55 protein-coding genes and 1 pseudogene are annotated in these 57,671 nt (G+C 48.4%); 31 read left to right on the plus strand and 25 right to left on the minus strand.

Features of this window, described 5'->3' with window-relative positions; translation table 11 throughout:
- The first annotated feature begins 222 nt into the window (after positions 1-222).
- Both ACI48K_RS17340 and ACI48K_RS17345 read left to right on the plus strand, forming a co-directional pair.
- Entirely contained in the window at positions 223-1,590 is a 1,368-nt protein-coding gene (locus tag ACI48K_RS17340) for a helix-turn-helix domain-containing protein (RefSeq protein ID WP_475028873.1), read from the plus strand.
- A gap of 299 nt (positions 1,591-1,889) precedes the next feature.
- Positions 1,890-3,248, plus strand: coding sequence for a helix-turn-helix domain-containing protein (locus tag ACI48K_RS17345; protein ID WP_475028874.1), 1,359 nt, complete (start codon positions 1,890-1,892; stop codon positions 3,246-3,248).
- A gap of 386 nt (positions 3,249-3,634) precedes the next feature.
- Here ACI48K_RS17345 and ACI48K_RS17350 read toward each other — a convergent pair whose 3' ends face one another.
- The gene (locus ACI48K_RS17350) at positions 3,635-5,032 is read right to left on the minus strand and encodes a family 4 glycosyl hydrolase (protein ID WP_475028875.1); all 1,398 of its coding nucleotides are present in this window, start codon (positions 5,030-5,032) and stop codon (positions 3,635-3,637) included.
- Positions 5,033-5,183: 151 nt separating this feature from the next.
- Between ACI48K_RS17350 and ACI48K_RS17355 the strand changes: the two genes are divergently transcribed.
- On the plus strand, positions 5,184-6,047 hold the full coding sequence (locus tag ACI48K_RS17355) for a helix-turn-helix domain-containing protein (RefSeq protein ID WP_475028876.1): 864 nt from the start codon (positions 5,184-5,186) through the stop codon (positions 6,045-6,047).
- Positions 6,048-6,092: 45 nt separating this feature from the next.
- On the opposite strand, the gene ACI48K_RS17360 is transcribed toward ACI48K_RS17355, so the two are convergent.
- Both ACI48K_RS17360 and ACI48K_RS17365 read right to left on the minus strand, forming a co-directional pair.
- Positions 6,093-7,859 (minus strand): sensor histidine kinase, encoded by a 1,767-nt coding sequence (locus ACI48K_RS17360; RefSeq protein ID WP_475028877.1) that lies wholly within the window; start codon positions 7,857-7,859, stop codon positions 6,093-6,095.
- Positions 7,856-8,605 carry a response regulator transcription factor gene (locus ACI48K_RS17365; protein WP_475028958.1) on the minus strand — a complete coding sequence of 250 codons (750 nt, stop codon included), beginning with the start codon at positions 8,603-8,605 and terminating at the stop codon, positions 7,856-7,858. Before ACI48K_RS17365 ends, ACI48K_RS17360 begins: the two co-directional genes overlap by 4 nt.
- A 268-nt stretch (positions 8,606-8,873) precedes the next feature.
- Between ACI48K_RS17365 and ACI48K_RS17370 the strand changes: the two genes are divergently transcribed.
- Genes ACI48K_RS17370 through ACI48K_RS17380 form a run of 3 tightly spaced genes read left to right on the plus strand, consistent with a single transcriptional unit; the run spans position 8,874 to position 12,012 of the window.
- Positions 8,874-10,232, plus strand: coding sequence for an ABC transporter substrate-binding protein (locus ACI48K_RS17370; RefSeq protein WP_475028878.1), 1,359 nt, complete (start codon positions 8,874-8,876; stop codon positions 10,230-10,232).
- 41 nt (positions 10,233-10,273) lie between these two features.
- Positions 10,274-11,164, plus strand: coding sequence for a carbohydrate ABC transporter permease (locus ACI48K_RS17375; protein ID WP_475028879.1), 891 nt, complete (start codon positions 10,274-10,276; stop codon positions 11,162-11,164).
- A 2-nt stretch (positions 11,165-11,166) separates the two neighbouring features.
- Entirely contained in the window at positions 11,167-12,012 is an 846-nt protein-coding gene (locus ACI48K_RS17380) for a carbohydrate ABC transporter permease (protein WP_475028880.1), read from the plus strand.
- A 109-nt stretch (positions 12,013-12,121) separates the two neighbouring features.
- Here the strand turns inward: ACI48K_RS17380 and ACI48K_RS17385 are convergent, their stop codons facing one another.
- The 7 genes from ACI48K_RS17385 to ACI48K_RS17415 form a co-directional block, all read right to left on the minus strand.
- Positions 12,122-13,432: a 6-phospho-beta-glucosidase gene (locus ACI48K_RS17385; RefSeq protein ID WP_475028881.1), complete on the minus strand. Its 1,311-nt coding sequence runs from the start codon at positions 13,430-13,432 to the stop codon at positions 12,122-12,124.
- A gap of 6 nt (positions 13,433-13,438) precedes the next feature.
- Positions 13,439-14,434, minus strand: coding sequence for an N-acetylglucosamine kinase (locus ACI48K_RS17390; protein WP_475028882.1), 996 nt, complete (start codon positions 14,432-14,434; stop codon positions 13,439-13,441).
- A 6-nt stretch (positions 14,435-14,440) separates the two neighbouring features.
- A complete protein-coding gene (locus ACI48K_RS17395; protein ID WP_475028883.1) occupies positions 14,441-15,433 on the minus strand; it encodes a LacI family DNA-binding transcriptional regulator in 993 nt (330 codons plus the stop codon).
- A gap of 357 nt (positions 15,434-15,790) precedes the next feature.
- A complete protein-coding gene (locus ACI48K_RS17400; protein ID WP_475028884.1) occupies positions 15,791-17,191 on the minus strand; it encodes an ABC transporter substrate-binding protein in 1,401 nt (466 codons plus the stop codon).
- 256 nt (positions 17,192-17,447) lie between these two features.
- Complete coding sequence (locus ACI48K_RS17405; RefSeq protein WP_475028885.1) at positions 17,448-18,335, minus strand: carbohydrate ABC transporter permease; 888 nt, start codon at positions 18,333-18,335, stop codon at positions 17,448-17,450.
- Positions 18,332-19,189: a carbohydrate ABC transporter permease gene (locus tag ACI48K_RS17410; protein ID WP_475028959.1), complete on the minus strand. Its 858-nt coding sequence runs from the start codon at positions 19,187-19,189 to the stop codon at positions 18,332-18,334. The genes ACI48K_RS17405 and ACI48K_RS17410 overlap by 4 nt, the downstream gene beginning before the upstream one ends.
- A gap of 392 nt (positions 19,190-19,581) precedes the next feature.
- Positions 19,582-19,791: a hypothetical protein gene (locus ACI48K_RS17415; protein WP_475028886.1), complete on the minus strand. Its 210-nt coding sequence runs from the start codon at positions 19,789-19,791 to the stop codon at positions 19,582-19,584.
- Positions 19,792-20,283: 492 nt separating this feature from the next.
- Here ACI48K_RS17415 and ACI48K_RS17420 point away from each other — a divergent pair, with 492 nt between their 5' ends.
- The 3 genes from ACI48K_RS17420 (at position 20,284) to ACI48K_RS17430 (ending at position 24,192) form a co-directional block, all read left to right on the plus strand.
- The gene (locus ACI48K_RS17420) at positions 20,284-21,540 is read left to right on the plus strand and encodes a S1C family serine protease (protein WP_475028887.1); all 1,257 of its coding nucleotides are present in this window, start codon (positions 20,284-20,286) and stop codon (positions 21,538-21,540) included.
- A 608-nt stretch (positions 21,541-22,148) separates the two neighbouring features.
- On the plus strand, positions 22,149-23,846 hold the full coding sequence (locus tag ACI48K_RS17425; protein WP_475028960.1) for a glycerol-3-phosphate dehydrogenase/oxidase: 1,698 nt from the start codon (positions 22,149-22,151) through the stop codon (positions 23,844-23,846).
- A 178-nt stretch (positions 23,847-24,024) separates the two neighbouring features.
- Entirely contained in the window at positions 24,025-24,192 is a 168-nt protein-coding gene (locus tag ACI48K_RS17430; RefSeq protein ID WP_082691335.1) for a CxxH/CxxC protein, read from the plus strand.
- 96 nt (positions 24,193-24,288) lie between these two features.
- On the opposite strand, the gene ACI48K_RS17435 is transcribed toward ACI48K_RS17430, so the two are convergent.
- Positions 24,289-25,170: a hypothetical protein gene (locus ACI48K_RS17435; protein WP_475028888.1), complete on the minus strand. Its 882-nt coding sequence runs from the start codon at positions 25,168-25,170 to the stop codon at positions 24,289-24,291.
- 102 nt (positions 25,171-25,272) lie between these two features.
- On the minus strand, positions 25,273-26,037 hold the full coding sequence (locus tag ACI48K_RS17440; RefSeq protein ID WP_475028889.1) for a TetR/AcrR family transcriptional regulator: 765 nt from the start codon (positions 26,035-26,037) through the stop codon (positions 25,273-25,275).
- Between the two features lie 102 nt (positions 26,038-26,139).
- On the opposite strand from ACI48K_RS17440, the gene rlmH reads away from it, so the two are divergent.
- The 3 genes from rlmH to ACI48K_RS17455 are packed head-to-tail and all read left to right on the plus strand — an operon-like array spanning position 26,140 to position 30,678.
- On the plus strand, positions 26,140-26,619 hold the full coding sequence (gene rlmH / locus ACI48K_RS17445; RefSeq protein WP_475028890.1) for a 23S rRNA (pseudouridine(1915)-N(3))-methyltransferase RlmH: 480 nt from the start codon (positions 26,140-26,142) through the stop codon (positions 26,617-26,619).
- Between the two features lie 39 nt (positions 26,620-26,658).
- Positions 26,659-28,902 (plus strand): U32 family peptidase, encoded by a 2,244-nt coding sequence (locus ACI48K_RS17450; protein ID WP_475028891.1) that lies wholly within the window; start codon positions 26,659-26,661, stop codon positions 28,900-28,902.
- 36 nt (positions 28,903-28,938) lie between these two features.
- On the plus strand, positions 28,939-30,678 hold the full coding sequence (locus tag ACI48K_RS17455) for an ABC-F family ATP-binding cassette domain-containing protein (protein ID WP_475028892.1): 1,740 nt from the start codon (positions 28,939-28,941) through the stop codon (positions 30,676-30,678).
- An 89-nt stretch (positions 30,679-30,767) separates the two neighbouring features.
- Here ACI48K_RS17455 and ACI48K_RS17460 read toward each other — a convergent pair whose 3' ends face one another.
- Positions 30,768-31,487, minus strand: a complete 720-nt coding sequence (locus ACI48K_RS17460; protein WP_475028893.1) for a MerR family transcriptional regulator — start codon at positions 31,485-31,487, stop codon at positions 30,768-30,770.
- Positions 31,488-31,664: 177 nt separating this feature from the next.
- On the opposite strand from ACI48K_RS17460, the gene ACI48K_RS17465 reads away from it, so the two are divergent.
- The 3 genes and pseudogenes from ACI48K_RS17465 (at position 31,665) to ACI48K_RS17475 (ending at position 34,231) form a co-directional block, all read left to right on the plus strand.
- Positions 31,665-32,264: a VOC family protein gene (locus ACI48K_RS17465; protein ID WP_475028894.1), complete on the plus strand. Its 600-nt coding sequence runs from the start codon at positions 31,665-31,667 to the stop codon at positions 32,262-32,264.
- 225 nt (positions 32,265-32,489) lie between these two features.
- Positions 32,490-32,657 (plus strand): annotated as a pseudogene (locus ACI48K_RS17470) (cell wall hydrolase); the annotation flags it as partial.
- 188 nt (positions 32,658-32,845) lie between these two features.
- Positions 32,846-34,231 carry an MATE family efflux transporter gene (locus ACI48K_RS17475; RefSeq protein WP_475028895.1) on the plus strand — a complete coding sequence of 462 codons (1,386 nt, stop codon included), beginning with the start codon at positions 32,846-32,848 and terminating at the stop codon, positions 34,229-34,231.
- A 593-nt stretch (positions 34,232-34,824) separates the two neighbouring features.
- Here the strand turns inward: ACI48K_RS17475 and ACI48K_RS17480 are convergent.
- The 5 genes from ACI48K_RS17480 to ACI48K_RS17500 all read right to left on the minus strand — a co-directional run bounded on the left by ACI48K_RS17480 (position 34,825) and on the right by ACI48K_RS17500 (position 38,998).
- Positions 34,825-35,295: a pyridoxamine 5'-phosphate oxidase family protein gene (locus tag ACI48K_RS17480; protein WP_475028896.1), complete on the minus strand. Its 471-nt coding sequence runs from the start codon at positions 35,293-35,295 to the stop codon at positions 34,825-34,827.
- 114 nt (positions 35,296-35,409) lie between these two features.
- On the minus strand, positions 35,410-37,068 hold the full coding sequence (locus ACI48K_RS17485) for an ABC1 kinase family protein (protein WP_475028897.1): 1,659 nt from the start codon (positions 37,066-37,068) through the stop codon (positions 35,410-35,412).
- Between the two features lie 50 nt (positions 37,069-37,118).
- A complete protein-coding gene (locus tag ACI48K_RS17490; protein ID WP_475028898.1) occupies positions 37,119-37,442 on the minus strand; it encodes an AbrB/MazE/SpoVT family DNA-binding domain-containing protein in 324 nt (107 codons plus the stop codon).
- A 196-nt stretch (positions 37,443-37,638) separates the two neighbouring features.
- Positions 37,639-38,454, minus strand: coding sequence for a hypothetical protein (locus ACI48K_RS17495; RefSeq protein WP_475028899.1), 816 nt, complete (start codon positions 38,452-38,454; stop codon positions 37,639-37,641).
- Positions 38,455-38,572: 118 nt separating this feature from the next.
- Complete coding sequence (locus tag ACI48K_RS17500; RefSeq protein WP_475028961.1) at positions 38,573-38,998, minus strand: MarR family winged helix-turn-helix transcriptional regulator; 426 nt, start codon at positions 38,996-38,998, stop codon at positions 38,573-38,575.
- A gap of 182 nt (positions 38,999-39,180) precedes the next feature.
- Here ACI48K_RS17500 and ACI48K_RS17505 point away from each other — a divergent pair, with 182 nt between their 5' ends.
- The 4 genes from ACI48K_RS17505 (at position 39,181) to ACI48K_RS17520 (ending at position 42,609) form a co-directional block, all read left to right on the plus strand.
- Positions 39,181-40,197: a phosphotransferase gene (locus tag ACI48K_RS17505; protein ID WP_475028900.1), complete on the plus strand. Its 1,017-nt coding sequence runs from the start codon at positions 39,181-39,183 to the stop codon at positions 40,195-40,197.
- Between the two features lie 172 nt (positions 40,198-40,369).
- Complete coding sequence (locus ACI48K_RS17510; protein WP_475028901.1) at positions 40,370-41,221, plus strand: alpha/beta fold hydrolase; 852 nt, start codon at positions 40,370-40,372, stop codon at positions 41,219-41,221.
- Between the two features lie 19 nt (positions 41,222-41,240).
- Positions 41,241-41,831, plus strand: coding sequence for a TetR/AcrR family transcriptional regulator (locus ACI48K_RS17515; RefSeq protein ID WP_475028902.1), 591 nt, complete (start codon positions 41,241-41,243; stop codon positions 41,829-41,831).
- 70 nt (positions 41,832-41,901) lie between these two features.
- The gene (locus tag ACI48K_RS17520; protein ID WP_475028903.1) at positions 41,902-42,609 is read left to right on the plus strand and encodes a DinB family protein; all 708 of its coding nucleotides are present in this window, start codon (positions 41,902-41,904) and stop codon (positions 42,607-42,609) included.
- Between the two features lie 134 nt (positions 42,610-42,743).
- On the opposite strand, the gene ACI48K_RS17525 is transcribed toward ACI48K_RS17520, so the two are convergent.
- Positions 42,744-43,277 carry a TetR/AcrR family transcriptional regulator gene (locus ACI48K_RS17525; protein ID WP_475028904.1) on the minus strand — a complete coding sequence of 178 codons (534 nt, stop codon included), beginning with the start codon at positions 43,275-43,277 and terminating at the stop codon, positions 42,744-42,746.
- Positions 43,278-43,393: 116 nt separating this feature from the next.
- Between ACI48K_RS17525 and ACI48K_RS17530 the strand changes: the two genes are divergently transcribed.
- From ACI48K_RS17530 to ACI48K_RS17545, 4 genes are all read left to right on the plus strand, one after another.
- On the plus strand, positions 43,394-44,440 hold the full coding sequence (locus ACI48K_RS17530) for an SDR family oxidoreductase (protein WP_475028905.1): 1,047 nt from the start codon (positions 43,394-43,396) through the stop codon (positions 44,438-44,440).
- A 365-nt stretch (positions 44,441-44,805) separates the two neighbouring features.
- Positions 44,806-45,288, plus strand: coding sequence for a phosphotransferase (locus ACI48K_RS17535; RefSeq protein WP_475028906.1), 483 nt, complete (start codon positions 44,806-44,808; stop codon positions 45,286-45,288).
- A 76-nt stretch (positions 45,289-45,364) separates the two neighbouring features.
- Entirely contained in the window at positions 45,365-45,754 is a 390-nt protein-coding gene (locus ACI48K_RS17540; protein ID WP_475028907.1) for a VOC family protein, read from the plus strand.
- A gap of 263 nt (positions 45,755-46,017) precedes the next feature.
- On the plus strand, positions 46,018-48,060 hold the full coding sequence (locus ACI48K_RS17545) for an amidase family protein (RefSeq protein ID WP_475028908.1): 2,043 nt from the start codon (positions 46,018-46,020) through the stop codon (positions 48,058-48,060).
- 372 nt (positions 48,061-48,432) lie between these two features.
- Here the strand turns inward: ACI48K_RS17545 and ACI48K_RS17550 are convergent, their stop codons facing one another.
- From ACI48K_RS17550 to ACI48K_RS17565, 4 genes are all read right to left on the minus strand, one after another.
- A complete protein-coding gene (locus tag ACI48K_RS17550; protein ID WP_475028909.1) occupies positions 48,433-49,260 on the minus strand; it encodes a class I SAM-dependent methyltransferase in 828 nt (275 codons plus the stop codon).
- Positions 49,261-49,522: 262 nt separating this feature from the next.
- Complete coding sequence (locus ACI48K_RS17555; protein ID WP_475028910.1) at positions 49,523-49,762, minus strand: hypothetical protein; 240 nt, start codon at positions 49,760-49,762, stop codon at positions 49,523-49,525.
- Positions 49,763-49,902: 140 nt separating this feature from the next.
- A complete protein-coding gene (locus tag ACI48K_RS17560) occupies positions 49,903-50,664 on the minus strand; it encodes an SDR family oxidoreductase (protein ID WP_475028911.1) in 762 nt (253 codons plus the stop codon).
- A gap of 2 nt (positions 50,665-50,666) precedes the next feature.
- On the minus strand, positions 50,667-51,035 hold the full coding sequence (locus tag ACI48K_RS17565; protein ID WP_475028912.1) for a MerR family transcriptional regulator: 369 nt from the start codon (positions 51,033-51,035) through the stop codon (positions 50,667-50,669).
- A gap of 1,053 nt (positions 51,036-52,088) precedes the next feature.
- Here ACI48K_RS17565 and ACI48K_RS17570 point away from each other — a divergent pair.
- The 4 genes from ACI48K_RS17570 (at position 52,089) to ACI48K_RS17585 (ending at position 54,073) form a co-directional block, all read left to right on the plus strand.
- Positions 52,089-52,565: a GNAT family N-acetyltransferase gene (locus tag ACI48K_RS17570; protein ID WP_475028913.1), complete on the plus strand. Its 477-nt coding sequence runs from the start codon at positions 52,089-52,091 to the stop codon at positions 52,563-52,565.
- A gap of 109 nt (positions 52,566-52,674) precedes the next feature.
- A complete protein-coding gene (locus ACI48K_RS17575) occupies positions 52,675-53,181 on the plus strand; it encodes a MerR family transcriptional regulator (protein WP_475028914.1) in 507 nt (168 codons plus the stop codon).
- Entirely contained in the window at positions 53,178-53,609 is a 432-nt protein-coding gene (locus tag ACI48K_RS17580) for an SRPBCC family protein (RefSeq protein ID WP_475028915.1), read from the plus strand. Before ACI48K_RS17575 ends, ACI48K_RS17580 begins: the two co-directional genes overlap by 4 nt.
- A 20-nt stretch (positions 53,610-53,629) precedes the next feature.
- Positions 53,630-54,073: an SRPBCC family protein gene (locus ACI48K_RS17585; RefSeq protein WP_475028916.1), complete on the plus strand. Its 444-nt coding sequence runs from the start codon at positions 53,630-53,632 to the stop codon at positions 54,071-54,073.
- Between the two features lie 70 nt (positions 54,074-54,143).
- Here ACI48K_RS17585 and ACI48K_RS17590 read toward each other — a convergent pair whose 3' ends face one another.
- Complete coding sequence (locus tag ACI48K_RS17590) at positions 54,144-54,425, minus strand: hypothetical protein (RefSeq protein ID WP_475028917.1); 282 nt, start codon at positions 54,423-54,425, stop codon at positions 54,144-54,146.
- Positions 54,426-54,535: 110 nt separating this feature from the next.
- On the opposite strand from ACI48K_RS17590, the gene ACI48K_RS17595 reads away from it, so the two are divergent.
- The 4 genes from ACI48K_RS17595 (at position 54,536) to ACI48K_RS17610 (ending at position 56,785) form a co-directional block, all read left to right on the plus strand.
- Positions 54,536-55,135: a TetR family transcriptional regulator gene (locus ACI48K_RS17595; protein WP_475028918.1), complete on the plus strand. Its 600-nt coding sequence runs from the start codon at positions 54,536-54,538 to the stop codon at positions 55,133-55,135.
- A 13-nt stretch (positions 55,136-55,148) separates the two neighbouring features.
- A complete protein-coding gene (locus tag ACI48K_RS17600) occupies positions 55,149-56,348 on the plus strand; it encodes a macrolide family glycosyltransferase (protein ID WP_475028919.1) in 1,200 nt (399 codons plus the stop codon).
- Between the two features lie 70 nt (positions 56,349-56,418).
- Entirely contained in the window at positions 56,419-56,607 is a 189-nt protein-coding gene (locus tag ACI48K_RS17605; RefSeq protein WP_475028920.1) for a MerR family transcriptional regulator, read from the plus strand.
- Positions 56,600-56,785 (plus strand): hypothetical protein, encoded by a 186-nt coding sequence (locus tag ACI48K_RS17610; RefSeq protein ID WP_475028921.1) that lies wholly within the window; start codon positions 56,600-56,602, stop codon positions 56,783-56,785. Before ACI48K_RS17605 ends, ACI48K_RS17610 begins: the two co-directional genes overlap by 8 nt.
- A 114-nt stretch (positions 56,786-56,899) precedes the next feature.
- Here ACI48K_RS17610 and ACI48K_RS17615 read toward each other — a convergent pair whose 3' ends face one another.
- Entirely contained in the window at positions 56,900-57,619 is a 720-nt protein-coding gene (locus ACI48K_RS17615) for an SAM-dependent methyltransferase (protein WP_475028922.1), read from the minus strand.
- Between the last annotated feature and the right edge of the window lie 52 nt (positions 57,620-57,671).

Below are 57,671 nucleotides of genomic sequence, written 5' to 3' on the forward strand. Positions count from 1 at the left end.
GCTCGGATAACTACTCGGACGGCGCTTTTTCGCACAGATTATCCGACTTGCCTTCGTTTCAAATCATCTCCATTTGCTCCGAATTCCTGAGACTTTTGACCTCTTGCGAATATCCACTTCTCTGCCACATTCCCCTTATTGACCATTGTTATAATAAACCATATTATAGTAGTATATTCCAATTGATAGATTCCGTGTGAAGGAGGTGTTAACCTACCAACTATGGCTACGATCCGCGCTCACCTGGAGGAATATTTAAAGAACATGACGCTTAACCAATTCTCCGAGATTACGCAAATTAATGTCGGAACGTTAAGCAGTATTATCAATGGACATCGCCCGATTGCCATGCAACAGCTCGACCGGATTACCGCAGGAATGGAACTTCCCGAAGGCTACTTTTACAAGCTGTATATAGACGAATGCTTTTTCCAGGCCGCGCCGGACTGGCGGAGGTTGGGACCGTTTCTGCAGCGATGCGCCGAGCTGGATAAGCTGGATTGTATTGAACAAGCGGTTCGGTTAATGATGGACAGTCTCTCTTACATACCGGTGCTATTTAACCTAGCCGAACAACTTTTCCGGGATGGAAAATGGAGGGCGGCTGCGCCGATTTATGAAGCCATAGCCGAGAGTGAGCGGAAACAGCACTCCGAGCGGCTGGCGCTTTGCCACTACCGTTTATTCACGCTAGGCTTGTCCAAAAACCAGAATCGAAATTTGCTCATTGCCTCACAGTTTGAATATTTTGTAGACCGACTTGAAGAAGAATATCAATTGGATGCTCTTAATGATTTGATTAACGTGTATGCTTCCTTACGCTGGTGGAATAAGGTAAAGGAGCTGGCGGAGAAGTTAAAGGTGAAAGCGACCATTCATTATGAATTGATTGGGAATAAAAAGTCCAAGGAAACCAAAAAGCAAATTATTTTTTATATATTGTATGCCTATTTAGCTTTAGGTGAGGCAAATGTTTATTTTAAAGACTATGAAAATGCGTTGAATTATGTTTTTTTGTACACGGATTACAGCTGGGTAAAAGACCCGAATGAAGATGAGATCATTGTTCTTAGCCAGTTTCAGGAATGGTCCGAGGGTAATCGTTCTTTGTATCAGGTAATGTCCGGCAGAGTTGATGTTTTACCGGAACTTATGAAGTACGTTTCTACTCGTGAAAATGAAATATTCACATTTTTATGCGAGGCAATCTCTTCGGCTAATAAATTTGATATTAATGTTGATGTTGTACTTGAAAAGTACGAGTCCTATGTAAGTTATCAAGAACAACACAGTCGGATCGGGAAAATTAGCGAGCAGTATACTGATGATCGATACGTAAGCTTATTAACGGGTTTTGGAGTGTATTATTTACGGAAGGACGACTTCAACCGAGGGCTGAACTACGTTTTAGATAGTCTCGCATTTTCTATTGAAATCCGCAGCGGACGCGGTATGCTTAAATGTGTAGGATTATATGAACAATATCGGAATTTTGCAACCGAAGCAGTGAAGCGGCGGTATAAAAATCTAATAGGCGAGGTGCAAAAACTGAATGAAGAAGAAATTGATTTTAATGATAGCTACGTTTAGTTTGACGATAGCTATAGCGGCTCCGGTTACTACTTTTAACTCAGCTGAAGGTCAGACCAATCCTGTGATTTTTAGTACCAACGGTTTTGGGATGGGGAGTTAAATACTAAATGAATAAAACGTTCCGGAACTAAAATTCCGGAACGTTTTTTGCTTTTGAAAATATCACTGGTGCATGCGCTTGATCCAGAAGAACTTAAGGGTTGGTCCTCATTGACCCATACTATATATATCCATATGATAAAAGTGAATGGGAGATTATTCCTCATCGTCGTTTATTGTGTGGAGGAGGTGTTTACTTGAAACCAGCCGCTGCAATTCGTACTCAATTAGAGAATTATTTAAGAAGCGAGAATATCACGCTTAATCAGTTCTCCGAGATCACGCAGATCAATCCCGGAACGTTAAGCGGTATTATAAACAACCATCGTCCCATATCCATGCAGCAACTCGACCGGATTACCAGAGGGATGGGCCATCCAGAGGGTTACTATTACGAGTTGTACATTGATGAATGCTTCTTTCAGGCAGCACCGGACTGGCGGAGAATGGGACCTTTTTTGCAGCGGTGCGCGGAGCTGGATAAGCTTGAAAATATTGAGCGGGCTATTCAACTGCTGATGGACAACCTTTCTTACATACCGTTGCTTTTTAACTTGGCAGAACAGCTGTTCCATGAAGGCAAACAAAGTGCGGCTGCTCTTTTGTACAAATCCATTGCGGAAAGTGAGCAGAAGCAGCATTCAGAACGGCTGGCGCTTTGCCAATACCGTTTATTTACGCTAGGCTTGTCCAAGGATCAGAACAACAACTTGTTAATAGCTTCCCAATTCGAATATTTCGTTGACCGGCTTGACGAATCTTACCAGCTTGATGCGCTTAATGACTTAATTAACGTGTTTGCTTCGCTGCGCCGATGGGTCAAGGTAAAGGGGCTGAGCGAAAAATTAAAGAAGAAAGCGACCGTCCATTATGAATTAAACAAAAATATAAAATCAGCGGAGACAAAAAAACAAAATATATTTTACATATTGTATGCCTATCTGATGCTAGGCGATGCGCATTTTTATTTGGAAGATTATAAGGTCGCACTGTATTATGTCTCTATGTATTCGGACAATAGTTGGGTAAAAGATCCTTCTGAAGATGAAGTGACGGTGATTCTTCAGTTTCAGGAATGGGCTGAGGGGAACAGGTACATGTATCAGTTAATGTCAGGAAAAACGGATGTTCTACCGGATTACGAAAAGTATATTTCTAGCCGGGAAAACGAGGTTTTTCCCGCTTTAACTGAGATCGTAGTCGCTGCTAACCGCTTTGATCTAAATATTGATTTTGTACTGGGCAAGTACGAATCTTATTTAAATTACAGAGAGCAACAAAGCCGTATCGGAAAAATTAGAGAGCAGAACACAAATGACCGGTACCTAAAACTAATGACGGGTTTGGGAGAGTACTATTTAAAGAAAGACGATATCGAGCAGGGCTTGCGGTTTGTTCTGGACAGTTTGGCGCTAGCTATCAAAATGCGTAGCGGACAAGGCATGCTAAAAGGTATTGAATTGTTCGGGCAATTTCGGAACCTAGCTTCCGAAGCGGTGAGGCAGGAATACCAAAAGTTGACTGAGAAAATGGATTCCACAGATATTTGGGTGTAACGGACCGGAGAGACGCTATTTGTCCGAAAAAGGGAAGTTTGCAATTCTAACGGATCTGAGCGACGTTATTCGGGGGAGATTGGGCCGGATTGCGGTCATTTGAGGTGAATAGCGAATGTGGGGTCCGTTAGAATTTGAAATTGCCGGAAAACGCTCAAATAGCGTCAATAGGATTCGTTACAGTGTGACGGCGGTGGCCTGAGAGTTATTACGCATGACTAGGGTGCTATATGGGTGCTGGAAGCGGGCGGGCGTGAGGCGCGGGAAAGGGCGGGTCGAGTAAAGCAACCAAAGCAAGAGGAGTAATTAAGCAAGAGGATCGGCCGGGGATCCCCCCATTAGTTCAAAGAAAAAAGCCGGCTACCTTGGGCAGCCGGCTTTTAAGTTTAAAAATCCCAACCCGGCAAATACGCCTTCGTGTTGCTGAGCATGGTCGTAAACAGCTCCTCGGCTTGTTCCGGCGTGAGGCCGGAGAGGAGAGGGTCGTTTGCGAAAGCATGGAAGGCGAGCGCCCGGTCTTTGTGCAGGGCTGCTTTGAGCAGGGTTTCCTGATTGTAGACGTGGCGGACGACCAGGTTGTTCACGTCTTCCGGCAGGCTGCCGGCTACGACAGGCTGTACGCTGTCGGCTCCGAACACGGCGTTTGTCTCGACGACGGCGTTCATCGGCAGGGAAGCGATCTGGCCCCGGTTCGGCAGATTGACGTTGGTCACGATAGGCGCGCTGGCGCCGCTCAGGCTGCGCAGCATGGCAATGCCTTCTTCGCCGCTTGCTTTCAGCTCGAACGTTTCTTCTCCGGAAACGAGACGTTTGCTGCGTTCGAGCAGTTTCTTCAGGTTCTCGGTCCGCCATGATACCGGCGTCAGGCCGAATTTCCAATTCTTGACGTGCTCGGGGCTGCGAAGATACCAGGAGTTCGGCATGAACTCGGCCAGATGGCGGTCTCCGGCGGCGGCGATCAGGCCAAAGCGGCGGAACAGATCGAAGTGGATCCGGTTGGCGGACGCGAAGCTGTTGTTCATCCAGTGGTCTTTATGCCCTTGGCCGCTAAAGCCTTCCTCGGCATACTTGTCGGCGAATTCCTTGTACAGCGGGAACAAGTCGATCCCCCGGTAAGAAGCTCGGTCCAGCCAGGTAAAGTGATTGATCCCCAGCACGCCCACCTCGATGTCTTGACGATGAACGTCTTCCAAACCCTTCAGATCCATCAGCATTTCGGCCAGCAGTTCCTGCGTGCCGAATACCTCATGGCAGCAGCCGAACGCCTTGATGCCCGGGAATACTTCGTACAAGGTCCGCGTGCACAGGCTCATCGGGTTGGTATAGTTGATGACCCAGGCGTTAGGGGCAAAATCGCGGATGGCGGCGGCGATTTCCACGTACATCGGAATCGTGCGCAGCGCGCGGATGGCCCCGCCCGGACCGACGGTATCGCCTACGGATTGATAAACGCCATAGGCTTCAGGGGTATGGACGTCGGATTTCATTTCCGTAAACGTCCCCGGGAGAATGGAAATAATGACGAAATCGGCGCCTTTCAGCGCTTCTGGCAGCGTGCGGACAGCTTCGTAAGTCCACTGGCTTACGGCTTTGTCCTGCGCTTGGATGCGGCTGCCGATTTGTTCGTTGGCTTTGGCTGCGTCAAAGTCGATATCGTACAAAGAAACTTTCCCGGACAGCGCCGGCTCCATGGCCAAGTCGCTCATCAAACCCCAGGCCCAACCGCGCGAGCCTCCTCCGATATAAGCGATTTTCAAGTCTTTTATGGTTGATGTCGCATGCATTGCTTCATTCACTCCTTATGTGGTAGTACCCAAACAATAGAGCAAAATGAGAGAAATAACAGCACCATTATTGCTTGATTTGCTCTTCATTCAACATTTTTTGCTATAATTGAGTTAATCATCGATTTAACCCAAAAAGGAGAACGCGCGCATGGAACAAGAAGAACGTTTTGAGCCGGTTCAACCCTATTTCAGCATCGAATCCGCCAAGCAGCCGGGCAGGTTCACCATGAAGGAAGAGCATTCCCATGATGCCTGGGAAATCTACTACTTGGTGTCCGGCGAGCGCTGTTATTTCATCAAAGACCGGACGTTTCGCATCAGCCCCGGCGATCTTGTACTGATTTCGAAAAACGTACTCCACAAGACCTCGGTATCCGGGCGGCTGTCCCAGCCGCATGAGCGGATTCTGGTCAATTTCTCCAGCGAGGCGGCGTTTGGGCTCACGCCCGGCAAATCGGATGGGATCGGCCGGCTGTTCGCCGAGTATCCGGTGCTGAGGTTGAACCCGGAGGAGCAGGAGGACATCCAGCCCTTGCTGGCCCGGATGCTGGCGGAGCAGAAAGAGAAACGCGCCGGATACGAGGAGTATTCCCGGCTTCTTCTCTCGCAGCTCCTGCTCAGCTTGTTCCGTCTCGTCGAAGGGCGCCCGCGCCTGTCGGGCGAGACGGAGCCGTGGCGCCGCCCTTACCGTGAAATCACGGAAGCGGCTCAATATATCAACGCCCATTACGAAGAAAACTTGAGTTTAAGCGAATTGGCCGACCGGTTTCATATCAGCACGTATTATTTGAGCCATGCTTTCCCGCGGGTCACCGGCATGACGCTGGTCGCTTACATTAACCGCGTCAGGATCGAGCACGCCTGCGGTTTGCTTCGGGATACGGAATTCCCCGTGACGGAAATTTCCTACCGGGTCGGTTACCAAAGCGTTACCCATTTCGGCCGGATGTTCAAAAGATCGAAGGGGCTCTCGCCCCAGGAATACCGGAGGGAGCAGCGGCTGTTCCGTTAAAGCTGTTTCTGCCAAAGCTGTTCGGCCATGGATGCGCGCCCCGCCTTATTCCTCCTCTTCAGGCGGGAGTTTGGCCGGGATGATGATTTCCACCATGGTGCCCAAGTCGGGCTTGCTTTTGATTCGGAGCCTGTAGTTATAGTCATAGGTTAGCCTTAACCGCTTGTTCGTGTTGAACAAGCCGACGTGTTTGGTCCGCTCTTCGTCGGAGTTGAGGCGCTGGCGGATTTCGCTCAGCCGCTCGGGTGGCATGCCGATGCCGTTATCGAGTACGACAATGGAGAGGCTCTCTTTTTTGCGCTGGATTTTCACTTTGATCAGTCCAGGGCCTTCCTTCTCCTTGATGCCGTGATAAATGCTGTTCTCGATGAGTGGCTGCAGGACAAGCTTCATCGTGAAGAGCTGGGCAATATCCTCGTCGTACTCCCAAATTACATTGAATTTATCCTTGTACCTCTTCTTCTGAATATTTAAATAACTCATCGTATTGGCGATCTCTTCACTCCAGGTTACGGTCTTGGTCGGATTGCTGAAGGAATACGACAGAATGTCCGACAGATTTTCGACCATTTCGCTGGCTTTATTCGGTTTCCCGGTCAACGCTACCGATTCCCAATAAACCGAATGCAGCGTGTTATACAGGAAGTGGGGACTTATCTGGGACTGCAGCGCCAGCAGCTCCATTACCTGCAGCCGGTATTTTTTCTCCAGCAGTTGCGTTTTGATATACCGGTGTTCGATGAAATGCGTGATCATGTTGTGAATGATCGAGGAATATTCATCCTTGACCTTGCCGGGCGGCTTCAAAGGCACAAGATTATCGTCGGCCGACTTGATCAGCGTCCGGATCATCACGAGCTGCTTGTAGTTGCGCCGGATCAGGAAATACGTAAGCAGGACTCCGCAAGCGATGGAAAAGCCCACAAAGACCAGCGTGTAATGAAAAATGCGGGTAGGCGAACGGTAAAGCTGGGAATGCGGGATGATCGAAACGTATTTCCATTTGTACCGCTCGGATTCGACCTTCGTCACATTTACTTTGCCCAATGAGGTTTTCATGTCGAATACCTCTTTTGGGTTGGCCGCGATCGCTTCGATTTCCTGCTTGTCCGGTAAATCTCCGCGATGATTGGAGAAAATGACCTGGTTTTGCTCATCCAGCACGAACAGCTGCTGCTCTTTGTACGTCGTGATGTCGTCCAGAATCGAATCGATGTATTTTGGCTTGATATTCAGAATAATCGCGACCTTTTGCGGTGAGAGAACATTATAAAACGTGACGATAGGCGTCGGCGTGGACTCGAAATCGTAAAACCGGATATCCCGCAGCGAGGTCCACTTTTTGGGCTTGCCCGTGTAGCTCATAAATTGGTCATACCAGCCCGTGTCGTAAAAATGATTCAAGGTCACCAGACCGTCCACCGAAGATAGGAAGCGGTCATACGGATTGTCGACGTACAAATAAAAGGACTGAATATACGGCTTGGAATTCGTGAACCCGTTCAGAAAGCTGGAGATGATCTGGTACGAATTGGAGCTCTCGTAGGTGTAGTGCGAATTTTTCAGCAAATTCGACAACTCGTTGAAGATTTCGGTGTTGTCGTAAAGGGACAAGTAGAGCGTGTCCAGTTCGTTCAGGATCATTTCCACCTGGGTCTTGGATTGCAGGAGTAAAAAGCTGCTGTTTTCATTAATACCGGCTTTGATATCGTGCTGGGTTGTTAGCGTCGATAGCGAGCCCAGGATAATGATCGGAACGAGCAGCGGAATCAGAAAGGTCATGAGCTGCTTGATGAAATATTTTTCCTTCATGGAGTCGGTTGTCCGTTCCGGTATTCGCTTGGGGTTTTCCCATAATAACTTTTGAACGTGCGGGTAAAATTTTTGGCGTTGCTGTATCCGACCATCTCGCTGATCTCGTAGGTTTTGTAGCTGATGTCGCGCAGAAGGCTAACCGCCATTTCCATTTTGGTCTTCAGCAAATAATCGGAGAAATTATGACCCGTCTTCTGTTTAAAAAAGAAGCTGAGATAGTTGGCGTTCATGTGGACCAGTCTGGCCACTTCATCAAGGGAGGCGTTTTTGTAGTTGGTTTTGACGTAATCTTTGATCTTCTGAATGATGAGGCTTTCGTCGCCTTTCAGCTTATCGGTTTCATCTTCGGGTTTGGGCGCTGTTTCGGCTTCCATTTCTTCCTTCAGCTTGCCGAACACGTCCATGAGGACATGATATTTGGCCGGCTTCAGCACATAATTCTTGACCCGGTAGTGCATCGCCTTTTGGGCGTATTCGAAATCCCGGTAACCGCTAAGGAAGACGATCTTAATATTCCGCTTGTGGTTGTACAGATTTTCCGCCAGTTCAATGCCGGACATAACCGGCATCTTGATATCGGTCAAGACAATGTCCACACGTTCCGCCCCGTCAATGAAATGAAGCGCTTCCTGTCCATTATTCACCTGGCCGACAATGCGAAACCCGACTTCGTCCCAGGGGAAATAGCTCGAAAGTGCCTCCCGGGTTTCCGCTTCGTCGTCAACGATCAGCAGGTTGTACATTAAACTCACCTCAAGCTCTCTGTTGTAAAATGTAACTGCTTACATTTGATTATATCAGATCGTTTCAAGTGCTTTGTGTGAGATTTGCCGAATTGCGCAAACTTCTGAAGAAACGATTCTTTTTACGAAAAGAGGATACCTTCCCTTCGATATTGCACGGATAATGATACCTTTTTCTAAGAGCCGCTACCTTTCGGAGGGAGAGGAGACCATTCTATAATTAATCCCGTAAAAGCGTTTACATCACATCGGGTCAAAGGAGAATGCGATGATGAAAAAAAGAAAAGTAGGGGCGTTATGCGTGGCTGCTGTACTGGTTCTTTCGATTCTGGGCGGCTGCTCGGGCGGAGGGAACTCGGCATCATCCAATACCGGGTCCAACGCCGGCGGATCAAACGTCAGCAAAGAGGGCTCCGGAGAAAAAGTGACTTTGCGCTTTAGTTGGTGGGGCGGGGAAGACCGCCATGCGGCGACGCTCAAAGCAATCGAGGCTTATAAGAAGATTGCCCCGAACGTTACGATCGAAGCGGAATATCAGGGTTACGACGGATACGAACAAAAAATCAAAACCCAGCTGACAAGCCAAACGTCGGCGGACATCATGCAGCTCGATCTTCCGTGGGTGCAGGAACTCGTGACAAAAGGAGATTTCTTCGTTGATTTAAAACAGGATTCCAGCTTTGACACTACGGGTTTTGACCAAGAGTTCCTGAAAGATTTCGGCGAGTACGACGGCAAGCTCCTGGCCATTCCTACAGGGGTCAACGCGTATTGCATCATTATCAACAAGGCGGTGGCCGATAAGCTTGGAGTGCCGACCGACATTAAATGGGACTGGGATACGCTGTACGACGTCGGTAAAAAGCTGCATGAGCAGGATCCTTCGAAGTATTTGCTGCTCTCGGACCATGGCGTACTGAGCCAAGACTTCAGAACGATGCTGAAGCAGCGCACCGGCAATCAATTCATCAATGAAGACTATACGCTGGGCTTCACTAAAGAGGATGCATCTTTCGTATTCGATTGGGTGCAAAAAGCCATGAAGGCCGGCGTTTATCAACCGATCGGAGAAGCGGATCTGTTCTACGGCAAACTCGACCAAAATCCGAAGTGGATTAATCAGGATATGCCGATGACGCCTTCGATGAGCAGTACGCTGCCAACGCTGAAAACGGTACTGCCGGAAGGCACAGAAATTGTGACGGCTCTGCCGGCGATCTCCAAAGACGCCAAAAATACCGGGGTTGTGGTCAGACCTGCGCAATTGTTTGCGGTCAGCCAAAACAGCAAAAACAAGGAAGAAGCCGTTAAATTCCTGGGCTGGTTCATGAACGATCCGGAGGCAGCCACGATTTTGGGCGACGTGCGTTCCGTACCGCCGGTGAAGTCGGCCCAAGAAGCTGCCGTGAAAGCGGGCAAAATCGATCCGGCCATCACCAACGCGGTGCAGCTGGGTTTAAGCGAAGCGGGCTTGGTGGATAACAGCATCTCCAACAATTCGGAAGTCACCAAGGTCGTGGACGACATCATCCAGAAGGTCGCTTACAACAAAGTCACGCCGGATCAAGCCGGGGACGAACTTGTTAAGACCATGACCTCCAAGCTGGAAGAAATCAAGGGCAGATAACATGTCATAAGTTTTGCGGTGGGAAGGGAGAGAAGTCCGCTGTGTTAAAGACGAAAAGAAATTACCAGTACGTCGGACTGCTTTACATTTTGCCCTGGATTATCGGTTTGCTTGTGTTTCAGTTCTATCCGTTTTTGTCTTCACTGTACTACTCGTTTACGAACTATAACATGATCAGCGCTCCGAAATTCACAGGTCTTGATAATTATACGAAAATATTTACGGGCGACTCGGACTTCTACCAGTCGCTGAAAGTAACGGGAATTTACGTCATCCTGGCTGTCCCGGTCAAGCTGGCCTTCGCCTTGTTCGTCGCCATGCTGCTGAGCGCCAAACTGAAAGCGATTAATTTCTTCAGAACGGTTTACTACCTTCCCTCCATCTTGGGGGGGAGCGTAGCGATCTCCGTCTTGTGGCGCTTCCTGTTCATGAAAGAAGGGGTCGTCAATAACTTGCTTGGCCATTTGGGCATCGGCGCGGTCGACTGGCTCGGCAGCCCGGATGTGGCGCTGTATACGCTGGGGCTGCTGACAGTATGGCAGTTCGGTTCGTCGATGGTGCTGTTCCTGGCCGGAATTCAGCAAATTCCGGGCGATTTGTACGAGGCCGGCTCTATTGACGGAGCGTCGAAATTCCGGATGTTCTTTAAAATTACGGTACCTCTGCTGACGCCGATCGTTTTATTCAACCTGGTCATGCAGATGGTCAACGCGTTCCAGGAATTTACCGGCGCATTCGTTATCACAAACGGCGGGCCGATGAAATCGACTTATTTGTACGCGCTGAAGCTGTACGATGAAGCCTTTACTTTCTTCAACATGGGTTATGCATCGGCGTTGTCCTGGGTCTTGTTCGTTATCATCATGGTCGTTACGGCGGTCATTTTTAAAACGTCGAACAACTGGGTGTACTACGAGGATGGGAGGGGATAAACATGAGAGTGCCCAAAGAAAGATCAAACACCTGGCTCAACTATACTTTTCTGATTCTCTTCGGCTTCGTCATGGTTTATCCGCTCATTTGGCTGCTTGCGTCGTCGTTCAAGACCAACGCTGATATTTTCGGCTCCAGTAAGCTGCTGCCCGGCACCTATGTGTGGAACGCTTACTCGCTGGGATGGAAGGGTACGGGGCAGTACGGGTTTGCGCAGTTTTTTCTCAATACTTTTGAGTTGGTCGTACCGACGGTGCTGCTTACGATCGTATCGAGCGTATTGGTGGCTTACGGTTTCGCCCGGTTCGATTTTCCGCTGAAGACGCCGCTGTTCTCGATCATGATCGCGACGTTGATGCTGCCGAACGCATCCATTATGGTTCCGCGGTACATTTTGTTCAAAAATCTCGGCTGGCTGGACTCGTATTTACCGTTCATCATTCCGGCCGCCTTCGCGACCAGCGCCTTCTTCGTCTACATGATGATCCAGTTCATTCGCGGCTTGCCCCGCGATCTGGATGAAGCGGCGACCATCGACGGCTGTAACTCGTTCATGGTGCTGATCCGGGTGCTGTTGCCGCTGTGCAAGCCAGCTATTTTCTCCGTCGGAATTTTCCAATTCATGTGGACTTGGAATGACTTCTTCAACTCCATCATTTACATTAGCAGCGTAAGAAAGTTCACCGTTTCCCTTGGGCTCCGCATGACCCTGGACGCGTCTTCGGCCGTTTCATGGAACCAGGTCATCGCGATGTCGGTCATCAGCATCGTGCCTTGCATCCTGCTCTTCTTTTTCGCGCAGAAGTATTTCGTCGAGGGGATTTCGACGACCGGCCTGAAGGGATGAAAGGCAGTATAAAACCTTAAATTAAAACCCCAATTTGCGATAAAAAACCTCCAAACCGCTGATCCCCGTCAGCCGTTTGGAGGTTTTGTCGTTTATGCGTATGCCTTACTTAGCGTTTGAAAAATTGCGGCAGGTACTCCTTGTTCGCTTCCAGCATTTCGTCCAGCATCCGGATGGCGACGTCCACCGAAGGGACGAGCGGATGATGCGCCAGCGCCTGGATCGCCAGGCTGCGGTCGCCGGTTACGGCGGCGTCGATCGCGAGCTGCTCGTAGGTCTTGACCGCGTGGATAAGGCCTTTGGCCATCGGCGGGATTTTGGTGAGCGGCAGCGGCAGTGGGCCGTTTTTGGTTACGACGCAGTTGACCTCGATGCTGGCATCGTCCGGCAAAAAGTCGAGGATGCCACGGTTCTGCACATTCAGCGTTTGAATGTCGTTGGTACCGTTGTGCAGCGAGCGCATCAGATTGACCGCCGCTTCGGAATAAAAGGCGCCGCCGCGTTTCTCGAGCTGCTTCGGCTTCTCCTGCAGATCGGGATCCGCATAAATCTCAAACAGCTCCGCTTCCACGCGCTTCACAACCTCGGCGCGATTCTCTCCTTGCCGCAGGGATTCGAGCTGCTCCTCCAGCATGGCGTCGGTCATGTAGTAGTATTTCAGGTAATAAGAGGGCAGGGCGCGAAGCGACTGCAGGAACTCGGGATTCCATTCCCGGGCAGGCACGTTTTTGGCGCTGTAGCCGGCGGTGTCGGTCAGCATTTCGTCCAGCTTGTCTTCGCCGTTCACGTCGATCCGGCTGATCCAATGCAGGTGGTTGAGGCCGACGAATTCGGCGTACACGCGATCCGGCGCCACCCCGTATTTGCCGGAGACTTGCTTGATCAGGCCGATCGGCGCATTGCAGAGCCCGATGCTTTTCACCTTGGAGTATTTCAGGACCGCTTCGGTAACCATGCCGGCCGGATTGGTGAAATTGAGCAGCCAAGCGTTCGGGGCAAGCTCCTCGATGTCCCGGCAAATACCCAGCAGCACGGGAATGGTCCGCAGGGCTTTCATCATGCCGCCGGGGCCGGTCGTTTCCTGGCCGATGACGCCGTATTTCGGCGGGATCGACTCGTCGCGGGCCCGGGCATCCAGCATGCCGACACGGATTTGCGTGCTGACGAAGTCCGCTCCCGCGATGGCTTCGCGGCGGTTGGTCGTCAGATGGATTTCGATCGGGAGGCCCGATTTTTCCACCATTCTTTTCGCCAAATCTCCGACGATGTTGAGCTTGTGCAGTCCCGGCTCAATGTCGACGAGCCACAGCTCGCGCACCGGAAGCTCCCGGTGATGAAGGATGAAGCCTTCCACGAGTTCCGGCGTATAAGAAGATCCTCCGCCGATGACGGCGATCTTGAGTCCTTGATCCGTTGCCACGTTGGTTCACTCCTGTCTTGTCGTAAGTTTAATGTCCGCGAATTCGCGGTAAACGCGCATCGTATCGTAAATCTCCGGGCTGACGGTCCGCCCGTCCGCTTCCATCGCCGCCCACACGGCGCCAACGACCGGCTCGGCGGACAGGGTCACGACGGAAGCCCGAGGGGAAGCCGCCATCACGGCCTGCTCGATCGGCCCGCGGATCCAGCCGCGGTCGCCCCGGGTGAGCAGGCTGCCGGCCAGAACGACGTCAAACGTGTCGTTCTCCATGCCGAGCCGCCGGATGACGGCGGAAGCCGACTTGCCGAGCTCTACGCCCTGCCGGTTGAGGATCTCCAGCGAGACCGCGTCGCCTTCCGCCGCGGCCGTGAACAACAGCTTCGCGACGTCGATCGGCACGTGCCGGCCATGGTCGAGATAATCGTTGTACATCTCGTCGACCCGGTCGTATCCCAGCCGTTCCAGCAGCAGTCCGGTCAGCCGCGTCGGCTGTTCCCGGCCGTCCCAGGCGCGGATGACGGAGCGGAACACTTCGATGTTCAGTGATCCGCCGCCGCCGAAGTCACCGTACATGTAATCGAAGCCGCCGCACTGGAAGTGATCGCCCCGCGGGTTTCGGCCCGCCGCGTTGGTGCCCGTGCCGCAGATGAGCGCCACCCCGTACGGGTGATTGGTGCCTGCCCGAAGGCCGATCATCGTATCGCAGTCGATCGTGTATTTCGTGAAGCCGGCCCGGCGGACGAGCGGATGCAAGATCCGGTAGTCTGTCTCCCGGTCGGCCCCGGCGAGTCCGAGAAACGCGTGCGTGATGTCGTCCATGCGGAGATCCGCCTCCACCAGCGCTTCCAAGGCGGCTTCCCGGATATTGTTCTCCGCTTCGGCCGCGCCGGTCTGGTGGTTGCCGTTGCCGCTTTTGCCCCGGCCGAGCACATTGCCGCGCTCATCGGTCAGCAGGGCATAGGTCTTCGTGCCTCCGCCGTCCATTCCCAAGTAGTAAGCCACTCGTCGTCACTCCCTGTATGCGGTAGATTCCCGAATCACCAGCTCCGGGTCGATCTTGAGGCTTCCGCCGCGTTTCGTTTTGCCGTCCATGCGCTTCAGCAGCATATCGGCGGCGGCGAGCCCGATTTTGTCCGCCGGCTGGCGCACCGAAGTCAAATGCGGATGCAGCTGCGAAGCAATGTAATGATCGTCGTATCCGACGACGGCCACCTGACCGGGCACGGAGATCCCGGCTTCCATCAGGGCGTTGATCACCCCGAGCGCGATATGGTCATCCCCCGCAAAAACGGCGGAGGGGAGCTTGCCTTCCTTCAGCCAGCGTTTGGCGGTCTCGTAGCCGAACCCGATATCAAAATCGCCGTGAACGATTTCAAACGGCTCGAGCCCTTGCTCCCGCAGGGCCTGTACAAATCCGCTCCGCCGCTCCCGCGTGCTGCGGAACATTTCGTGTCCGCATAAATGGGCAATGGACGTATGCCCTAGCTTCAGCAAATGGCGGGCCGCTGTATATCCGCCATTAAAATTATCGATGGTGACGGAGAACCCGTCGTTTTCCGGCTTTTGATTGTCGATCAGCACATAAGGAATGCCGCGCCGCTTGAGTTCGACGATATAACTGTCCTCTTCCATGGGGGAGAGCAGAATAAGGCCGTCGACCCGATCCTCCTGGATCAGGTAGTGGTTGCCGTCCGAGCCGATGCCGGTCGAAATCGCCACCGCGAGAAAATACCCGTGCAGCGCCAGCACTTCATTCAGTTCTTTTACGACCGCGTCGAAAAAAGAATCCTGCAGCGTCGTCACGATCAGTCCGATGATGCCGGTCTTACCCCGGGCGAGGCTGCGCGCCGCCGCATTGGGCCGGTAATCCAGCTCCTTGATGGCGTCGAGCACCCGTTGGCGATTTTTATCCCGTACGGTTTCGGCCCCGTTCAGTACCCGCGACACGGTGACCACGGACAGCCCGGATTTCTTGGCTACGTCAAAAATGCTTACTTTCATCTCTCTTCTCCTTGGGACCGTTTTTTTCCGTACCTGGAACCTCTATCTAATAGTATACATGGCCGGAAAGCGATCCGCTAAACGTAGGGTTCTCAAGATGCGGGAGACCGCCCCGGCGGGACGGCTCGCGCATGGATATAAGTCGGACTAATGACTGAACGTATAGAGGCAGCCGTGTGAAATGTTCTTACGATCGCTGTTGTTCCCGGGTTTCTAAGATTTTATGAATTCAGATAAGGTAGAAACCCGGTCACAAAGGCGAACGCTTCGCTTCTGCCAGAACATCTCACCCTCTTGCCATAATACTTTTCTTATGATCGACTTATATTCCAGATAACTAGTTTCGTTTGCAGCCCGTCACCGCTTAAGGATCTCGGTGATTTTCTCCTGGATCGTCGGCATCACTTCTTCCACTGTTTTATGCCCGGTTTCGATCGGCTGCATCTCGTTAATGAACATATCGTTGATTTGCGAGTAGTTGGTGATCAGATGGTTGAAGCTTTCGAACCCATATTTGGTGGCGCCTTCGTACACGTTTTTGACATCCTGCGGATCGATGCCGTCAAAATGTTTGTAATAGGCTTCGGCAGCTTCGGTATTGACCGGCGGGTTGCCGCCGCTCAGCTCGATTGACTTCTCTTGGACTTCCTCGGTCAAAAGATACTTGATCCATTCAAAGGCTTCCTTCGGATGCTTCGAATCCTTGAGGATGAGCAGAGGGTCGACGAACAGCGTGCTGCGAACTTTATCGTTGCCGCCCCAAGGCACGGCGGCTACGCCGATTTTAAACGGAAAATCGTTGGCGCCCGCCAGGTTCCAGGAACCGCCGACCGACATGCCGATTTTCCCGGCGACGAATGGGTCGCCGTTTTGGCCGGCCACGCTCTTGCTCCACTCGGAGTCCGGCGATACCTTGTCCTTGAACACCAGATCGAACAATTTATTGTACGCCGCGATGACTTCCGGGGAATCAAAATGCGTTTCGGAAGGCACGCCGCCGTTCGTCCAGGTATCGTCGGAGTATGGCTGAGCCCCGAAATACAGCGGCCGCATATCGCGTTCGGCCCAGGTGAAGTCAAGCCCGTATTGCGTTTTGGCGATGTCTTTGGAAACCACCGTCATTTGCTTGGCGTCCTCGACCATTTTGTCGAACGTCCAGCTCTTGTCCTCGTAATCGCTTGGCGGATAAAGCAGCTTGGCGGCGTCGAACATGTCTTTATTGTAGAGCAGGAGGGTGACGTATATATTCACCGGGATGCCGTAGGTTTTGCCGTTTACTTTATAGATGTTCATCAGATTGTCCGGGATGCTGTAATCGGCGGCGTTGAAGCCGTCTTCCTGGATCAGATCGGTCAAGTCCATCAGCATGCCCTTATTATAATATTCGGCAAATCCGCCGTATCCATAATGGCTGGTCACATCGGGCGAGTTGCCGCCGGCGATCAGCGTCTGCAGTTTGCTGTCAAATTGCTCGTAAGGCGCTTTTTCCACTTTGACCTTGATGTTCGGGTGCTCCTTCTCGAATTCCGGGATCAGTTCTTCGATGAACGTCCGGTCCGGCGAATCAATGGTGTAGTGGGTGATCGTCACTTGCTCCGCTTTGCCGCTGTTTCCCGAGTTTTCGGAGCCGCTGTTCGCGGCGTTCGGGGCCACGTCGCCCGCGGACTTGCCGCCGCTGCAGCCGGACATCACCACGGCGATCAGCAATATCGTCCCCAATAATGCGGAAAAGCTTAACTTTACGCGTTTTTTTCTCATTCCGTGTTTCCTCCCTTTGAATATGAGTGATTCGCCGCTATGGGCCATTTGAGTCGGGTTAAAGAATAGAACAGGGTAAAGCAGGAGAGTGAAATGTTCTGGCAGAAACGAAGTGTTCGCCTTTGTGACGGATTTCTACCCCATTTGAATTTGGTGGATAAGAGAAATCCGGGAACAACAGCGATCGAAAGAATATTTCACATGGATGCCCCCACCTGTTGTAAATTTGTTCGACTCAAAAGGCTCCCGCGGCGGATTATGACTTGATGCCGGTAAGTACGATGCCCTCGACGAACTGTTTCTGGGCGACGGAGAACAAGACGACGATCGGGACCATCGCCAGCACGGAGGCGACCATCAGCAGATGCCACGGCGGAATGCGGAATCGCGACGAGGTGAGGGAGGCCATGCCGACCGGAAGCGTGAACTGATCGGACGAGCTTAAGTAAAGCACGGGTGTCAGGAGGTCGTTCCAGCTGTAAATGAAGGCGAAAATCGCCACCGTGGCCAGCGCCGGCCCGGAGAGCGGAAGGGCGATGGTATACCACATGCGAAATTCTCCGCAGCCGTCGATGCGTCCGGCGTCGAACAGCTCCTCCGGCAGCGTGGAGAAGAACTGGCGCAGCAGGAAAATATTATAGGCCGAGCCGAAGAAGGCCGGAACGATCAGCGGCAGGAACGTATCGATCCAGTGCAGCTTGGAAAACAGGATAAACTGCGGCACCATAATCGCCGGATAAGGCAGCATCATCGTGCTGAGCAGCAACATGAACCAGAAGCTGTTGCCTTTGCCCCGGTACCGGGCGAAGCCGTAAGCGACGAGCGCCGAGGACAGCAGGGTGCCAGCAACAGTGAGCACAGCGATGATTAAGCTGTTTTTATACAGGGTGCCAAACTGCAAGGTGTCGAAAATTTCTCGATAATTCCCGAAGCTCCAGCTCTCGGGCAAAAAGGTCGGCGGGAATTTCAGCATTTCCCGATGCGATTTCAGTGAAGTCGACACCATGAAAAACAAGGGCAGCAGCATGAGAAAGGTGGTGACGATTAAAGCAATCAGACTGAGCAGCTTAACGGGTTCTATTTTTCGGCGCGATTTGGCAGGCGAATGCGCAGACCGAGCAGTAGGAGCTGACAAAAAACTCACCGGCCTCCGCCTCCTTCATAATGAACGTAACGATTCGACAGCTTCATAATGATCGCGGTGCACAGCATGACGGCGATCAGCAGCACCCAGGCGAGAGCTGAAGAATAACCGGCGCGATATTCCTTGAAGGCGCTCGTGTACAGGTTATACACGTAAAACCAGGTGGAATAGTTCGGACCGCCTTGGGTCATGACAAAAGCTTGCGTGAACACCTGAAACGAGTCGATGATCCCCATGATCAGCTGAAACAGCAGCACGGGGGAAATCATCGGCAGCACGACATTTCGAAAAATGCGCAGGCGGCCGGCCCCGTCCAGCTTGGCGGCTTCCACCAAACTGGCGGGCACACCCTGCAGGCCGGCCAGGAACAGAATCATGCCCGAGCCCGCCGTCCAGAAGGTCATGATGATCAGGGCGTACAGCGCGGTGTCCGGATCCATCAGCCATGCCGGACCGTGAATGCCAAACCAGGAGAGCATGTAATTGAACAAGCCGATCTGCGGGTTGAAAATCCAGTACCAGAGCAGCGACATCGCTACGCCGGACACCATGCTGGGAAAATACATCGCCGTCCGAAAGAAGCCGCGCAAAGGGAGCTTCTGATGGAGCAGTAGCGCGAACCCTAGCGCCAGCAGCAGTTGAACGGGTACGCTGAGAAAGGTGAACTTCAGGGTTACCGTGACGGATTTCCAGAATAGATCGTTATGGAACATTTCGTTGTAATTGGCAAGGCCGACGAACTTGGGCGGGTGGATGATGTCATAGTCGGTGAAGCTGTAATACAGGGATGCCAGAATGGGATAGAGGGCAAAAACCAAAAAGCCGACCAGCCATGGCGAAATGAACAGGTACATATAAAGTGTTCGCCGCCGGTTCTCACGATGGTTCAAGGATTGCACCAGCCTTTCTATGAAAGTTTAATCGCTTTAACTTTCAAGCGAGAAAATCTGATAGAATCGAAGATAATACTGACTTTTTATTCCAAAAGTTAAAGTGCTTTAACTTTTGATCAACCTGTTGCCATTATCATAGAGGATGCTTTACAAATAATCAATAGTTTTTTCAAAAATGAAATCGCTTACTGTTACGAAACCTAACATTATATTTGACAATTTTAATAAAAAGGGGTGGTTAAGAGTTGGAGAGGAGTTGAAATTTCGGATTAAGAGCATTTTTGCGTCACATTAGTTTACATGAAATGATCGACGGACCGGGAATACAAGCTGAAGCGGAGGGGACTTATGACTTACATGGTTGGATAGGAGGTAGGAAACATGAAACGGTCGATTTCGATCGCCTTTTGTTCAATTTCTTCCCGGGTAATGATCCCCTTCTCCACCAAAAGTTCCATCATCGCGCTGAGCGTAATGAGCTGCCGGTAATGCTCCTCCTTCATATCGGCCAGCTTGGCCAAAACATTGATCTCGTTCATCGGCGAAAAAGACTTGGCATCCATCCTGTTTCCTCCTAAAAGTTTTGTGAGCGATACTTCCCTGAGCCGGCTTCGAACAAAACTTACATCGGAAGCATAGGCTTAGTTTTGTGAGCGATACTTCCCTGAGCCGGCTTCGAACAAAACTCGCATCGGAAGCATAGACTCCAAATTTGGTTTCAAATGCATGGGATGACTCCCGAAAATTCCCTGATAGGAAAATGCTTCAGTGTGCTCAAAATATGGTAAAATAAATCTATCAATCTATCGCGTATTAGTATTAGTGTAGTCCGGAACCGGGTCAAACATTCCTGAATACAGAAAAAAGCTGCAAATCGCCCCGTCCGGTCGGCAACTAATGCCTCGTTCATGACGTTAAACATAGTATGAAGGTCATGAGGCATATGGCTTTGCCGTATCGGCATACAGTTGAAAGGGACCTTTGCTTGCAGGGAATAGACAAGAGACAGATGACAACCGATACCTGGGGTAGAGCTATGGAAGGGGAGAGTACGGATGGGATTGTTTGACGATGATTTTTATTCCACAAGGGTATCAGGGCGTCACGTACGCAAACACAAACATGAACGAATCGGGAAATGGCATTGGGGATGGCGTACGACGGGGTTATCCACTCTGCAAATTTCCCTGATTTCCTCCGTACTCAGCGCGGTGGTTGCCGTGCTGTTGTTCAGCTTCATCGTAGGACTTCCTTCCTCTGCCGGGGACAAAGCCGCAATCGCGGCATATGCCTCGGACTCGGGCGATCCGTACGACCGGATCAGCATGGCTGCGGCGAAGGTCGCGCCGGCCGTGGTCAGCATCCTTAACCACAGCGAGTTGTCCAAAGGCGATCCGGAGCAGGCGGCGCTGGGTTCCGGCGTGATTTTCAAGAAAGAAAAAGGCAAAGCCTATATCATTACCAATAATCATGTCATCAGCGGCGCGGATGATCTGGAGGTCGTGACCAGCGACGGCACCTCGCGGAAAGCTTCGGTAGTCGGCCAGGATTCGATTAACGATATCGCGGTGCTGGAGATGGACGATAAAGGAATCAATACGGTCATCGAAGTCGGCGATTCGAAAAATTTGCGCGCCGGCGAAACGGTTATTGCCGTCGGTAATCCGCTGGGACTGGGAGGGACGCTGACCTCGGGCATTGTCAGTTATACGAACCGTTTGATTCCGGTCTCGCTGAATCATGATGGGGTTTATGACTGGGAGCAGGAGGTCATCCAGACGGACGCGGCCATTAATGAAGGCAACAGCGGCGGCGCTTTGGTGGACCTGAACGCGCGGCTGATCGGCATCAACACGATGAAGATTTCGGATACCGGCGTCGAGGGTTTGGGTTTTGCCATTCCGGTCAACGATGCGATGAAAACCGTAGATGATATTATGCTGCACGGGAAAGTCGTGCGCCCGTACCTCGGCGTTTACACGCTGGATCTCGATAATCCGTATGCCGAATTATCCAATGAGCAGCGGCAGGATTTGAAGCTGCCGAAGCACGTAACGAGCGGCGTAATCGTGCTTGAAGCGCATGGCCCGGCGAAGGATGCGGGTCTTCAGCTTAACGACGTGATCACCGAGTTCGATAAGCAGCCGATTAACTCCACTCTGGAGCTGCGGCGATATCTGTACGACAAGAAGAAAGTCGGCGACGAGCTGGAGGTCAGCTATTACCGCGCCGGCAAGCTGCAGGACGTTACGCTCAAGCTGACCGACAAACCTTCGGACGCCGAGATCGAAGACGGCCTTGAAAATAAATAAGACGACGCAAAGAGATTCCATTACATTACAGCACAGCCGAAACATTCGGACGACTGGGGTGTAGTCGGGGTCTCTTTTTTATAGCCAAGTTACTGCAGTAGTGGCTGAGCTGAGGTGCAGTACGGCGGCGGAGACCGAGTTGTGGGTACTGCGTTTTCTATACGGGGCCGCATTGGCGTCGCTTAATTGGTGGTTGAAGTTACTTTCTCCATGGTTGAAGTTGCTTTCTTCATGATCGGAGTTGCTTACATCACAATCGGAGTTGCCATGGTCAGAGTTGCTTTCTATTGGCGAGTCAGGCTAGCGGGAAAACCTCCCGTTAATTCGGGGAAATGAGGCAAATTCCAGTATTTTACTGGAAAAGCTCCCGTTAAATCCAGAAATAAAGAGGCACAGGTGCAGATTTTCGCAAAATAGATGGAGGTTTTCCAGTTAACTTCTTTTAGGGGCCGGAAATAGCAGAATTAACGGGAGGAAATCCGGTTAATATTATGGACCGCAGATGATAGACGGACTGATACCGATATGATGAGGTTCGAGTGCTTTTGCGATTGTGGGCAATAAGGCGTACCATGAGTCCGGACAAAAGGGGTGCTTCAGCGGTGGATATGGCGTTTTCGGGAAAAAGCAGGGAGCGGCTGCTCGAGCGGATGGCTGAAGGACTTCAGCCTCTGGATGTGCTGATTGTCGGCGGGGGGATTACGGGAGCGGGCATCGCTCTGGATGCCGCGGCGCGGGGGATGCGGGCCGGGCTGGTGGAGATGCAGGATTTTGCCGCCGGAACGTCGAGCCGGTCGACGAAGCTGGTCCACGGCGGGCTGCGTTATTTGAAGCAGCTGCAGGTCGGTCTCGTGGCCGAAGTGGGCCGGGAGCGGGCGATCGTCTATGAAAACGGGCCGCATGTCACCACTCCCGAACGGATGCTGCTGCCGATTTATAAAGAGGGCACCTTTGGCAAATGGAGCACGTCTTTGGGCTTACGGGTATATGATTTTCTCGCGGGCGTGGATCGGAAGGAGCGGCGGCGGATGCTGCCCCGGGCCGAGACGCTGGCAAAAGAACCGCTGCTGAATCCGGACGGACTGCAGGGCGGCGGTTATTACGTTGAGTACCGCACGGATGACGCGCGTCTGACTATCGAAGTGCTCAAGGCAGCGGCGGCCCGAGGGGCGATTGCGGTCAATTACGCACGGCTGCTGCGGTTTGTATACGAAAAGGGACGTGTGACCGGAGCCGTTATCCGGGATGAAATCGGCGGGCGGGAATACGAGGTGCGGGCGCGAAAAGTGATCAATGCCGCCGGGCCATGGGTGGATTCGCTGCGGGAGTTGGATGGCTCGAAACGGGGCAAAACGCTGCAGCTAACCAAAGGCGTGCATCTGGTGTTCGACGCGAAGCGGTTTCCGCTACGGCAGGCGGTTTATTTTGATACGCCCGACGGCCGGATGTTGTTCGCCATTCCCCGCGACGGCAAAACCTATGTCGGCACGACCGATACGGTGTATCAGGGAGAGCTGGACCATCCGCGAATGACCGTGGACGACCGGGAGTATATCATGGATGCCATTAACGGGATGTTCCCTTCACTCCGCATCCAGGAGTCGGACATCGAATCAGGCTGGTCCGGAGTTCGCCCGCTCATCCACGAAGAGGGGAAATCCCCCTCGGAAATATCCCGGAAGGACGAGATCTGGGAATCGCCGTCCGGCCTGATTACGATTGCGGGCGGCAAGCTGACGGGCTACCGCAAAATGGCCGAAAACGTCGTGGATTGCGTGGCTACGGAGCTTGGAAAAGAGCAGGGCCTGCGCTTTGACGCCTGCTCCACCCGGGCGCTGCCGATTTCCGGCGGGCAGGTGGGCGGGGCGGAAGCTTTTGCGGATTTTGCGGCGCATAAAGCGCGGGAAGCTGCGGACCATGCGGGGACTTCCCAGGAGTTGGCCATGAAGTGGGCGAAAAAGTACGGTTCGAACGTGGATCGGCTGGTGGAGATGGCGAGTGAGGTTATGCAATTGGCGGAAGGACGGGCCGAGGCCGGTTCTGACGGACTGCCGCTGGAGGTGCTGGTTCCGCTGAAGTATGCGTTGGATGAGGAGATGGCGGTGACACCGGGGGATTTTTTTATTCGCCGGACAGGAGCCATGATGTTTGATATTGCTTGGGTGCGGAAGTGGAAAGAACAGGTGATCGCATATATGGCGGAATATTTCGGCTGGACGCCGGAGCGGAGAAGCCGCTATGCGGATGAGCTTGAGCGTGCGCTGGCGGAAGCGGTGGAGCCGGAGGACAAGCGCGGCTGGATGTAAGCGGGATGGATCGCCGGGACAGTGCGTGGATGCTGACCAGTCCGGATCGTTCGGCCGGATGTGACCTCAGCGGTTCCTTTTTGCTCCCGAGTGTGGTAGAACAGAGAAAGAACAATCCAACTCATTTAGATATGCCGCAAGCGTTTGTGGTAGTGGAAAGAAAGGATGCTTTGAGCTTATGTATGTAGTCTGCAAAGATCATGTGGAACTGGCGATTGATATGTTCGTGGATGAATTTGAAGAGGCCCCCGATGTCGTCGATTTGGAGCATACGAAATTTATCGACTGGGAGCCGCCGGTCAAATGCCAGGAATGCGATCATGAGGCCCGTTTTTTGGTCGTGTAAGGCCTTGTGATAGATGATGGAGTACGGGCGTTTATACTACGTTACGGTATTCAGGATCATAAAATACGGGATGGCGGGAATTTGGAATTCCCTTGGTTAAGAGTTCGCGGAGGCGGGCTCTTTTATATTTTTCAGCAAAAGAATCAGGACGACCGCCGAAGCGAGGTTGAATACGGGGAACAATACGGCCTCCGCCGCCGCGAACTCCACTCCGGCCAGGATTTGGCCGATAACCATGGCGGTGATCGCTGTCAGCATCGTGAAGCTTTTGACGCAGAGAACGGACGACAGGAGCAGGCCAAAAGGCTTTTGCCGCAGCAGCAAAATGCCGGAAAGCACTGCGGTCGGCACGACAAAGCCGAGATCCATAGCTTGAATGACCAGGGTTGTGTAATGCTCCAGGCCGACAGGCGGAGCGCCATCATGGCCCAGCGAAGGAGCGATTCGCCCCAGCCACATGAGCCCGATCATGATCCCGACGAAGAGAAGATATCCGGCGATCGACTTGGCGGGGAGCTTGGGACTGAAGCTTCGGGCCAGCGCCGGGAGATCGAACGACATCATCGTGAGCAGGAAGGCGAAAAGACTGAGCGACATGAGGGCGACATCAACCAGAAACATCCGGTTGTACATTGAGGTGAAAGAGTAGGACATGTAAGTGTACAGAAAATACCCCAGTGTTCCGGCGAGCAGCAGCCTGCCTTTCAGGCGGTCTTTTCTGAACAGGGACAGCGATATGAGCAGCAGCGGGATGCCGATGATCAGCGTGACAACATCCTGCGCGATCGCCTGCGAGGCCATGGATACCGAGTCGAACCGGTATAGCCCTTTGCCGTAAATTTCGATGGACTCCCCGCGTAAGGAAGCAAACGAGTGCCTGCCGGGACCTCCAGCCGAAAAAATCCTCGCCGCCGAGGCAATGATTGCGAGTACGGCGATCAGCAACGACAGGATAGTTAGTTCTTTGCGAAATTTCATTGGGTTACCTCCCTGTAAGGTAGGCGCGAGGCGAGAAGAGCAGGAAATGGGATCGGGAAGAAGCATCAAACTCAAAATCTTCCGCATATTCCGCTAATCGCTTCAACTCTCCGCTCTCAGCGCAGACATCATAAAATTGATAAAGCCTTCGATCAGCCGGCTTTTGAAATCCTCCTCGACCTTTTCGGTAATCAACCTCAAGATCAGCCCAAACAGGGAGGCCCAAATGATTTGCGCGTGTAGCTCAATGTTGAGATGCTGCTCGTTGCGCTGCGTCTGCGCGCCTTGGCTGTCGAAATACTCGCGCAGGGCCCGGTGAAGGATCGCCAGAGCCGGGCGGGCTTCGGTCGCTCCCTCAAACAAAACGGCGGTGTGCTCCAAAATGACAGGGGAGTCGTTCAGCATGATCGTTTTGTATTCGGCCGGCATGCCGGTCATCAACTCGATGTATTTGCGCACCCCTTGCTTCAGCTTGCTCTCGGGGCTGCCCGCCGCGGTCTGCATGGTTGAAGTCAAAACGCCGGTCATTTCCTGGTACATCCCGAACACGATCTGGTTGATGATTTCTTCTTTGTCTTTGAAATAATGGTAGATGATCGCGGGAGAGTACTCGATTTTGTCGGCGATTTTGCGGATCGAGACGCTGCCGACGCCTTCATCCTTCATAATCTCCGCCGCGGCTTGCAAAATCCGTTCGCGTTTTTCATTTTTTTCGCGTTCTTTGCGTTCCTGTGTGCCTATGGGGACCGCCTCCTTCGTGCGTGGTGGAATGTTGTGTATAATGGGAGCAGATGAGAGTGATGCTGCAGCCGAAGTGCTGGAATGAGTGTATATAACAGTGTTCAATTTTTGAACACTGTTCAACATAAAGATAATATAGAGCACAATATGAAGTCAATACGGGTGCGCCGGGACTTTGTTTCGAAATTTTGACAGTTGCGGGATTATCCACAAATGGGGGCGGGTTGTTTGTTTATTCAGATTATTGCCGTCGGCAAATTGAAGGAAAAGTATTTGGTGCAGGGAATTGCCGAGTATGCAAAACGGCTGACGCCGTATGTTAAATTTCAAGTCGTGGAGGTGGCCGACGAGAAAGCGCCGGAGACGATGAGTGAGGCGGAGGTGCAGCAGGTGAAGGCGCGAGAGGGCGAGCGCCTGCTTGCGCTTGTGAAGGGCGATGCGCATGTCATCGCCCTGGAGGTGGGCGGCGAGCTGTGGAGCTCGGAAGAGCTCGCCGCCACGTTCGACCGGCTCGGCACGTACGGGACGAGCCATGTCGTGTTTGTCATCGGCGGGAGCCACGGGCTCGCCGATGGTGTGCTCAGCCGCGCGCAGCAGCGGCTGTCGTTCGGGCGCATGACGCTGCCCCATCAGCTCATGCGGCTCGTGCTCACCGAGCAGATTTATCGCGCGGTGAAGATCAATCGGGGTGAACCGTATCACAAGTAACTGCAAGTTTTTATATTTATGGGTCATAAGGAGGAAACAATGACTGAATTATTAGCTCCAGCAGGAAATATGGAAGCTTTAAAAGCTGCCATATCTAATGGTTGTGATGCAGTATACTTAGGAATGCAAAAATTTGGTGCACGTGCATACTCATCTAATTTTGATTTAGAATCGTTAAAAGAGGCTGTTACGTATGCGCACCTGCGGAATGTTAAAATCTATATTACAATGAATACCATCGTTTTCGAAAACGAAGTTGAAGAGATGAAAGAGCAAATACGCGAATTAAATGAGACCGGGGTGGATGGCATTATCGTCCAGGACCTGGCTGCTTTCGATTATATCGTTGAAAACTTTCTTGATCTGGAAGCCCATTGTTCAACTCAAATGGGAATAGACGATTTAGCCGGAACTTTATTATTTAAAGAGCTTGGTGCTAAAAGAGTGGTTCTGTCCCGTGAGGTTGAGATGGAAAAAGTAAAAGAGATCAAAAGAATAGCGGAAATACCTTTAGAAATTTTCGTTCACGGTGCTTTATGTGTATCTTATTCGGGAAACTGTCTCATGTCAGGATTAATCGGCTATCGATGCGCAAATCGCGGGAGATGTGTGGGTTCATGCCGTAAGGAGTATGAACTAATGGATAAGACAACAGATACATCTTTAGGGAAAAGTTATATTCTATCCACGAAGGACTTAAACACAGTCGATTATATCGAGGATTTAAAAGAAATCGATTCTTTAAAAATAGAAGGTCGAATGAAAGATCCTACGTATGTTGCTAATGTCGTATCCAAATATCGCCTGGCCTTAGATCATAAAATAACCGAAGAAGATAAAGAAAATCTGAAAAAAACCTTCAATCGAACATTTACCAAAGGATATTTGTTTCGCGAAGATAAGAGAAATATTACAAACATCTTAAGACCGAATAACTTTGGTTATGAAATTGGAACCATTAGCAAGATGGTTAAAGACATGTATGAAATAACGCTTACACGTCCTTTAAATCAAAACGATACCATCCGAATAAGTCACGACCATGAGGATGTTAATTTAACTGTTGTAAAGCTATACGATAAAGATGGCGAATTAATCAACAAAGCAGATCATGTCTGCTATATCAAAATCAAAGAAAAGTTGTCTGTGGGAGATCTAGTATATAAAACGAAGGATTATTTCTATCACAAAGAATTAGAAGCATCACTGGAAAAAGAATTTAAGCGGTTTAGCCTAGATATTAGAGTATATGCATGTCCAGATTCAAAGCTTCTCATAGACGCGGAGGGCTTAGGCTATCATTATTCATATGAAAGCGAGGAAATACTAGGCGAAGCCATTAATAATCCAACAACAAAAGACCAGGTAATCAAGCAATTTTCAAGATTAAATGATACGATATTCGAACTTCATCATGTGGATTTTGAGGAATGCAATGCATTTATTCCAGCTAAACTGTTAAATGCAGCAAGAAGAGATATTGTACTGGGCTTATATGACTTAAAGCTTAACAGCCAAGAGAAAAGAACCAAGGCTTTGAAAGTAAAAGAAAAAATAAGCTTTGCCCCTGAAGAACCATACCTTACGGCCTCTGTAACGACTAAGGAACAGTATGATGCTTGCGTGAGCTGCGGAATTAAGGAAATCTATTTTGAAAACGTGATTAGAAGAAATCAGAATAAGTATAAGGACAAAGAAGGGCAGCTGTTAATCGGAGGATATGGCGGGATTTATCACTACAGAGAAACGAATCCGTTTGTTACGGACTACTCTCTGAATGTTGTTAATGCTACCAGTTGCCATGAATTATATAAATTAGGTGCAAAACGAGTCACTTTATCTTATGAATTGAATAAGAGCCAAATTGAAGATGTAATGAATGCCTATTATGAAGAAAATGATGGCTATCCTGCACTGGAAATGATGGTATATGGTAAGACTCCTTTGATGTTTACCAAATACTGTCCGATGAAAAAAATGAATCAATGCAGAATTTGCAAAACGAGGAGCTATGAGTTAAAAGATGAGCACGGAACGTTCCCTATCATTTCCCATGATGATTGTACAACGACTCTTCTTAATGGGAAGACGCTTAATCTTCTGGATGAGCTACAAACCATCAAAGGAATCGAGGCGTTCCGATTAAACTTCACCGTTGAATCAAAAGAGCAGGTTGTGAAAATCATTCATATGGCCTCTGGCAAATTAAATGGCTCCATGAATCATGCTGTCTTTGATCAGGAAACAGACACAAGAGGACATTTTAATAAAGAGATTATATAGCTAGCCAACCACTAACGTTTTTATGAAAGGAACCGTATGATACAAGTTGATCACTTATCCTTCTCGTTTCCGCAAAAGGATCTGTATAAGGACATTTCGTTTAAGCTCGAAGAGGGGCAACATTGCGCATTTATCGGAACAAGCGGCAGCGGGAAAAGTACACTGATCGATATCCTGATAGACCCCGAAAGGTATTTGTTCGAGGGCAAGTTAGAGATCGATCCGACTTGCACAATCGGGTATGTCAGTCAGTTCTCGCAAGTAGACAAGCCTGAAGAAACAACCGTTTTTGAATATATCGGGAAAGCGTTTATCCAGATACAAGATGAGATCACATCCCTTTATGCTGAAATGGAAACCACATCGGACATCGATTCGCTGCTGGAAAAGGTTGAATTGGCCTTGGAAGCCTTCGATTCAATCGGCGGGAATGATTTTGAAAGCAGCATTAATAAGAAGCTAAATCTGGCCAACCTCATGAAGCTAAAAGATCTTAAGGTATCCGATCTGAGCGGCGGGGAATTCAAACTTATTCAAGTAATAAAGGAAATGCTTAACAGTCCGGACTTGATGATTATGGACGAACCGGATGTGTTTTTAGACTTTGAAAATCTAAATGCGCTTAAAAAATTGATTAATGCTCACAAGGGAATGCTGCTGGTCGTTACGCACAACCGGTATTTGCTCAATCATTGTTTCAACAAAATCCTACACCTGGAAAACAAGGAGATCCAAGAGTTTGACGGGCGATATATCGATTATAACTTCTCCTTGCTTCAGACCAAAATGGAGCTGCAAGAACTCGCAATTGCTGAAGAAGAAGAAATCGAGCGAAACGAGAACATCATCGATAATCTTAGAGCGATGGCGACTTATCATTCAGAAGCATCCAGAGGAAGAGCGTTAAAAGCCAGAGTCAAGTTTCAAGAAAGATTGGAAGCACGTAGAATCAAAGTGCCGTTTGTCGATATTAAGCAGCCGGATATTACTTTTGGTATGGATCATGAAATGGAAGACACCACTGTTATAAGAGTCCATGATTATAGCATTGCCTTCAATGAGCTGCTTTTGGAAAATGTTAACTTTGAGATTAAGTCTACGGATAAAGTAGCCATTATCGGTCCAAACGGTACCGGGAAAACGACTTTGCTCCGAGAAATCTTTAATAACAATCATGAGTCGATTGAAATCAATGCTGATGCTAAAGTGGCTTATTTATCTCAGCTTCATGGCGAAACGCTAAAAGATTCCAATACCATAATGAATGAATTCATCGATGCCGGGTTTAAAACGTATGACGAGATTAGAGCGTATCTTGCAAATTATGATTTTGAAGGAGAAATCCTTGATCAAAAGATTGAATCTTTGTCCGGTGGAGAAAAAAACATGCTTCAGTTGGCCAAAGCGTCTGCCAGCCAGGCCAACATACTGCTTCTCGACGAACCGACAAGCCATTTGGATAGCTATGCACAGATCGCACTGGAGAAAGCCATCGAAGACTATAAAGGTGCGATTCTAATGATTTCTCATGATTTCTATTCGGTCGTAAACGGCATGCACTATGTGTTAATCATTGACGATAAGAAGATTAGAAAAATGAGCATGCGAAAATTTAGACAGATGATTTATGCGAGTCACTTTAATAAAGACTATTTGGAAATGGAGCAAAAGAAAAAGTCGGTTGAAATGAAAATAGAGTTGGCTTTAAAGGATAAGAATTTTGAACTTGCAAAAGGTTTGGCCGATGAGCTGGAAGAGATCATTAAGCTGCTTTAAATGATAACGCTCAGTCTTGACAGCTCTAAATTAGCTTATGAACTGCCGTTAGCCCGTTACGGGGAACCCTACCACAAGCAGGGCGAAATTTAGTTTGGAATGACCGGTGCAGAGGCAGTGTTAGTAAGAATGTCAAAGAGCTGCTGCAAATAAGATATTCCTCGTATTTGCTCTACGAGTGTCTGGTCAATGTATTGTAAAGACTTAAGAGCAATTTCTTTAGCTTGAGCAACGTTATGGTTATCAAGATCCGACAATACTTCACGAACCACATCCAAGGAGTAAACCACTCTCTGAACGGTACGAATGATCAGAATCTTTCGAAGATCCGACGGGCTATACATTCGAAACCCGCTCTCTTTGTGCCGTTCAGACTTAATTAATCCTTCTTTTTCCCAATGTCGAATTGCGGATGCAGATATGTTGGCCTCTTTCGCCACTTCTCCAATCGTAAAAAACGGTTTGCTGCGGTTGAGCGGAAGATTAGTAAGCTCTCTTAAATCGAGCATCTCGACTGTTCTTTGAACCGTTAGCTTCTCGGCATGCAGGTCTACTTGTGCTTGATTAATTAACCATAGAGCATCAAGTCTCTCCCCCCTGATGATGCGTGGCATCACTTCCTTGACAAGATCCATTCCAAATCCGGATTTTAAGGCGCGAATGCATTGGAAATACGCTTCATGATCCTGTGTATATATTCGGTAACCATTCGATGCTCTTTCGACTTTAGGAATCAGCCCCCATGCTTCGTAATGCTTCAATGCGCTCGTGCTGATATTCAACCTTGCGGCTATTATCCGCCCATTCATCCAACCTTCAACTCCTTGTAATTCAACCTTAAAGCAGACGACTACTTTACTAAATTATATCCTGTATTATAAGGTGATATTTTATCAAACCTAACCATTTGCATGAATATTGTACGCTAGGAGTGTAAGTACAATAAATCCGAAATCAATTTTCGGGATGAAAATGGAGGAGATCATTTGAACAAAGTAATTCCGATATTGCCTTGCGTAAGCATTGATATCCAGTGTGAGTTTTATGAAAGCATCGGCTTTACGACAATCGCTAAGTATAGATCCCCAAATGCGTATGCCGTTGTAAGCTACGAGGATATCATCTTGCATTTCTGGGGCAGTAAAAAAAATGACCCCAGCGCCAACGCGAGCATGGTATTCGTTGAGGTTGAAGACGCCGACAGCTTGAACGCGAAGTTCTGCGGCAATATGAAAAGCGCATGGGGGAAAGTTCCAAGAGCAGGATTTCCGCGCATTTCGAAAGTGAGAGAATTAAAAGAGGACAATCGGTTTACTCTTTGCGACCCTTCCGGTAATACCTTTTATTTCGGCACGATCAATAATGGGAAGGTTGTTACAATGCGTTCACTCGATAACGAACAACATGCGGAGTCGTTTGCGGCTATTTACGACTTGCTGCATTCGCATGAAAGTCCCGAAAAAGCAGCTAAGATGTTGTCGATATTTAACCGGAACGTTGGCGAATTGAATGTTTCGGATAAGGAGAAATTAGCGGTTCTAACAGCGGAAATTGAAGAAGCACTAAAGGAAATGATAAGGGATTAACCATCGTATGCCAACATGCTGCTCTGTCAAGAGACATTACATGAAAGCCGGCGATTTGGAACTGTCTGCTCCACTTTAGGCAGCCCGGTCTCAAAATTGGCGGCACTCAATGAGTCGGCTAGAGTTCACTGAAATGGCAGTTTATTATTGTTTTCTTTAGTATGCCGAAGTAACATCCGCTTCACCTAAAATATGATGAGTCTAGAAACCGAATGAGGTGAGCAAATGGCGGTTGTGAAATCCAGGAAACGGGATATCGATATGTTGGCAAGGCTGCTCCGAGCTGAGGCTGAGGCCGAAGGCGAGATGGGCATGCTCCATATTGGAGATGTTGGCATTAACCGAGTAAGAGCGAATTGTTCCGATTTTGCAGGGATCCGGACAATTCCCCAAGGCGGCCGCTTTTTCATTAACATCGCTTCCTGTCAGTAAAACAAGAAACATTCAAGCTCTTTTGTGGTTATCTCCAAAATGTAATCTTGTTGTTTTCAAATTTAGAGTGAATACCAATAGACGTATTAACTTAAGGGAGCTAAGCTAGGGGAAGTAAAGTGAATAGGTATAATAGGAGCATGCATAACGTGACAATATCAGATCACATTCCATCATGGAAAAAACTTAGTCTTTTCGCCGTTACCTGGCCAATTTTCATCGATTCTGTGCTTCGAATGATGCTCGGTACGGTGGATGTATTTATGTTAAGCCGCATTTCTGACAAGGCGACGGGGGCTGTAGGGCTAGCCAACGAGATTATTTTCTTCTGCATTCTGATGTTCGGCTTTGTTGGAATCGGTACCAGTGTAGCGGTCTCCCAATATATCGGTGCCGGTCGGGAGAAGGAGGCCAGTCGTATCGCGGCGCTCGCGATTTCAATGAACCTGATTTTCGGAATTCTCGTCAGCATTCTGCTCGTTTTTTTCGGAGAGCCTCTCTTGGTGCTGATGAACCTGGATCCAGAGCAAATCGGGATCGCAAGCCACTATCTGAAAATTATCGGTGGTTTTATTTGGATAGAAGCGCTGTCATACGCGGTTTCGTCAGTGATCAGATCAAGCGGCCAGACGAAGAGTGTTATGTTCGTGACGCTAGGTGTTAATCTGATCCATGTGACAGGTAATTATTTGCTTATTTTCGGGAACCTTGGCTTTCCGCAATGGGGTGTTACGGGAGCAGCCATATCGACGGTTGTTAGCCGCCTGCTTGGAATTATCGTTCTTTTTGTGATCTTGTACCGTCAAATTCGTGCACCGATTCGCGGGAAGGATTACGTTACCTGGAATGGTTTCTATGTGAAGCAGATTATGAGCGTTGGTCTGCCTGCTGCTGGGGAGCATCTCTCTTGGCAGTCGCAGTACCTCATGATCATAAGCTTTGTTAATATGATTGGCTTCACAGCGTTAAACACCCATGTTTACGTAATGAACGTATCAAACTATTTTATGGCGCTTGCGATGGCGATTGGGGCGGGAACGGAGATCATTGTCGGACAAATGGTGGGAGCGGGGGAAATGAAGGCGGCGTACAGGAGACTGTTAAAAAGCGTGAGGATCAGCTTCATAATGACCTTGGCCATTGTCAGTACGGCAGCGATATTTCGGCATGAAATAATCGGCATGTTCACGAAAGACCCCAATATCATTGCACTCGGAGCAAGTATTTTCTTGCTTTCCATTGTGCTTGAGCCCGGCCGGACCTTCAATATTGTTATTATCAATTCGCTGCGCGCTGCCGGGGATGCGCGTTTTCCTGTCCTGATGGGCGTGATCTCGATGTGGGGAGTTTCAGTTCCGCTTGCTTATGTGCTGGGTGTTCATTTCGGGATTGGGCTGTTTGGTGTGTGGATTGCATTTACAGTGGATGAATGGATACGCGGCGTCATCATGCTGCTTCGCTGGAGAAGCCGGGCCTGGGAGAAAAAAGCGCTCGTGAAGCCTGTTTCCGTTGCGGATATTGGCATCGGCTCATAGGCTTAGAGGGTAGAGGTATCATCCAGAAAATAGAGGCGGTGATCATCCCAACGGGTGAGAATCGTACCTTAAGTGGGTCCCTCAATGTACCTTGGGGCGCGAGATGCGTTCTATTAACATAGCTACTCTGTGCCGGGGAAGAAAACGACCCATCTGAGCTGCCATGTGATTATTTCGCCCGTCGACGATATAACTGCTAACATTGTCGATTCCGCGAAATCCAGCTTGAACGACTTTCACCGGAGTAGACAATGCGCTACGCCGCCATATCCTTGCTGCGGACAGCATCGAAAAGGCCTGTATCCGTCGCACCCGGGCACAGGGTAAGGACGCGCACACCGCAGTGGTAACGGAAAAGACGAAATGGCGGCATTCCAGATAGGTTCACCAGTCGCCATTTTCAAGAGGGAGTCTGCTTATAAAAGCAGGCTCTTTTTCGCTATTTAGATGTTACGGTGAACCGTACCACAAGTAACGCCAAAAAAGGGAGTGTCCGCACACTCCCTTTGAGCTACTATTGTTTGTTATCACAGTATGCTTATCTCCCAACGGCAGTAACTTAATATGCAAGATATTGGAACCACACAGACCGCTTAATTTGCCGTCTTATTGACAAAATCAATCTCATTTCGGATCCCTTTATGAGCGTCATTCCACAGGCCTTTTGTCAGGCGAATGCGCAGCAGGCATGTGTTAGGGTCTTCGTCGTTATTGGCTTCGTGATACCACTCGGCGAATATTGTGCGCAGCTTTGTCATCATCTCCGCGTTTTTCTCGTCACATACCCAGCCCAGGTTTTCACCGATACCATCGGCCGTAAAGTTTTCGACGATGATACAAACGGCGACTTCGGGGTTTTGGGCGATCTGCTGCATCTTGCCTGAGGTCGCGTAAGTGACGGTGTAGAATGCGCCGTCCTCATAATAGGCATCCACAATGCGGGCGGCGGGACGGCTTTTGCCATTGGCCCCCGGTTCCAGCGCGATGGTGGACAGAGAGATCAGGCCGTCCTTGTTACCCACTTGTTCTTCCAGCAGCTTCATGGCTTCGTCGTACTTGCTCATTAACATTACCTCCTAAAGTGTCATAAGGCATACATTATTGAGCTTATCATTGTAAAATCTTGGTGCATGTGAAGAATAATACGATAGTTCCACTATCCCCTCAGTTGGCCGTTATTAACGGGATTTAAATTTCGACTTTTCCAATCTACTCTGTTCGCGCATGGCTTTCATCTGCTGTGCATGTCTTACATCGCGGCGGCGTTCTCTCGTTTTGAGCTGGCCGAGCATAATGAGCAACCCTAAAATGCCCAGCACATAAGAAACAATATGATTCACTTCATTCCACATGTTTGCGGCAGTCAGAAGGGATACCGCTCCAATGATTGTGGCAATAATCCGCTGGGTATTCTTATTTTGCGTATCTATTAATTTTTTCTCAAAGGAACTCGATAACTTTACCCGTAGATTTCCGCCATCCATTTTATCAACTGCAGAAATGAACTTCTTTGTCGTAGGAAGGATTCCTTTTAGAAGATTCTTGCCTTCATCTAGAACGGTGGAAAAGACGCTTCCTCGCAGATCGCTACGCACAACCTCTTCGATATAAGGCTTAACGGTCCCAATCAAATCAAGCTCAGGGTCCAGTCCTGTACAAAGTCCATAAACCGTGCCCACTGCTTTTCCCAAAAATGTTGTATTAGCAGGCAACTGAAAGGGCTGTGAATAGAGGAAATCACGTAGCTCTTCCGAATTGTCGCCTGACGTCACAAAACTCAGGTCAAACGTATCCCCGTTGATTTGTTCAAATAATAACGTAAGATTTCTTGAAAACACCTCTAAATCTGTATTCCGTCTTAAAAATCTTAAACGATTGAGGGCATCGATGGCGCCGTGGGCATCTTTTAAATACACGGCCATTAGAAGTGCTACCATCTGCGCCTTCATATCATCTGCAATTCGTCCGACCATCCCAAAATCGATTAATGCTATGGTGCCGTCAGGCTGCACGAGAACATTTCCCGGGTGCGGGTCTGCATGAAAGAAACCTTCTACCAGAATCTGTTCTACAAAAATTTGCATCAATGACTTCGCTAATTGAGTCCGATCCACACCCCAAGCATCAAGCTTGGCAAAATCGTTGATTTTTACCCCTTCCAAAAACTCCATGGTTAGAACTTTTGAAGTTGTATAGGGCCAATGAATGCCTGGAACAACGATATCATCCCGATGGATAAACAGCATCTGAAATTCTTCTGCATTTCGTCCCTCTTTTTGATAATCGAGCTCTGCCATAACGGTTTCATAAAACTCATCATACACGGCATCAAGGTCCATGAAGTCTGCAATCTTTGTCTGGCGCTTTAATAATCGAATAGCAACCTGTATGGATTTCCAATCAATTGCAATAATATCCTCGACCCCAGGACGCATCACCTTCACTGCGACTTCTTCACCCGTTCGTAATGTCGCCCGATGTACCTGTCCTAAGGAAGCCGCTGCGATAGGAGTTGTACTAAAATCAGCAAAAATCTCGCTAATGGATACTTTGAGTTCACTCTCTACCTTCTGCTTTATCTCGGAAAAATCCACCGAATCTACGGAATCCTGCAGCTTTGACAATTCATCAATCATTTCCTTCGGCAAAATATCCACTTGCGCACTGACATGCTGCCCAAGTTTGATAATTAATCCACCCATATCCATTGCGGTCTTCGTAAAATATGCTGCCTGTTTCCGATATAATGCTTTTGTTTTCGCTTCCAAGCGCCGTCTCGAAATAAAATACTTTTGCTTGCCCAGCCACCAGAAATCCCAAGCAAACTTAAAAATCATTCGCATGGTTCTTCTGAATCGGACATCCTTCATCAATTGAAAGAATTCTCTCATTCTTTTTCAGCTACCTCAGGTTCATTCTCATCCTCTTCGGAAAGGGGAGTGTTCTTATCAAAGATCGCTTGGGCCATACTTTCAAATTTTTTCGAAGCGCTCATGAAGAAATCCGCAAATTTATTGAACATTTCTGCTTTGACCAGAATTACGGCTCCCTTGCGCTTATTCCCGAAAACGATGAATTTCTCACCTGGCTCGATATCAAGTTCTTCCCTTGCTTCTCTAGGAATAACAATTTGCCCTCTCTCACCCATTGATGTTGTTCCTAGCACTTTGCCGTGCCCGAATCCATGACTATTATCTTTTTTATTATGCATTATAAATCTCTCCTTTAATTAGCAGTCTATACATTAGTATGATATTTCATACTAATCATATTTACAATCATTGTGTCGACTTTTTTCTAATCATTCGGAGAGCAGCCCATGAAATAGCTATTGCGGTGAACCGTATCACAAGTAACGGCAAGTTTTTTGTGTTACAGAGTGATGTAGTTGGCGAGGTGGAATTAAATTATTTGCTCTTAATACTCAAATACTTTTCAGAAGAGTATATTCCTACACAAATGTAGATTATATCTAATATGGAACGCCCAAAATAGGAAGAAACGATTTGAGGAAGGGAAATATCATAAATTAAGGGGATAAAGAGATTATATAAAAACCAATCTATTCCGAATATTATAAAGCTGAAAATAATTGCTCGCTTAACTAATGGACAGTGTTGAAGTGCATCTTTCATAAAATAATACATAATACTAATGAGTAGCCCAGCTCCCAGTGTCCATAAAAATGTTTCAACAGGTCTTGTTGTATATGCTGACTTTGCGCCTATAACCATATATGAAAAATATCGTCCTAATAAATAGATTAAAGTAATGCTCACCGTAGAGATCATATCTTTTTTTAAAAGAATGGAACGGACCTTATTTTTGGAATGAGTCCCTAAGAATCTTCCCAATAAAATGCCCATTATAATGATGGGAATAGCATCTCCGATCCCATATATAATCTCGTCTATCATCGAAACCTTATAAACAATGCCATTTTCGATCATTCCCAAAAGCCATAGTAAGCCAAAAAGAAGACCATAAATAAAGCCTTTATATATTTTATTTCCATTTAGCCTGCCTTCAAATTTAATGAATATGACCGAGAAAAACAAATAAGAGAGTATAAGGATGATCGATACATATGGAGTTGTGGGTGAATTCTTTATCATACGTATGGGTAATACCCTTGCAAGGGGATCTTCAAGTATTGGTAATTGGATTACTTTGAGGAATACCCCGATAAATATAATGACAATCAGTGTTAATACTTTTTTCATTTTTATGCATCTCCTTAATAACAATGGATTGTATGATTCGTTTTAACATAAGAATAAATTTGCGTGCCCCAATAGTTGGTATAGCAACTATCGGGCAAAGTTAAATAGTACATCTCTACTATTTAACATTATCCATAATCTTTAGAAGGATTCTTTTTACTTCATCCAATTCTTCTTTTGTAATTCCTCTAATGATTTGTTTGTTAGCTTCCAAAGTAATAGGAATGATCTCGGAACGCAATTCATCTCCTTTTTCCGAAAGAAAAACATTATAAGAGCGACGGTCAATGTCGTTAACTATTCTTTTAATCAATCCTTTCTTCTCAAGACCTACGATCATTCGCGCAATATTTGTCTTATCTTTATTTAAAAGTTCAGCAATTTCATTTTGGTTAATGCCATTTTTATGGTTCCATAAAACTAACATAATGAAATTTTGTTCTGGAGCAAGGTTATAAGGAGCTAATAATTTTTTTGCATAACTAGTAAGGGCTAAATCAGCTTGATGAATAATATATTTTATATATTCCTCTAAAAAAAAAATTCATGATAGCCCCCTTAAAAATAGTTGGTATAGCAACTTATTGAGTAAAATATATAATTTTAATATTATAATGTCAAGTATAATGTCCAGAGTAGAACGAGCTACTTCATCGACAAGAGGGCACGAAACCAAAGGATTGCCATGTGGAGCAAGCAAACGAAGAGAAACGGAGGAAAGAAGAAGTGAAAATTGAATTCGATACGCTGGTCCATGCCCTGAGCCGACGGTTCAAGAAGGATATCATTTCGGCCGACTGCCAAACTATGCGGTTACAGGGTGGAACAGTGGGAAATGTGTACCTGGTAACGGGAATCGCCGAAACCGCGGATGGCGAAAAATTGCCGTACCGGATCGTGCTGAAAATCCAGAAGAAATGGGAACGATACGGCGATCCGGGCTCATGGCGCCGGGAATATGATCTCTATGCGTCTGACTTGGGAGCGACGTTCTCGGATGCCTTCCGCTGGCCGACATGTTATCACGCCGAGATCAATGCCGAAGAAAATGAATTCCAGCTGTGGTTGGAATATATCGATGGCGTAACCGGTTTAGACTTGACCGGTGACATGTATGAACAGGCCGCGCTGGAGTTGGGACGTTATCAAGGCAAGCTGTACGCGGAGCAGCCCGCTGTACTGCAGAGCCTGACCAACCTGAGCCCTGCGGATCTCATGAAGAACACGTATCTGCATTACCGGTCATGGCCGGTCGTCTACGATTATATACGCTCGGAGAACTGCGAATTCCCGCAGCACGTGCGGCAAATGCTCATCGACATCGATGAGCACGCAGACGAGATATTCGCCCGCATCGAAAAATTGCCCCTCGTGTTATGCCACCGGGACTTCTGGGTAACCAACCTGATCTATTCCGACGGGAAAATCGCGCTCATCGACTGGGACACATCCGGATGGGGCTACCTGGGCGAGGATCTCGCAAGCCTGATTGCCGATGAAGCGGATATCGATCACATGGTCGAATACTACCAGCGATGTGTCCCCGCGTATTACAAAGGCTTTTCGGAGAATGCGGATGTATCCCCTATCGCCGATCATTGCGTCTACGAAATGATCCTTCTCGTATTCGGGTACAGGTTTGTGGAGGGGTATCTCCACACAGAGGACGATGACAAGAAGACGAAGAGTGTCCATGCGCTCCAAAAAATCTATGAAATGAAGATCAGCCCTGCGCAGGGTTGACTCTAATAAGAACTCCGAGAACCCTTGTTGTAGCGGGTTTCCTGGAGTTTTTTTCATTACTCCCATTCGATTGTCGCCGGCGGCTTGCTCGTGCGGGCCCATTGACAAACGATGACTTCCATTATACTCTTTGATTGACTGAATTAATCAATCAAAGAATCGAGGTGCCAAAATGTCTCTATCAAAGGATTTTTCTAACTGTGAGAGTTCGTTTAAGCAATGCGAGGTCATATCAAGAGACCGAACAACAATCGGGTACCGAACAATCGGAGAGGGTCCTGGGATTGTGCTTGTTCATGGTGCATTAACGGATTCCAGTGATTATACCCGCTTAGCCATCGCGCTCTCCCGCTCCTTTACCGTTCACCTCATGGACCGAAGGGGACGAGGAATGAGTGGTCCTCAAGGTCCGAATTATGCTATTAATAAAGAGTGCGAAGACGTTCAAGCCATCCGGGAGGCGACAGGTGCCAAATATTTGATTGGGCATAGTTATGGCGGGCTTGTCTCGCTGGAGATGGCAAGGATGGACTCCACCATCACCAAAGTGGCCTTGTACGAACCTGGAGTGCTGATTCACCGGATGGATGACGCATGGATGGACCGTTACGAGCAAGCAATGCTTAGGGATGATCGGGTTGGAGCTTTTGCCCACTTCGTAAGAGGAATGGGAAATACCCCATTGACGAGACTCCCCTATTGGTATGCGAAACTCATTTTGAGGATCATGGTACGAGGGGACCATTGGAGAAAAACCGCTCAATTATTACCGCAAAATTTACTTGAGCACCGCGAGGTCCAGCGACTTGCTTCCACTTATCAGAATTACAGCAGCACCAAGGCAGATGTGTTGTTGGTTCAGGGGGGGAAGAGCCCCAATCCCACAAGGGAAATGATGGAGGAATTAAACCGAACGCTTGCCCATTCGGCATTGCAAACCGCCCCTGGAATGAGCCATTTTGGCCCTGAGAATGACGGCGGGCCGGAAGAGGTTGCGCGTATGTTCCACCACTTTTTTAACTAATCCGGAAGGAGTTTGATTCATGCCGCGTTTCAAGGAAGAACAACTTCAAAAAATCTATGACGAGCGCAAACAACAGATTACGTCGGCCGCCGTCAAAATTTTCGCCCAGCGCGGTCTTCAAGGTACGAAAATTAGCAGGATCACCTCCGAAGCAGGTGTGAGTCACGGCTTGTTCTATCATTACTTCAAATCAAAGGAGGAGTTGTTTACCTCCTTGGTAAGAGAAGCGGTCGAAACATCGATCGTGGAAATCGACCACTTGAACCAGCTTACCGGATCACCTATCGAAAAAATTAGATTTTTAACGAAAAGCATTCTCGAAGAGAACGGAGCTCCGTATTTTATGCTGCTCCATAGGGCCCGGAATTTTGAAGAGGTACCCGAAGAAGTCAGCCAATTGATTGAACAATATCCGATGGATGTCTATGTCGAGCGACTGCTCCCTTTATTTGAGGAAGGGCAGAAAAAAGGGGAAGTCACAGATGGAAATCCGGAGGAATTGATCTCAAGTTACCTGACAATCCTTTCAGGCGTAATGGTTCTGGGCAATGGCTACACGATTCCACAGGTGGATCGGCTGTTGAGGTTTGTTAAAAAAGATTTAATGTGAGAAAAGCGGCCAATAGGAGTTCTTTCGAAGATGAGCTGCTCGTGATGTGAATAGGCCATTCCGCAGGAGGATGGCCTTTACATGGGAAGAACTCGAACGAAGCGCTTTGATCCATACGGTAACAGGGAAAGGTTGTTTTGTAGCCGAATTCACATCAGACGAGATGCTGCGAAAACGCAACAAAATGATCGTGAAGCAAGTGGAAAGCGATATAATATATTACAAATCCTTTGGCGTCACCGTAGGCTGGGAGGGGATTATGATTAGAGATGATTCTTTGACTATGATCATGCAATACAAACGGATGCTGGAGGAATATACGATCGCTCAGCTGCGGTGTAAATTCGAGGAAGATGTATGGTCGGTTGGACAGATGTATATCCACGTGATCGATGTGGCGGAAGAGTACATCGGACATATCCAAGCATGTACAATGGTGGCGGAAGCAAAACAGGAAGGGAAAACCAAAGACGGAACGAAGGCGTTTACCGAACAAGCCTGGCCTAATGTCCGAGTGAAACTAGAGGATTCGGCTAACATGACGCGGAATCCTGTGAGCAAAGATGAGATCACAGCCGGCTTGGATCAAGTGCTGAAGAAATTGGAATATTGGTCTGAACACGTACATGAGGCAAATCTGAATTGCAAGGTTCGGCACGGCTGGTTCGGCTGGCTTCATGCGCTGGAATGGTATCAGATGGTTGGCATGCACAGCCGGCATCATCTGCGCCAAAAGGCTGAACTGGACAAGAAGCTTGCGGAGGCCGGCTTACGCTAAAGAACTGTAACCCGTAAGATGGACACTTGAAAAAAGCGGTCTCTTGCGGGCTTTTGGGCTTTTAATTCATACTTCAACTATATCAGGTACCTTGCTAATAACACGACGTGGCTCGTATGGCAAGGTGCTTATTTTTATTTATGAAAAAATCGGATGAGGGTTAAGATTTCATCTATAGTTTCTTTTTGACCCTTTTTTATCCACATCACCCAAACTTCAAAAACACCAGCACTCATAAAGTCAATCCAATAGCTTCGCTTTGCACCGGTCCAGTCCGGAAAGGGCACTAATTCATCATAAAATTGAGTAATATGGCGCTTAAAAATTTGATAAAGCAACTCTGTATAATCACCTTCAATGGCCATTTGAAAATCATTGGATAGCGCAAGAAAAAAATTCGTCAAATGTGTTAATTTCTGTTCGCGATCTTTTTTAAATGAAGTTTTATTAAATACATCCGCAAATTTAGGTTCGTAGTACTCCTCCAATACATGTTCAAGACTTTCATAATTTCTATAGAATGCCATTCGGCTGACGCCGGCTTTTTTCACGACTTCTGAAATTGTTAATTTTGATAGTCGTTTTGTCTTTAAAAGTTCCAGCAATGCCAAAGCAATCCATTCTCTTGTGTCTTTTTTTATGTTTTGCGCGTGCTCAGTTGCTGCCATAACACTTCCTCCATTTTGTCACAGATGTTTGCCCTCCACTTGTTTTAGATCCTGTTCCGTTCTAAAATAGTGTACATCTGTTACAGATGTAACGTCAACGGAAGGGAGTATTCACTATGCCGGAAAATAACAACCCCTTAGTGCTTGTGACCGGAGGTTCAGGATTTATAGCCGTTCATACCACTTTGAAGTTACTTCAGAAAGGGTACCGTGTGCGGGCAACACTTCGTACAATGAGTAGACAAGATGAAGTAAAAGCCATGTTAAAGTCAGGTGGAGTAACAAATTTTGAAGGTTTGTCATTTATTCAAGCAGATTTAACTTCTGATAAAAACTGGGTCGAGGCTGTTAAAGGGGCCGATTATGTCATCCATGTTGCTTCTCCAACGCCCAATAGAATTTATAAAGATGAAAATGAAATGATTCAGCCGGCACGTGAGGGTGTTTTGCGGGTGCTCAGAGCAGCACGAGATGCAGGTGTCAAACGCGTTGTTTTAACCTCCGCTTTCGGAGCGATTGGTGTGGGACACAAGAATCATAAAGGGCCCTATACCGAAAAAGATTGGTCGAATACGGACGCAAATATTCCTCCATATCAAAAATCCAAGACAATCGCTGAAAAAGCTGCTTGGGAATTTATCCGCCAAGAAGGAAATGGCTTAGAACTTGCAGCAGTAAATCCTGTTGGGGTGATGGGGCCAATCCTTGGTAATGATTATTCTCACTCAAATGATAGCGTCCGCCAAATGCTGGAAGGCGATCTAAAGAATGTCCCTAAAATTTATTCTGATTATGTAGATGTCCGAGATGTTGCCGATTTGCATATTTTGGCCATGCTGCGTCCCGAAGCAAATGGAGAGCGTTTTATAGCTTCCAGTGCAGAGAATCTTTCGATGTTAGATATTGCAAATATTTTAAGAAAACATTTGGGTGAAGATGCAAAGAACGTGCCAAAGGGAGAATTTCCGAATATTGCAGTTCGTGCAATAGCGATTTTCAATCCGCAATTAAGAATGATTGCAGCACTCTTGGGACAAGATATGTCAACGAGTAATCGAAAGGCCAAACAATTACTTGGATGGAACCCACGTTCGGCGGAAGAATCAATTGTTGCAACTGGAAAGAGCATGCTAGAAATCATTAAAGAGCGAAAGAAGCAGTGAAAATAAAATAAATAAAACTTTCGAACCTCACTATGTGGCGATCGTTGCAAATGAAAGGGCCATCCGCTTAGGATGGCCTTAAAACTTGCCGTTACAGACTGCGCGGTGAATCTTATTATAAATAAATAAGGGCAAGTTTTTTTGCGGAAAGGGTCTAGGGTCTAGAACACGAATATGATATAGATCCGAAATGAGAAGGGTGAGGGATCGACGACTCTGATCGTGAAATAGTAACATTCATTTCAAGGGAAGTCCCCGGAAACGATTACCCTGAACTTGGACCTTACATGTGGTCGGATGAAACGCTCGTAGGTTTAGCGCGTCTTTTACGCCGTTTTCATGATGCGACTGAAGGATCTACGCTTATGACGAAAGGCAAATGGCAGCTTAGTTATGTCGATGATCGCGAACACGAAGTGATATGTCATAATGACGCTGCGTTGTACAATGTGGTCTTTCAAAAGGGGATTCCTGTGGCGCTGATTGATTTTGACATGGCAGGACCCGGTCCGCGCATGTGGGACATCGCGTATTCCCTTTATACATCGGTTCCGCTTGCGAGCTTTTCACCTGACCGTTCTTCGGGAAAAACGGTAGGGTACCGATCGGATTTTCACGCTGCAGAGCGCCGTCGACGAATTCATTTATTTTTTGAATCGTATGGAATTCCGGTCCCTAGTGAACTGTGTCAGTGGATTATTCAACGATTGACTACAATGTGCGATACGTTAAGAAATGGCGCTGCCGAGGGAAATCCTGCCTTTCAAAAAATGGTTGATGAGGGACACCTGACTCATTATGAGAGCGAGATTCGATTTGTAACGGATCATTTCAATGATTGGGTATAGAATTAAGTATTACGGATTGCGGCAGCTGCGAGATTAGATCTCAAATAGCCGGAGTCTTAGAAAGAGGAGTGAAAATATGAAGAAGAAAATAGGACACGTTACGATTTTGGTAAAAAACTATGACGAGGCAATTGATTTTTATACCCAAAAAGCAGGGTTCATTTTATTAGCAGACAACGCTTTTGGCAACGGAATGCGGTGGGTTTCAGTCGCACCGTCAAAAGATTCCGAGACAGCGATTGTTTTTGTTGAAGCTGATACTCCTGAAAAAGCGGCAAGACTTGGCACTCAAGCAGCTAACCACGTTTTCTTGGTCATTCAAACCGATGATTGCTATCGAGATTATGAAAAAATGAAATCAAACGGTGTCCATTTCTTCGGTGAACCGAAAGAGGTACCGTGGGGAATTGAGGTTGTATTCGAAGACCTCTACGGAAATCGACTCGATCTTGTCCAGATTTCTTAATGCCGCATAGGGCGTTTGGCCAATACCATCACATTACCTCAGTGATACGTTCTGCGGTTGAGCACATGCTGCAGTAACAACTTAACAACACCTGAAGTTTGTGTAATGTTTCATTACACGTAATTCAGGATTTATAAACATAACCTGCAATAAAACTCGTTTTAAGTCATGTTATGTAACATAAAATATTTTGAAACAGGAGTATCTAATGTGATATGCTCCCATTGTGTAATATATATTTACATATGGGAGGGTGTTGGAGAATGAGCAATGCAAAGACACGAAAGGTGGTCAAAATGATGACGGTGCCGTTCTTGGGTATAGCGTTATTGGGAAGTACCATTCCGGCCTATGCAATGAATTCCACTAGCTTGATCGTCGACGCCACAACGACGACAAAGGCCCTTCAGGATCTGCAATCTGTTGTGCAGCAAGCGAAGAGCGTCAACCTCAAGGATCATCCCGCCCCGTATGCGAATGATGTAAGGTATGCGCTCAGCATGGCGAGCAATATAACGCCGAATAGCACCGTGTTCAAGATCAACGAAGTTAGACTTACGCTGCAGGTTGCGTTGGATTCTCTGACAATCGACTTGGAGAAGGCCACTATCGCGGATATGCAGGCGGCGGTCAAGTCAGGAGAGCTGACATACGAGCAACTGGTCATCATGTATTTAACCCGAATTGATCTTTATAATAATTACACCGTTCGATTGGATGCGGTCGCGAGTCTTAACCCCAATGCGATCGAACTGGCGAAAGCAAGCGATGCCGCAGTTAAGGCGGATCCGTCCAAGGCGACGGGCATGTTTGGAATTCCGGTTCTGATCAAAGACAACATCGGAACGGCGAAAGCCGACGGCATGCCGACGACAGCCGGATCGATCGCCTTGGCCAACAATTACCCTGAGAACGATTCTTTCCTGGCGAGCCAGCTCAAGAAATCCGGGGCGATTATCCTGGGGAAAACGAACCTGTCCGAATTTGCAAACTTCATCACCAGCGGGATGCGGAACGGTTATTCCACCCTGCAGGGACAGGTACTCAACCCTTATCTGCCGGGTGTGTTGGATGTCTCCGGTTCGTCCTCCGGCTCGGGTTCGGGAGGGGCGGCCGCACTCGCGGCCATCACGATCGGTACGGAGACCTCCGGTTCGATCTTGTCTCCTTCGCAGAGAAACTCGCTTGTGGGCTTGAAGCCGACGGTCGGGCTTGTTAGCCGTAGCGGCATTATTCCTTTGTCGCATAGCCAGGACACGGCAGGGCCGATGGGGCGGGATGTGTCCGACGTCGCCACGCTGCTGTCCGCAATGCAGGGATATGATCAAGGCGACATCCATATGAGTATGGGAGTAAACAACGATATTAAAGTTGATGAGAGTTACTTCAAAGAGCATACCGAGAATTACACCGATTATTTGAAAGAGGACGGCTTGAAGGGCAAAGTCCTTGGCGTATATCGGACTCCGAATAAGGAGACCCAGCCTGATGTCTATGAAACCTTCCGGAAAGCCATCCAGGTGTTGAAAGATCAAGGCGCAACTGTCGTCTATGCTTCGAATGGGGGAGACATGGCGGAGGAACTGCCCAGTGCCCCGGCGTCCAAGGTGCTGTATTACGATTTCAAGGAAGATATCGAGAATTATTTGAAAGCCCAGAAGAACCCGGTATTGGCCAGCGATGATAAGACGATCATTACGAGTTTGCAGGATATTATCGATTACAATAAGAAGCACTTGGATGTATTGAAATACGGACAGACCATTCTGGAAGAAGCCGTCACTTACAATATGACGCCGGGTTCCGCGGATTACCAAACCAGGGACCGGCAGCGGGCTGCTGATGTCGAGTACTCCCGGAAGAACGGCATTAACTATCTATTGGATAAATACAAGCTTGACGGATTGATCGGCCTGAATGGCGCAACGACCGGCATTGCGGCAAAAGCCGGCTACCCGAGCATTACGGTTCCGACGGGCTATCGGACGGCCGAAGGCGGAAACGGGGAGCCGATCAATCTGCAGATCACGGGAGATGCCTTCACCGAGGAGAAGCTGATCGAGATGGGATATGCCTATGAGCAGGCGACCCTTGCGCGCATCGCGCCCGGCATGGCCGTCAAGGATCGCCTGAAAGCGCTGCTGGACGATGCGGAGGCTGCAAAGCTGAGCGGGGATGCGTATGACAAAGCACTCGCTGTCTATAAAAGCAACTTCTCCACTGCAAAAGAGGTGAACGATGCGTCCAATCATCTCTATGTAGAGCTTTACCACTCTTGGTGGCCGGACTTCCAGAAAGGGCTTTAAGCATAAACGAGTTGTGCGAGTAAATTTAAAATTAACTGGAATACCTCCCGTTATTATAGAAGCTGCTGTATCATTGCAAGAATTAGCTGGAAAAACTCCGGTTAATTCTTGCTATTTTCCTGTGTAGAGCCCAAAAGGGTGAAATTAACGTGAGTTTTTCCAGCTAAACCTCACAAAATTTAAAATTCCCTCAAATTAACGGGAGTATTTCCAGTTAGTTGGGGTAGCCTTTGAAAACTTGCCGACGGGCAAGGCAGACAACACGTATAACGCGGGGGGGAGCCTGCCGTATGTGGCCAACCACCGCCCTCGTGCAGCGAAGCACCGTGCGCCGGAAGCTGCGCGCGCAGCGGCAAGTTTCGATAGCAAACCTCAACCCACTTTTCCCTTCTCCAGCACCACGCAAAGCGTGTCCGCCTCGCCGGTAAACGGACTGCCGCAAATATCGTCATAAATGCCGCTCACCTGGAACCCGAAAGGCAGCGCTTCATCGGCCAGTGTTTCCTGGGTGAACACCGTGTTCCAGATCAAATATTCGTGCAGCTCGTCATCCGCAATTACAATAGCTTGCCTGACTTTGACGGTGTTGTTCTCGAAATAATACGCCGCTTCCAGGCAGATATGCGGCTCCGCACTCCAAAAACCTCCGTTTTGAAACATGGACCATGAAGAGGAGTCCTGCTTTCCTGCTTGCGTCTTCTCCGTAAAAACATCAAAAATAAACCGGCCGCCAGGCTTTAATGCACGATAGACCTTCGCAAGCACGGTTTGCCGTTCGCTAAAGGTAAGCGCGGCGTAATCGCAATAAATCAAGGTGATGATATCAAACGCTTCCGAATAATCCATTTCCAAATAATTCTGATAAATATACTTGCTTTGGAGATCATGCTCTTTTGCATACCCGATCGAGCGTTTGGAAAAATCCAAGCCGGTTACGTCATACCCCATATGGGAAAGGCGTTTTGTATATAGCCCAGGGCCACAGCCCAGGTCAAGAACTTGGCTGCCCGCGGGAATCATGCCACTAAGCCATTTTACCGAACGATCAATATCACTGTGTCTGCGGCTTGCCGCTTCCCAATCAGGATGAAGATGAGCATCCAGCATTTGCTTCGAGATATGTTCGTCGTCCCAAAACGGTTCGCTGCTGCGCTGCCAGAGATCAGGTTTTTGAGCCAATGAAAACAGCTGGTTTATCATATCAACATATCGTTTCCTTTCTATGCTCGTTTTTTTACTCGCGTTCGCAAATAATATACTTAGATCGTATAAAATCTTTGGTGAATTTTTCAAGGCACAAAACGACTTAAATAAAACTTGCCGTTAACTTATTGGAGCGTATTTCATATGGCATTTTGAGGGACTATGTCCCTTGCGTTTAACGCTAGGAGGCATAATAAAATCAAAAAGGCTGACATTTTCGCAGTGCCCCGGCACCGGAATCGTCAGCCTGTCGTGCGGATCAACCTACACCGTCGCTTTCCAGCAAGGAATAGAAATGATCGCGGTCTGCGTTATCGAATTTGCCCAGGTTTCGCACCCTAACAAATTCATGTCCGCCATACATGTTTATTTCCTCGCCGTACATATTGTAGAGGGCGATCATATGACCATCCGAATTGAGCTCCATGTACCCGTAATATTTTGCTTCCGGCACCTCGCCGTAAAAAAGCGTATATCTGATCTTGATCACTTTGTGCATGAAGATTCTCCTTTCCGTCTTTCGTATTGGCTTTGAATTTATACAGCATCCCCTATTAAATGTCAACTGATGAAAAAAACAAACTCGCCGCAATTGCGGCGAGTTTGAAACCATTCCCTTATACTCGATGCCAGGCAAGGCTACTCAATAAAGCTTTTCGTTGCTTGATACAGCTTTTCCGCGTATACGTCGATTTCGTCCCGGGACATGCGCAAGCGGGGGACGGAAGTGCCGTATCCGATTTCTTCTTTGCCCTCGGCCAATTCGCTGAAAATGCCGTCCGTGAAGGCGTCCAGCGGTTCTCCTTGCGTATGGAGACCTGTCCCTCCAAGATCCGTATTGACCGCCGGAGGAGCCACTTCAATGACCTCGACGGAGGTATCGGAGAGCTGGAGTCTCAGACTCATGGTGAAAGAATGAAGCGCCGCTTTGGTTGCCGAATAGACAGGGGCGATCGCAAAGGGCGTAAAAGCCAACCCGGAAGTTACGTTGATGATCGCCGCCGTTTCTTTGGCCGCAAAATAAGGAGCGAACATCATGGACAGGTGGATAGGGGCGTCGAGATTCGTTGTGATTTCTTTGTTGAAATATTCCCAATTGTCTCTCGCGTCCGCTTTTAGTACATTGTAGCGTTGCTGAGTGCCGGCGTTATTCACGAGCACGTTCACTTCCGGGTAGTTCGCAGTCACCCAGTCATACAACGCCAGACGCTCGGGCTCCGAGTTCAAATCGCTTACGCGAGTGATCAGGCCGGGCACTTGCTCCTTGGCTTGCTGAAGTACATGTTCACGCCGGCCGCAAACAATGACGGTATTCCCGGCTTTGATAAATCTTTCCGCAAATGCCAACCCTATTCCGGAGCCTCCGCCTGTAATCAGCACTGTGTTTCCTGAAAGCTTCATGATCATTCCTCCTCGATATGTTTTTTATAGCGTTCGATCTTTTCGTCGATGCCTTGCAAGTACTCGTTCATCAATAAGATCTCTTCCGTCATCTTTTGCCTGTGGCTCTCCATCATATCAAGCCGGCGTTTAACGGTGGCATCTCCTTCTACGACCCATTCCATGTACTGCTTGATGCTGTGTATTGGCATGTGCGAGTTCTTTAGGCAAATGACGGCTTGAAGGAGCCCCAATTGACGCTCTGAAAATAGGCGTCTGCCCGCTTCGTCTCGTTCGATTAGCGGCAATAATCCCTTTTTCTCATAATAGCGTAAGGTTGATTCCGGAATACTGAACTTTGCCGAAGCTTCGCCGATGGAATAATACTTCATTTGGAGGCCTCCGAGTTTTTATTTCATGGTCGACATGAATATGATACGACTTAAACCATGGTTTAAGTCAACAGTGGGGATGTCATGGGGGATTTGCTTACAATCTGATGAATAACAAAGACCGCAATCAGTCAACGTGGTGGGAGCACCTGTCAACATGCACCATGAAGGCGTGATTAAGCTCTCCAACGGTTCTTTATCCTTGCTGCTGTTTCTTCTTGCGCAGTGATATGCTAAATCCTGCCCTATAAATCTGAAGTCCCCTCTCGGCAACAATGGGGGCCATCCGACAGAGCGGAGACCATATCATAAGCCAGGAGTAAAGATTCCGTAAGCAGGTTGTACGAGAGATTTTAAATTTAACTGGAAAACCTCCCGTTAATATAGAAATTGCTGAATCGAAGCAAGGATTAGCTGGAAAACCTCCGGTTAATTCATGCTATTTTTCTGTGCAGAGCCCAAAAGTGTGAAATTAACATGAGTTTTTCCCGGTAAATCTCATAGAAACGGGAATACCCTCAAATTATCGGGAGTTTTTCCAGTTAGTTAAGTGGTCTTTGAAATATTGTCGGCATGGGCAACGCGGAGGCGGATAATGCTCGCTTGTTGAATCGGAGTGTCTGGAACCGATGCTGTATGCCGATTTGGGTGATGCGCACCGGAAAGAAGCTCAACGCCGCGCAGATCGCGGTTCCATAGACATAGAATTCCTTCGTAATTTAAGCATAAAAGGCTGTGATAAGCTGCATAACGAGCGGGTTTGGGCCAATTAGCGATGAAAAGGGCATTTTGACGATGCTGGAGCTGCTTTTGCAGAAAGAGGGCTTCAACCACCGTTCAGGCGATTTTGATAAACTCATGGTGAAAGAATGTAGCGCCGTTTGATTGCCGAATAGAGGGGGCGATATTCGAGTACGTATCCCTAAAAAAGGCATGGATACATAATAGTCTATAAAAAAAATGAACATAAGTCTATTCCTTTTTCCGAGTAAATTGTATGTTATTTATGCGACCGCGGCGCAATACGAGAAGGGAAGAAGGGAAAAGACCCGCATGATTACGCTCAGAAAGATTACGCTGGAAAATCGCCGTTTCATATTCAACTTGGAAGTAACTGAAGAACAACGTCGTTTTGTTGCGTCTAATTTATCCAGTGCGGCTTCGTGTTATGTCCTTGCAACGAATGGAGGGCATCCAATTCCGTTTGCCATTTACTCGGATGGTCAGCCGGTCGGTTTTGTTATGTTGACCTATGGAATAACCGGATACGACCTGCCGTCCATCGCGTACGACAGCTATTGCATTTTGCGGCTTATGATTGACAAGCACTGCCAGAATCGGGGTTACGGCCGGGAGGCCATGGAAAAAATACTGGAATACATCCGCTCCTTTCCGGCCGGGCCTGCCCAGTACTGCTGGATTTCTTACAAGGAGGATAATTTGCCCGCCAAAAAGCTGTATGAAAGCTTTGGATTCCGCGACAACGGTGAAACCATAGGGGACGAACGAATTACCGTGTTGCCTCTCTGAATCATGGCGGTAACGTGCTAGGTCATAAATTTCCCGCTTGCACCTTACGTAACGTCATCTTTTATAATAAGCTTACCGGTAAAACGTTAACGTTAACGAAGGAGTTGCTATGGAACGATATTGGAAGGTGGGTGAGCTTGCCAAACTAACGGGTCTTACGATTCGCACCCTGCGATTTTACGATCAAATCGGTTTGTTCTCGCCGTCCCGCCAGACGGAGTCCGGACACAGGCTGTACGATGAAGCGGATCTGGCGCGGCTGCAGCAAATTTTGTCGCTGAAGGAGCTGGGCTTGTCCCTTGACGAGGTCAAGTCCATTCTGGCCGGCGAGCAAATCAGCCCGCTTGAGATCGTCAACCTGCAGATGGATCGGGTCAAGGAGCAGATCAAGCTGCAGCAGCTTCTCCTTGATCAGCTCCGGCATATCTCCAAGCAGATGCAAGGGAAGGCGCCATTAGCGGTGGACGACTTCACTCGCCTTGTACAAGCCATGAAAAAGAGCCACGAGAAGCTGGTTGTCGAGCGGCGAATCAGCTGGGAGAACCGTCTGGATATATTGGGCGAGTTTCTTACCCGACATGTTGAAAAAACGAATTCAGAGGAGGATCAGCCATGAACGAACGCTTCGTTAAGCATGCCACTTTCGTAGTTGAGCGGACTTACCCTGCATTACCCGAGAAGGTGTATCAGGCATGGGCCGACCCGGATGCCAAAGTAAAATGGTTCTCTAAACCCGAGATCTTTGAATTCCGGATCGGCGGCCGCGAATACAGCAGCGGGGGACCGCCGGAAGGACCGATTTTTACCTTCGAGGCGGTCTACCAGGAGATCATCCCGGATGAGCGTATTGTTTATACCTACACTTTGGATACGGACGACACGCGTATCTCCGTATCGCTCACAACGGTAGAGTTCTTTCCGACCGAAGGAGGCACCAAGCTGGTCTTCACCGAACAAGGGGCATTTTTTGACGGATACGATACGCCGGAAGTGCGCGAGCAGGGAACGAAAGAGATGCTGGATGCGCTGGGCAAAACACTCTAAAAGGAGGGTATCACCTTACAATGGCGATGATAGGCACGAATGAGGTTATAAATTCGCGCGAATTTGATGCGTCGCGTGAACGGGTTTTTAAAGCCTGGACCACCCCGGAACAATTGGCCCGCTGGTGGGGACCGAAGGGCTTTACCAATACGTTTCACGAATTTGATGTAAGGCCTGGCGGGGAATGGCGGTTTGTCATGCACGGGCCGGATGGCACGGATTATCCCAATCACAACGTCTTTGAAGAGATTGTGCCGCTGGAACGGATTGTAATCAAGCATCTGTTCGATCCCAAATTTCAAGTGACGGCCACCTTCGAGGAGTTGGGCGGGCGGACCCAATTAACATTTCGCCAGTTGTTCGAGAGTGCGGAAGAGTTCGAGAAAGTGAAGTCGTTCTGCGCAGAAGCCAATGAACAGAATTTCGACCGGCTGAGCGAACTGCTGACCGAATTAGAGGGCTAATTTTGCATAGTTGTAGAGAGGGGTACCGGCGGGTACCCCTTATTTGTCGATATGGACCTCAAATTGAAAGTTATTTTGCTGCTTTAATCAAGTTTTTCCCTTTGTTGTAGATCCATCTTTCCCATTGTGCAAGCAATTCCGTCCCATTTGCACCGCGCTCTATTATAGCGGCGTGATTCTTGTGGAATTCCGCGACTCGTTTTTGATGCTCCTTATGCAGGTCATGCAAATTTTTATGGGGTCGTCTTATTCTGTTCATTGCGGCATGATGATTTAAACCATCGGAAAAGTCGAATGCGGCGGCGATCCTTTGCGCAAATGCTTGATGCCAATCGAGGATATGCCTTATCATGTTTTACTTTCTCCTTTCTCAAATAAGCTCTCTAACATATATAGAGGATTATTTAAAATGTAATCTATATATGTTAGACTGTCAAAAGAATCGAGTTAAGGAGAACAACGATGGCACTAAATAAGGAAATTGTGGTTGATGAAGCGCTGAAATTGCTGAATGAGGCTGGAATCGAAGGGGTAAGCTTACGGGCGTTGGCCAAGAAATTGGGGGTCAAGGCCCCAACGCTGTATTGGCATATTGAAAATAAGGCCGCATTGATCAATGAGATGACTGAGCGCATACTCCGGCCTGTACATAACAATCTGCATCAAAGAGAAGCCGATCAACCTTGGCAAGAGTGGCTAATCCAGGGTTTAAATCATTTTCGGTCGGCTTTGCTCGCTTATACGGATGGTGCGAGGGTTGTCGCGGGAGCCCATTTCTCCCTCGCCATGTCGGATATGATGGAGCAAAACATCAGAACCTTGCTTACCGCCGGTGTCAGTTTGCGGGAGTCACGGCTGCTAGTGATGACAGCGGTTCATTTCACTTTGGGACATGTGATCGAGGAGCAGACTCCTCCGGACATCAAACTTAATCAGCATTTTGACTTGGTGCGGTTTGCCAAAGACCATCCGACGATAGTGGCGGGTATTGAAGAGTATTTCAATTCCGGCCGCACCCGGGATGACCTATTCAACGACGGATTGAAACTCATTATAAGGTGATGGAGTGATTGAAATGGCACGCGTCTTGTTCATTAACGCCGGGTCGGAGGGGCACGTCAATCCTACGATCGGAGTTGTGCAAGAACTGATTTTACGCGGGGAAGAAGTCGTTTATTTTACTATAGAGGCTTTTCGGGAGCGGATGGAGAAGACGGGGGCTTCCGTACGGACCTTCGACGATCAAAAATTCATCAAAGCATTTATTTCGGGTGGACGGAACTATGTGCTTGAAAGGGTTAACGGTCTTTTGCATACGGCGGACATCGTCATACCCAGTGTTCTTGAACAGACCGAAGGTGAGCATTTTGATTACATGATCCACGACTCCATGTTTGGCTGCGGGCGTCTATTGGCTCAAATTCTGAAGCTGCCCGCAATCGGCTCCTGCACTTCTTTAGCGCAGACCGAAGCGGTATTCGATAAGTTGCTGGAGTCATTTACAACGCAGGTTCCTCAAAAAATTACGAAGCCTATCAGCGACAAGTATTATAGCCTGACGGCCACGGTGCGGGAAAAATACGGCGTTGAGATCCGTTCTCCGTACGAAGTGTTTTGCAATCCCGCTCCGCTTACCCTCGTTTATACGACAAGGGAGTTTCAACCGGACGGGGGAAGTTTCGATCCAACCTTCAAATTTGTCGGTCCGTCCATTTCTTCCCGCTACCCTTCGGAAAACTTCGATTTTACGGCAACCCGGGGCAAACAGCCGATTTACATTTCACTAGGCACGGTTTTTAATCAAGCCGTTGATTTCTATAAGCTTTGTTTCGAAGCACTGGGGAACTCTGATCACACGGTGGTGATGTCCATTGGGAATAGAGTCCAAATTTCCGATCTAGGGGGGATTCCTCGGAACTTCATCGTAAAAAATTACCTTCCGCAAACCGATGTGCTGCAAAACACCAAGTTGTTTATTACGCATGGCGGGATGAACAGCACTCATGAAGGTCTTTATTACGGAGTTCCGCTCATTGTCATCCCGCAAAGCGCGGATCAGCCTCTAATTGCCGAGCGGGTCGCGGATATCGGGGCAGGCATGAGATTACAAATGCAAGATTTGTCTGCAAATCAGCTGCGCCACGCCGTAGATCATGTGCTGAGCGACTCTTCTTTCCGTGAAGTTGCCGCGAGTATAAGGCAATCCTTCCGCGACGCCGGCGGGTATCGCCAAGCGGTCGACGAGATTTTCGAAGCACGGAGATCCATATTTTAGCGAAAAGCCCTTGAAGTTATCGCGGCGTCAAATGCTAAGCTAGACCTAGAGCTCGGAAAGGAGACCCCAAATGAACGGATCTGTTGCCATAAATAAGCTGGCGGAGCAGATGGGACTGACGAGTCGCACCTTGCGCCATTGGGAATCGGAAGGATTGTTCAAAAGTGAACGGGATGTGTGTGACGATTCCGGAGGGGATCGAGGTTCCGAAGCATCTGAAGGAAATGATCCTGCCGGGTGGTCTTTACGCCATGCTTAAGAGCAGCGACGATGTTCCATTATCATGGAAAGCTTTAATAAACGGACTCGCGAAGGATGGAATCTATAAATCCGATCGATCCCGGCTATGTCTGGAAGAGCACGTTCGCAACGAAAAACCGGACGGAAACGGAAATGAGTATCATTTGACATTGCTGGAGCCCGTAAAGAAAGTCTGAATGAGAAAAAGGTAGGAGAGCGTAAACTCTCCTACCTTTTTCTACCTATCCTACCTATATAAGTTGAACCTTTGAAATAAGTAGCTTGGCAAGAGTGTGAAGTATTCTGGCAGACTATTTTTTCTCCGCTGTCATCAGCATCAGAGTTAAGAAATTCTCGGTGTCGGCATCGTGAAGCTCAAAATCCGACGTAGCCCGCCATAACGCCTTACCGTCCGGAATTTCTTCGGAGTACGTAACGTCGACAAGGTTCGTCTTTTGCCACATGCTTCTCCACCAGCCTGCGCTATGCCATGCATACATCTCCGGTTCCCAATGCGGGGCGAGCCCCTCCGGCAAGCCTTCCGTGAATTCCCGTGTCAGCCCGGGGCAGACAATCCCGTACTGGCCACCTTGTTTGGCCAATCTTGCGTAATGGTCGCCAAGGTAACACTCATCGGTTCCGAAATAGTGGTAAGCATCAATGCTGATCACCGCATCAAAAAATCCGCTTGCATAGGGCAAGCTATGCGCTTCAGCCTGGATCGGGAAGACCCGATCACTGACCCCCGCTTTCACAAAGCGCTTATAGTTATCGCTTGCGCTAAACCATAGGTCATTGGCAAAAATCTGGACTCCATATTCCTTGGCCAGGACAATGGAAGTGAAACCTGCGCCGCAGCCCATATCCAGAACGCGCATTCCGGGTGCGAGCTTCATTTTTTCGCACAGCAGCTCAAGAAGGCAAAGGGCGTCCGGGCCCATAATATATTTGCTGTTCGTTTGTTCTTCATAATCTTCGATTAACTCTTGAATCAAGTCTTTGTATTTTTCTTTAAAACGATATGTTTTCATGGTTCATTCTCCCTTTTTTGTAATCCCTGTAAAGGCCATTACAGAAAAGAGC

The organism is Paenibacillus terrisolis (assembly GCF_056171975.1).

Coding starts and splice junctions, on each gene's coding strand:
- ACI48K_RS17340 (WP_475028873.1), top strand. CDS start 223: ATGGCTACGATCCGCGCTCACCTGGAGGAATATTTAAAGAACATGACG.
- ACI48K_RS17350 (WP_475028875.1), bottom strand. CDS start 5,032: ATGCATGCGACATCAACCATAAAAGACTTGAAAATCGCTTATATCGGA.
- ACI48K_RS17355 (WP_475028876.1), top strand. CDS start 5,184: ATGGAACAAGAAGAACGTTTTGAGCCGGTTCAACCCTATTTCAGCATC.
- ACI48K_RS17360 (WP_475028877.1), bottom strand. CDS start 7,859: ATGAAGGAAAAATATTTCATCAAGCAGCTCATGACCTTTCTGATTCCG.
- ACI48K_RS17365 (WP_475028958.1), bottom strand. CDS start 8,605: ATGTACAACCTGCTGATCGTTGACGACGAAGCGGAAACCCGGGAGGCA.
- ACI48K_RS17370 (WP_475028878.1), top strand. CDS start 8,874: ATGATGAAAAAAAGAAAAGTAGGGGCGTTATGCGTGGCTGCTGTACTG.
- ACI48K_RS17380 (WP_475028880.1), top strand. CDS start 11,167: ATGAGAGTGCCCAAAGAAAGATCAAACACCTGGCTCAACTATACTTTT.
- ACI48K_RS17395 (WP_475028883.1), bottom strand. CDS start 15,433: ATGAAAGTAAGCATTTTTGACGTAGCCAAGAAATCCGGGCTGTCCGTG.
- ACI48K_RS17400 (WP_475028884.1), bottom strand. CDS start 17,191: ATGAGAAAAAAACGCGTAAAGTTAAGCTTTTCCGCATTATTGGGGACG.
- ACI48K_RS17410 (WP_475028959.1), bottom strand. CDS start 19,189: ATGTACCTGTTCATTTCGCCATGGCTGGTCGGCTTTTTGGTTTTTGCC.
- ACI48K_RS17415 (WP_475028886.1), bottom strand. CDS start 19,791: ATGGATGCCAAGTCTTTTTCGCCGATGAACGAGATCAATGTTTTGGCC.
- ACI48K_RS17420 (WP_475028887.1), top strand. CDS start 20,284: ATGGGATTGTTTGACGATGATTTTTATTCCACAAGGGTATCAGGGCGT.
- ACI48K_RS17425 (WP_475028960.1), top strand. CDS start 22,149: ATGGCGTTTTCGGGAAAAAGCAGGGAGCGGCTGCTCGAGCGGATGGCT.
- ACI48K_RS17430 (WP_082691335.1), top strand. CDS start 24,025: ATGTATGTAGTCTGCAAAGATCATGTGGAACTGGCGATTGATATGTTC.
- ACI48K_RS17435 (WP_475028888.1), bottom strand. CDS start 25,170: ATGAAATTTCGCAAAGAACTAACTATCCTGTCGTTGCTGATCGCCGTA.
- ACI48K_RS17440 (WP_475028889.1), bottom strand. CDS start 26,037: ATGTTGAACAGTGTTCAAAAATTGAACACTGTTATATACACTCATTCC.
- ACI48K_RS17450 (WP_475028891.1), top strand. CDS start 26,659: ATGACTGAATTATTAGCTCCAGCAGGAAATATGGAAGCTTTAAAAGCT.
- ACI48K_RS17455 (WP_475028892.1), top strand. CDS start 28,939: ATGATACAAGTTGATCACTTATCCTTCTCGTTTCCGCAAAAGGATCTG.
- ACI48K_RS17460 (WP_475028893.1), bottom strand. CDS start 31,487: ATGAATGGGCGGATAATAGCCGCAAGGTTGAATATCAGCACGAGCGCA.
- ACI48K_RS17480 (WP_475028896.1), bottom strand. CDS start 35,295: ATGAGCAAGTACGACGAAGCCATGAAGCTGCTGGAAGAACAAGTGGGT.
- ACI48K_RS17485 (WP_475028897.1), bottom strand. CDS start 37,068: ATGATTTTTAAGTTTGCTTGGGATTTCTGGTGGCTGGGCAAGCAAAAG.
- ACI48K_RS17490 (WP_475028898.1), bottom strand. CDS start 37,442: ATGCATAATAAAAAAGATAATAGTCATGGATTCGGGCACGGCAAAGTG.
- ACI48K_RS17495 (WP_475028899.1), bottom strand. CDS start 38,454: ATGAAAAAAGTATTAACACTGATTGTCATTATATTTATCGGGGTATTC.
- ACI48K_RS17510 (WP_475028901.1), top strand. CDS start 40,370: ATGTCTCTATCAAAGGATTTTTCTAACTGTGAGAGTTCGTTTAAGCAA.
- ACI48K_RS17515 (WP_475028902.1), top strand. CDS start 41,241: ATGCCGCGTTTCAAGGAAGAACAACTTCAAAAAATCTATGACGAGCGC.
- ACI48K_RS17520 (WP_475028903.1), top strand. CDS start 41,902: ATGGCCTTTACATGGGAAGAACTCGAACGAAGCGCTTTGATCCATACG.
- ACI48K_RS17525 (WP_475028904.1), bottom strand. CDS start 43,277: ATGGCAGCAACTGAGCACGCGCAAAACATAAAAAAAGACACAAGAGAA.
- ACI48K_RS17530 (WP_475028905.1), top strand. CDS start 43,394: ATGCCGGAAAATAACAACCCCTTAGTGCTTGTGACCGGAGGTTCAGGA.
- ACI48K_RS17535 (WP_475028906.1), top strand. CDS start 44,806: ATGACGAAAGGCAAATGGCAGCTTAGTTATGTCGATGATCGCGAACAC.
- ACI48K_RS17540 (WP_475028907.1), top strand. CDS start 45,365: ATGAAGAAGAAAATAGGACACGTTACGATTTTGGTAAAAAACTATGAC.
- ACI48K_RS17545 (WP_475028908.1), top strand. CDS start 46,018: ATGAGCAATGCAAAGACACGAAAGGTGGTCAAAATGATGACGGTGCCG.
- ACI48K_RS17550 (WP_475028909.1), bottom strand. CDS start 49,260: ATGATAAACCAGCTGTTTTCATTGGCTCAAAAACCTGATCTCTGGCAG.
- ACI48K_RS17555 (WP_475028910.1), bottom strand. CDS start 49,762: ATGCACAAAGTGATCAAGATCAGATATACGCTTTTTTACGGCGAGGTG.
- ACI48K_RS17560 (WP_475028911.1), bottom strand. CDS start 50,664: ATGAAGCTTTCAGGAAACACAGTGCTGATTACAGGCGGAGGCTCCGGA.
- ACI48K_RS17565 (WP_475028912.1), bottom strand. CDS start 51,035: ATGAAGTATTATTCCATCGGCGAAGCTTCGGCAAAGTTCAGTATTCCG.
- ACI48K_RS17570 (WP_475028913.1), top strand. CDS start 52,089: ATGATTACGCTCAGAAAGATTACGCTGGAAAATCGCCGTTTCATATTC.
- ACI48K_RS17575 (WP_475028914.1), top strand. CDS start 52,675: ATGGAACGATATTGGAAGGTGGGTGAGCTTGCCAAACTAACGGGTCTT.
- ACI48K_RS17580 (WP_475028915.1), top strand. CDS start 53,178: ATGAACGAACGCTTCGTTAAGCATGCCACTTTCGTAGTTGAGCGGACT.
- ACI48K_RS17585 (WP_475028916.1), top strand. CDS start 53,630: ATGGCGATGATAGGCACGAATGAGGTTATAAATTCGCGCGAATTTGAT.
- ACI48K_RS17590 (WP_475028917.1), bottom strand. CDS start 54,425: ATGATAAGGCATATCCTCGATTGGCATCAAGCATTTGCGCAAAGGATC.
- ACI48K_RS17595 (WP_475028918.1), top strand. CDS start 54,536: ATGGCACTAAATAAGGAAATTGTGGTTGATGAAGCGCTGAAATTGCTG.
- ACI48K_RS17600 (WP_475028919.1), top strand. CDS start 55,149: ATGGCACGCGTCTTGTTCATTAACGCCGGGTCGGAGGGGCACGTCAAT.
- ACI48K_RS17605 (WP_475028920.1), top strand. CDS start 56,419: ATGAACGGATCTGTTGCCATAAATAAGCTGGCGGAGCAGATGGGACTG.
- ACI48K_RS17610 (WP_475028921.1), top strand. CDS start 56,600: ATGCTTAAGAGCAGCGACGATGTTCCATTATCATGGAAAGCTTTAATA.
- ACI48K_RS17615 (WP_475028922.1), bottom strand. CDS start 57,619: ATGAAAACATATCGTTTTAAAGAAAAATACAAAGACTTGATTCAAGAG.